At 61.4% G+C, this 56,388-nt stretch carries 50 protein-coding genes (1 of these 50 cut by a window edge); 28 read left to right on the forward strand and 22 right to left on the reverse strand.

The annotated features are described in order from the left end of the window. The 15 genes from N434_RS10255 to N434_RS10325 form a co-directional block, all read left to right on the forward strand. Positions 1-215, forward strand: the 3' portion of a protein-coding gene (locus N434_RS10255) for a C40 family peptidase (RefSeq protein WP_110757532.1). The gene continues 220 nt to the left of window position 1, outside the view; 215 of the gene's 435 nt are visible here — the last part of the coding sequence; the start codon falls outside the window, past its left edge; its stop codon occupies positions 213-215. Positions 216-230: 15 nt separating this feature from the next. Further along, on the forward strand, positions 231-4,031 hold the full coding sequence (locus N434_RS10260) for a baseplate multidomain protein megatron (protein ID WP_110757533.1): 3,801 nt from the start codon (positions 231-233) through the stop codon (positions 4,029-4,031). A 34-nt stretch (positions 4,032-4,065) separates the two neighbouring features. Further along, positions 4,066-4,272, forward strand: coding sequence for a hypothetical protein (locus N434_RS10265; RefSeq protein WP_110757535.1), 207 nt, complete (start codon positions 4,066-4,068; stop codon positions 4,270-4,272). 138 nt (positions 4,273-4,410) lie between these two features. Next, positions 4,411-4,665 (forward strand): hypothetical protein, encoded by a 255-nt coding sequence (locus tag N434_RS10270; RefSeq protein WP_035218215.1) that lies wholly within the window; start codon positions 4,411-4,413, stop codon positions 4,663-4,665. A gap of 91 nt (positions 4,666-4,756) precedes the next feature. Beyond that, the gene (locus N434_RS10275; RefSeq protein ID WP_003509815.1) at positions 4,757-5,428 is read left to right on the forward strand and encodes a response regulator transcription factor; all 672 of its coding nucleotides are present in this window, start codon (positions 4,757-4,759) and stop codon (positions 5,426-5,428) included. Beyond that, positions 5,418-6,818 (forward strand): ATP-binding protein, encoded by a 1,401-nt coding sequence (locus tag N434_RS10280; protein ID WP_110757537.1) that lies wholly within the window; start codon positions 5,418-5,420, stop codon positions 6,816-6,818. Before N434_RS10275 ends, N434_RS10280 begins: the two co-directional genes overlap by 11 nt. Before the next feature lie 105 nt (positions 6,819-6,923). After that, positions 6,924-7,352 carry an RT0821/Lpp0805 family surface protein gene (locus N434_RS10285; protein ID WP_065116166.1) on the forward strand — a complete coding sequence of 143 codons (429 nt, stop codon included), beginning with the start codon at positions 6,924-6,926 and terminating at the stop codon, positions 7,350-7,352. A gap of 160 nt (positions 7,353-7,512) precedes the next feature. Continuing rightward, a complete protein-coding gene (gene ccmI, locus N434_RS10290) occupies positions 7,513-8,676 on the forward strand; it encodes a c-type cytochrome biogenesis protein CcmI (protein ID WP_181423933.1) in 1,164 nt (387 codons plus the stop codon). Next, positions 8,673-9,185 (forward strand): cytochrome c maturation protein CcmE, encoded by a 513-nt coding sequence (gene ccmE, locus N434_RS10295; RefSeq protein ID WP_110757540.1) that lies wholly within the window; start codon positions 8,673-8,675, stop codon positions 9,183-9,185. Before ccmI ends, ccmE begins: the two co-directional genes overlap by 4 nt. Beyond that, positions 9,182-11,173: a heme lyase CcmF/NrfE family subunit gene (locus N434_RS10300; RefSeq protein ID WP_110757542.1), complete on the forward strand. Its 1,992-nt coding sequence runs from the start codon at positions 9,182-9,184 to the stop codon at positions 11,171-11,173. The genes ccmE and N434_RS10300 overlap by 4 nt, the downstream gene beginning before the upstream one ends. Beyond that, the gene (locus N434_RS10305) at positions 11,170-11,637 is read left to right on the forward strand and encodes a cytochrome c-type biogenesis protein (RefSeq protein WP_065115216.1); all 468 of its coding nucleotides are present in this window, start codon (positions 11,170-11,172) and stop codon (positions 11,635-11,637) included. The genes N434_RS10300 and N434_RS10305 overlap by 4 nt, the downstream gene beginning before the upstream one ends. A 154-nt stretch (positions 11,638-11,791) precedes the next feature. Next, positions 11,792-13,345, forward strand: a complete 1,554-nt coding sequence (locus tag N434_RS10310; RefSeq protein ID WP_065115217.1) for a Do family serine endopeptidase — start codon at positions 11,792-11,794, stop codon at positions 13,343-13,345. A 272-nt stretch (positions 13,346-13,617) separates the two neighbouring features. After that, positions 13,618-14,376: a response regulator transcription factor gene (locus N434_RS10315; RefSeq protein ID WP_035218197.1), complete on the forward strand. Its 759-nt coding sequence runs from the start codon at positions 13,618-13,620 to the stop codon at positions 14,374-14,376. A gap of 9 nt (positions 14,377-14,385) precedes the next feature. Further along, entirely contained in the window at positions 14,386-15,795 is a 1,410-nt protein-coding gene (locus tag N434_RS10320) for a sensor histidine kinase (protein ID WP_110757638.1), read from the forward strand. A gap of 222 nt (positions 15,796-16,017) precedes the next feature. Continuing rightward, positions 16,018-16,443 carry a thiol-disulfide oxidoreductase DCC family protein gene (locus N434_RS10325; protein WP_110757544.1) on the forward strand — a complete coding sequence of 142 codons (426 nt, stop codon included), beginning with the start codon at positions 16,018-16,020 and terminating at the stop codon, positions 16,441-16,443. A gap of 162 nt (positions 16,444-16,605) precedes the next feature. On the opposite strand, the gene N434_RS10330 is transcribed toward N434_RS10325, so the two are convergent. Further along, a complete protein-coding gene (locus tag N434_RS10330; RefSeq protein ID WP_371741220.1) occupies positions 16,606-17,463 on the reverse strand; it encodes a MipA/OmpV family protein in 858 nt (285 codons plus the stop codon). 322 nt (positions 17,464-17,785) lie between these two features. Between N434_RS10330 and N434_RS10335 the strand changes: the two genes are divergently transcribed. Continuing rightward, entirely contained in the window at positions 17,786-20,755 is a 2,970-nt protein-coding gene (locus N434_RS10335) for a bifunctional [glutamine synthetase] adenylyltransferase/[glutamine synthetase]-adenylyl-L-tyrosine phosphorylase (protein ID WP_110757546.1), read from the forward strand. A gap of 224 nt (positions 20,756-20,979) precedes the next feature. On the opposite strand, the gene N434_RS10340 is transcribed toward N434_RS10335, so the two are convergent. From N434_RS10340 to pepN, 3 genes are all read right to left on the reverse strand, one after another. Further along, positions 20,980-23,316: a PAS domain-containing sensor histidine kinase gene (locus N434_RS10340; protein WP_110757548.1), complete on the reverse strand. Its 2,337-nt coding sequence runs from the start codon at positions 23,314-23,316 to the stop codon at positions 20,980-20,982. A gap of 239 nt (positions 23,317-23,555) precedes the next feature. After that, entirely contained in the window at positions 23,556-23,876 is a 321-nt protein-coding gene (locus N434_RS10345) for a carboxymuconolactone decarboxylase family protein (RefSeq protein ID WP_065115222.1), read from the reverse strand. Positions 23,877-24,011: 135 nt separating this feature from the next. Next, on the reverse strand, positions 24,012-26,660 hold the full coding sequence (gene pepN, locus N434_RS10350; protein ID WP_110757550.1) for an aminopeptidase N: 2,649 nt from the start codon (positions 26,658-26,660) through the stop codon (positions 24,012-24,014). A 503-nt stretch (positions 26,661-27,163) separates the two neighbouring features. Between pepN and N434_RS10355 the strand changes: the two genes are divergently transcribed. Beyond that, a complete protein-coding gene (locus tag N434_RS10355) occupies positions 27,164-28,102 on the forward strand; it encodes a DMT family transporter (RefSeq protein WP_110757552.1) in 939 nt (312 codons plus the stop codon). A 379-nt stretch (positions 28,103-28,481) separates the two neighbouring features. Here N434_RS10355 and N434_RS25755 read toward each other — a convergent pair whose 3' ends face one another. The 3 genes from N434_RS25755 to N434_RS10375 all read right to left on the reverse strand — a co-directional run bounded on the left by N434_RS25755 (position 28,482) and on the right by N434_RS10375 (position 31,075). Beyond that, positions 28,482-28,673: a hypothetical protein gene (locus tag N434_RS25755; RefSeq protein WP_003509784.1), complete on the reverse strand. Its 192-nt coding sequence runs from the start codon at positions 28,671-28,673 to the stop codon at positions 28,482-28,484. Positions 28,674-28,824: 151 nt separating this feature from the next. Next, positions 28,825-29,733 carry a uracil-DNA glycosylase gene (locus N434_RS10370; RefSeq protein WP_110757556.1) on the reverse strand — a complete coding sequence of 303 codons (909 nt, stop codon included), beginning with the start codon at positions 29,731-29,733 and terminating at the stop codon, positions 28,825-28,827. Between the two features lie 43 nt (positions 29,734-29,776). Next, positions 29,777-31,075, reverse strand: coding sequence for an Hsp70 family protein (locus tag N434_RS10375; RefSeq protein ID WP_065116168.1), 1,299 nt, complete (start codon positions 31,073-31,075; stop codon positions 29,777-29,779). Between the two features lie 500 nt (positions 31,076-31,575). Between N434_RS10375 and N434_RS10380 the strand changes: the two genes are divergently transcribed. Further along, on the forward strand, positions 31,576-32,481 hold the full coding sequence (locus N434_RS10380) for a sensor domain-containing diguanylate cyclase (protein WP_077767794.1): 906 nt from the start codon (positions 31,576-31,578) through the stop codon (positions 32,479-32,481). A 13-nt stretch (positions 32,482-32,494) separates the two neighbouring features. Here N434_RS10380 and N434_RS10385 read toward each other — a convergent pair whose 3' ends face one another. Next, on the reverse strand, positions 32,495-33,283 hold the full coding sequence (locus tag N434_RS10385) for an SDR family oxidoreductase (protein ID WP_065115228.1): 789 nt from the start codon (positions 33,281-33,283) through the stop codon (positions 32,495-32,497). 80 nt (positions 33,284-33,363) lie between these two features. Between N434_RS10385 and N434_RS10390 the strand changes: the two genes are divergently transcribed. After that, positions 33,364-34,284, forward strand: coding sequence for a cation diffusion facilitator family transporter (locus tag N434_RS10390; RefSeq protein WP_110757558.1), 921 nt, complete (start codon positions 33,364-33,366; stop codon positions 34,282-34,284). A gap of 287 nt (positions 34,285-34,571) precedes the next feature. Next, entirely contained in the window at positions 34,572-35,336 is a 765-nt protein-coding gene (locus N434_RS10395) for an isocitrate lyase/PEP mutase family protein (RefSeq protein WP_110757560.1), read from the forward strand. Positions 35,337-35,375: 39 nt separating this feature from the next. Here the strand turns inward: N434_RS10395 and N434_RS10400 are convergent, their stop codons facing one another. From N434_RS10400 to N434_RS10410, 3 genes are read right to left on the reverse strand one after another with little or no spacing between them, the layout of a single operon-like run. Beyond that, the gene (locus tag N434_RS10400) at positions 35,376-35,879 is read right to left on the reverse strand and encodes a thioesterase family protein (protein WP_210206044.1); all 504 of its coding nucleotides are present in this window, start codon (positions 35,877-35,879) and stop codon (positions 35,376-35,378) included. Further along, positions 35,876-36,622 carry a class I SAM-dependent methyltransferase gene (locus tag N434_RS10405; protein WP_110757562.1) on the reverse strand — a complete coding sequence of 249 codons (747 nt, stop codon included), beginning with the start codon at positions 36,620-36,622 and terminating at the stop codon, positions 35,876-35,878. Before N434_RS10405 ends, N434_RS10400 begins: the two co-directional genes overlap by 4 nt. Before the next feature lie 10 nt (positions 36,623-36,632). Further along, positions 36,633-37,112 carry a MarR family winged helix-turn-helix transcriptional regulator gene (locus N434_RS10410; RefSeq protein ID WP_110757564.1) on the reverse strand — a complete coding sequence of 160 codons (480 nt, stop codon included), beginning with the start codon at positions 37,110-37,112 and terminating at the stop codon, positions 36,633-36,635. 439 nt (positions 37,113-37,551) lie between these two features. Here N434_RS10410 and N434_RS10415 point away from each other — a divergent pair, with 439 nt between their 5' ends. Then, positions 37,552-39,216, forward strand: a complete 1,665-nt coding sequence (locus tag N434_RS10415; RefSeq protein WP_110757566.1) for an electron transfer flavoprotein-ubiquinone oxidoreductase — start codon at positions 37,552-37,554, stop codon at positions 39,214-39,216. A gap of 422 nt (positions 39,217-39,638) precedes the next feature. Continuing rightward, positions 39,639-40,379, forward strand: a complete 741-nt coding sequence (locus N434_RS10420; RefSeq protein WP_065115234.1) for a pentapeptide repeat-containing protein — start codon at positions 39,639-39,641, stop codon at positions 40,377-40,379. 101 nt (positions 40,380-40,480) lie between these two features. Here N434_RS10420 and N434_RS10425 read toward each other — a convergent pair whose 3' ends face one another. Beyond that, positions 40,481-41,497: a zinc-binding alcohol dehydrogenase family protein gene (locus tag N434_RS10425; RefSeq protein ID WP_110757567.1), complete on the reverse strand. Its 1,017-nt coding sequence runs from the start codon at positions 41,495-41,497 to the stop codon at positions 40,481-40,483. Between the two features lie 103 nt (positions 41,498-41,600). Between N434_RS10425 and N434_RS10430 the strand changes: the two genes are divergently transcribed. Further along, entirely contained in the window at positions 41,601-41,990 is a 390-nt protein-coding gene (locus N434_RS10430; RefSeq protein WP_065115236.1) for a winged helix-turn-helix transcriptional regulator, read from the forward strand. Positions 41,991-42,087: 97 nt separating this feature from the next. Here N434_RS10430 and N434_RS10435 read toward each other — a convergent pair whose 3' ends face one another. Beyond that, on the reverse strand, positions 42,088-42,480 hold the full coding sequence (locus N434_RS10435) for a nuclear transport factor 2 family protein (RefSeq protein ID WP_286172197.1): 393 nt from the start codon (positions 42,478-42,480) through the stop codon (positions 42,088-42,090). A 296-nt stretch (positions 42,481-42,776) separates the two neighbouring features. Here N434_RS10435 and N434_RS10440 point away from each other — a divergent pair, with 296 nt between their 5' ends. Then, positions 42,777-43,613 (forward strand): undecaprenyl-diphosphate phosphatase, encoded by an 837-nt coding sequence (locus N434_RS10440; protein ID WP_065115238.1) that lies wholly within the window; start codon positions 42,777-42,779, stop codon positions 43,611-43,613. A gap of 227 nt (positions 43,614-43,840) precedes the next feature. On the opposite strand, the gene mgtE is transcribed toward N434_RS10440, so the two are convergent. Next, entirely contained in the window at positions 43,841-45,214 is a 1,374-nt protein-coding gene (gene mgtE / locus N434_RS10445; protein ID WP_110757569.1) for a magnesium transporter, read from the reverse strand. Positions 45,215-45,496: 282 nt separating this feature from the next. Then, positions 45,497-46,741 carry an MFS transporter gene (locus tag N434_RS10450; protein WP_065115240.1) on the reverse strand — a complete coding sequence of 415 codons (1,245 nt, stop codon included), beginning with the start codon at positions 46,739-46,741 and terminating at the stop codon, positions 45,497-45,499. Positions 46,742-46,979: 238 nt separating this feature from the next. Between N434_RS10450 and N434_RS10455 the strand changes: the two genes are divergently transcribed. The 3 genes from N434_RS10455 (at position 46,980) to N434_RS10465 (ending at position 50,089) form a co-directional block, all read left to right on the forward strand. After that, positions 46,980-47,888: a diacylglycerol/lipid kinase family protein gene (locus N434_RS10455; protein ID WP_110757642.1), complete on the forward strand. Its 909-nt coding sequence runs from the start codon at positions 46,980-46,982 to the stop codon at positions 47,886-47,888. Positions 47,889-48,181: 293 nt separating this feature from the next. Then, on the forward strand, positions 48,182-49,555 hold the full coding sequence (locus N434_RS10460; protein ID WP_181423934.1) for an aspartate aminotransferase family protein: 1,374 nt from the start codon (positions 48,182-48,184) through the stop codon (positions 49,553-49,555). A gap of 63 nt (positions 49,556-49,618) precedes the next feature. Further along, positions 49,619-50,089, forward strand: a complete 471-nt coding sequence (locus N434_RS10465; RefSeq protein WP_065115242.1) for an OsmC family protein — start codon at positions 49,619-49,621, stop codon at positions 50,087-50,089. A 376-nt stretch (positions 50,090-50,465) separates the two neighbouring features. Here N434_RS10465 and N434_RS10470 read toward each other — a convergent pair whose 3' ends face one another. The 6 genes from N434_RS10470 to N434_RS10490 form a co-directional block, all read right to left on the reverse strand. Then, positions 50,466-50,657, reverse strand: a complete 192-nt coding sequence (locus N434_RS10470) for a type II toxin-antitoxin system VapB family antitoxin (protein ID WP_110757573.1) — start codon at positions 50,655-50,657, stop codon at positions 50,466-50,468. A gap of 58 nt (positions 50,658-50,715) precedes the next feature. Beyond that, on the reverse strand, positions 50,716-52,221 hold the full coding sequence (gene amn / locus N434_RS10475) for an AMP nucleosidase (protein ID WP_110757574.1): 1,506 nt from the start codon (positions 52,219-52,221) through the stop codon (positions 50,716-50,718). A 105-nt stretch (positions 52,222-52,326) separates the two neighbouring features. After that, the gene (locus N434_RS25760) at positions 52,327-52,500 is read right to left on the reverse strand and encodes a hypothetical protein (protein ID WP_181423935.1); all 174 of its coding nucleotides are present in this window, start codon (positions 52,498-52,500) and stop codon (positions 52,327-52,329) included. 10 nt (positions 52,501-52,510) lie between these two features. Then, positions 52,511-52,693 (reverse strand): hypothetical protein, encoded by a 183-nt coding sequence (locus N434_RS25765; RefSeq protein WP_020809511.1) that lies wholly within the window; start codon positions 52,691-52,693, stop codon positions 52,511-52,513. A 155-nt stretch (positions 52,694-52,848) separates the two neighbouring features. After that, on the reverse strand, positions 52,849-53,445 hold the full coding sequence (locus N434_RS10485) for an AAA family ATPase (RefSeq protein ID WP_110757576.1): 597 nt from the start codon (positions 53,443-53,445) through the stop codon (positions 52,849-52,851). Between the two features lie 167 nt (positions 53,446-53,612). After that, on the reverse strand, positions 53,613-53,951 hold the full coding sequence (locus tag N434_RS10490) for a DUF2147 domain-containing protein (RefSeq protein WP_065115245.1): 339 nt from the start codon (positions 53,949-53,951) through the stop codon (positions 53,613-53,615). Positions 53,952-54,542: 591 nt separating this feature from the next. Between N434_RS10490 and N434_RS10500 the strand changes: the two genes are divergently transcribed. Further along, complete coding sequence (locus tag N434_RS10500; RefSeq protein ID WP_003524109.1) at positions 54,543-54,806, forward strand: SEL1-like repeat protein; 264 nt, start codon at positions 54,543-54,545, stop codon at positions 54,804-54,806. Positions 54,807-55,113: 307 nt separating this feature from the next. Here the strand turns inward: N434_RS10500 and N434_RS10505 are convergent, their stop codons facing one another. Further along, positions 55,114-56,226: a pyridoxal phosphate-dependent aminotransferase gene (locus tag N434_RS10505; protein ID WP_110757580.1), complete on the reverse strand. Its 1,113-nt coding sequence runs from the start codon at positions 56,224-56,226 to the stop codon at positions 55,114-55,116. Positions 56,227-56,388: the final 162 nt, after the last annotated feature.

Consider the following 56,388-nt stretch of genomic DNA (forward strand, 5'->3'; position numbering starts at 1 on the left):
GCCATTTTCTGGCGGTGCCTGATAGGGATGAAGTGAGGCCGGGCGACCTCTTGCTGTTTCGCTGGCGGGCCGATGCGACTGCCAAACATCTCGGCATCCTCGCCGGGCCTCAGCATTTCATCCACGCCTATGAACAGGCCGCAGTGGTGTGTTCCGCGCTGGTGCCGGGCTGGAAGCGGCGCATTGCCGGTGTTTTCCGGTTCCCCGATCCCTGAATTTTCGAGGCAAGCATGGCGACCATAGTTTTTCAGGCGGCGGGTGCGGCGCTCGGTGGCATTTTCGGCCCCGTGGGGGCCATCATTGGCCAGGCGGCCGGTGCGCTGGCGGGCAATACCGTCGACCGTGCCCTGCTTACCAGCGGCCGCACCGTATCGGGCGCACGGCTTTCGACGGCGCGTATTCCGGGGGCGGATGAGGGAGCGGCCATCAACCGGCTTTACGGCACGGCAAGGATCGGCGGCACGCTGATCTGGGCGACGCGGTTTGAGGAAAGCGTCGAGGTGGAGCGGCGGGGTGGCAAGGGCAATCGCGGCCCGAAGGTGGAGACTTTTCGTTATTTCGCCAATCTCGCCATTGGCCTCTGCGAAGGCGAGGCGGCCATGGTGCGGCGCATCTGGGCGGACGGCCGTGAAGTTGATCTCACCGGCATCGAGATGCGGTTTTATCCCGGCAGCGAAACGCAACTGCCCGATCCGCTGATTGAGGCGAAACAGGGCAGCGGCAATGCGCCTGCCTTTCGCGGGCTGGCCTATGTGGTCTTTGAGCGTCTGCCGCTCGACGACTATGGCAATCGTATTCCGCTGATGCAGTTCGAAGTCGTGCGGCCGGTCGGCCGGCTGGAAAAATCGATCCGTGCCATCACCGTTATTCCGGGTGCAACCGAGCATGGTTACGCCACGGCCCCTGTTTCGGAACGCACCGGCATGGGACAAAGCCGGGTGATGAACCGCAACGGCCTGACCGCAGCGACCGACTGGCAGGCGTCCATCGACGAATTGCAGGCGCTGTGCCCCAACCTGCAAAGCGTGGCGCTGGTGGTGAGCTGGTTCGGCACGGATATGCGGGCGGGCGAGTGTCGCATTTTGCCCGGCGTTGAAGTGGCGGCCCGCGATGGCGAAACGGCGCGATGGTCGGTTGCCGGCCTTTCGCGTGGTGAGGCGCATCCGGTCAGCCATCATGGTGGCGGCCCGGCCTATGGCGGCACGCCTGATGATGAAAGCGTGCTGCAGGCGATAGCTGACCTTAAGTCTCGTGGATTGAAGGTCTGCCTTTATCCCTTCGTGATGATGGATGTGCCCGCCGGCAATGGTCTGCCGGATCCCTATGGCAAGGGTGAACAGGATGCTTATGGCTGGCGCGGGCGTATCACCTGTTTTCCCGCACCCGAAAGGCCCGGCTCTCCCGACCGTAGCGCTGCGGCGCGCCGGGAGGTCGAGCGGTTTTGCCACCGCGATGAGGGTTATCGCCGCATGGTGCTGCATTATGCGGCGCTTGTGGCGAAAGCAGGTGGGGTGGATGCTTTCCTGATCGGCTCGGAGCTGCGCGGGCTGACGCGCCTGCGCGATGAGAACGATGCCTTCCCCTTTGTGGAGGAATTGGTGCGGCTGGCGGGTGATGTGCGCGCCATCATGGGACCGGCGGTGAAGCTGACCTATGCGGCGGACTGGAGCGAATATTTCGGCCATCAGCCGGCGGATGGTTCGGGCGATGTCTTTTTCCATCTCGATCCGCTCTGGGCGAGCCGCGACATCGACGCCATCGGTATCGACAATTACATGCCGCTGTCCGACTGGCGCGACGAGGATGCCGCAAACGGCAATCCGGATGGAATGACCGGCGCGGATGATGCCAGCGCCTTCCGCCGCGCCATCACGGCGGGTGAGGGTTTCGACTGGTATTATGCCAGCGATGCGGACCGTGCCGCGCGGCGACGCACGCCCATTACCGACGGGCTGAAGGGCAAGCCGTGGGTCTTCCGCTACAAGGACATCGGGAACTGGTGGGCAAACTTCCATTACGACCGGGTGCGGGGCGTGGAGAAATCGACACCCACCGCATGGGCGCCGGGCTCGAAACCGATCTGGTTCACCGAACTCGGCTGCCCGGCGGTGGACAAGAGCGCCGCGCGCCCGAATGTCTTTCCTGATCCGAAATCGACGGAAAACGCCTTTCCCTATTTCTCCCGTCGGAACCGGGCAGACAGCCAGCAACGGCGGTTTCTGGAAGCGCATCTCGACCATTGGGATCAGGGCGATACGGCGATGGTGGATAAAAACCGGGTCTATCTCTGGACCTGGGATGCGCGGCCCTATCCCGCCTTTCCGCAGAATGGCGCGGTGTGGAGCGATGGCGCCAACTGGCGCACCGGCCATTGGCTGAACGGCCGGCTGGGCACGGCGACACTTGCCGATACGATCGCCGCGATCCTGACCGATCACGGCTTTCCCGCTTTCGACGTCTCCGCCGTCAGCGGCGACATGACCGGTTATGTGCAGGGTGATGTGACCTCGGCCCGCGCCCTGCTGGAGCCGCTGATGGCGGCGTTTCAGCTGGATGTGGCGGAGGACGGCGGTACCCTGCGTTTCCGCTCCCGTAACACGGCGGTTTTGCCGGTCCGGGATATTTCCGTGCTTGCCGATCTCGATGACGAGCCGCTCTGGTCGGAAAATCGTGGCCATGACAGCGATTTTGCGGCTGAAGTCATGCTGACCTCGTTTAACCCGGCGCTCGACTACGAACAGGCGGGCGCGCGTTCCCGCCGTATCGACAATGCCGGCAGCCGGGTGATGCGGCTCGACCTCAACGCCGCCTTGCCGGTGGAAATGGCGCAAGTCGCTGTCGAGGCGGTGCTGCGAGACAACCGTCAGGCGCGGCGCACTGTGCGTTTTGCCCTGCCGCCCGCCGATATAACCCTCGAACCCGGTGATTGCATCCGCCTGTCGGAGGACGCATTTCCGCAGGCTCCGACAGGCCGGTTTCTGGTCAGCCGGATCGAGGATGGCGCGGTGCGGCAGGTGGAGGCACGCGCCTTTTCCGCTGCCGTTTCGGCTTTTGCCGGCGTGGTGGATGAGCGGCGCGTTGGCAATGCAAGCGGTGCCGAGGGTTTTGCGCCGGAAGTGCTGTTTCTCGACCTGCCGCATCATGATGGCGTCGCGCCGGAGCATTCGGCGCGCATCGCAGCCTTCGCAAGGCCATGGCGGCCGATCCTCGTTTCCGCATCCTCCGGCACGGAAGGTTACCGGCAACGCGCCGTGCTCGACCAGCCGGCCATGATCGGCGCGCTGGCGATGCCGCTTTTACCCGGCCCTTCGGGCCGTTTCGACCGGAAGAATGCCGTCCTGATCGACCTGCCTTTCGGCGGACTCGCCTCGGCAAACGAGTTGTCGGTGCTGAACGGCGAGAACCGCATCGCCATCAAGGCCACAAACGGTGTCTGGGAGATCGTCGCTTTCGCAAAGGCCGAGGAAATTGCACCCTCGCGCTGGCGGCTCTCCAGCCTCCTGCGCGGACTTGCGGGCACGGAAGATGCGTTGGCTTCCGGCGCGCCCGCAGGCGCACCGGCGGTGATGCTGGATGCGGCGGTGCAGCCGCTCGGCCTTGCCGCTGGCGAGCGGGGACGGCGGCTGAACTGGATCGTCGAGGCCGCGGGAAAGGCGGGCGCTTCGGCCGGGCCTTTCGCCTTCGAGGGCGGATTGCGGGCGCAGACGCCGCTTTCCCCGGTGCATCTTTCCGCCGAGCGGAAAACGGATGGCGTGCTGATCCAATGGAAACGCCGGGGCCGGATGGAGGCCGATGGCTGGGATGCGAGCGACATCCCGCTGGACGAGTCTTTCGAGCGATACCGGGTCGACGTGCTGGATGGCGCAGCCATAAAGCGGGTGGCGGAGGTGTCGGAACCCTTCTGGCTTTACCCTCTGGCCGCCGAACTCACAGATTTCCCGGTACTGCGGGATCACATTTCCGTGCGTGTCCGCCAGCTCGGCCGCGCGGTGCCTTGGGGAGTGGCGGCGCAAGTCCTTCTCCCGCTCTGACAACTGTCTGAAAAACAACGCAAAGGACGACATGATGGACAACACGAAGGCATGGTATCAATCGCGCACGATCTGGGGCGCGCTGATTGCGGTTTTTGCCCCGCTTTTCAGCATCGCCGGCCTTGATCTGCCCGCCGGCCTGCATGGCGAGCTGGCGGAAGGTCTCGTCACCGTGGCGGGCGGAATTGGCGGTCTGATCGCACTTTATGGCCGCCTTTCGGCAACCCGCGCCATCCGCTGACGACAGGCGCAGCAGCAAAGCCCCCGCCTCGTCTCATGGCGGCGGGGGCAGCATTCATTTGCCATTCAGACGCTTTGCGCTACATATTCGGTCACAATAAGGTTCGAGACGCACCCGGTTTTTGTGGAAGTTTGTAGAATGGCATCACCTCTCATCATCGCGACGCTTGCAGCCGGGCTTTCCGGTTTCACGGCGCCCGAGGCTGATCAGCAGGGCCACTACATACTGGCGGCGAGCGACTGCGGCGCAGCCGTCGCCCGCGTCGTGCGCGAAACCGGTGGCCAGCTTCTTTCGGTCTATCCTTCCGGCGACGGTCAGTCCTGTGTCGTCACCGTTCTCGTCCAGGGCAATGGCGAGCGCCCGCGCAAGGTAACGATGCGCGTGCCGATGTAGCTTGCCCGCATCGCCGAAATATCGGAAAACAATCCGAGACACTTAGCATGACCGGAACGCAGGCGGGCCGGGACACAGGAAAGGGCGGACAATGCGTATTCTCGTTGTTGAGGATGATGCCAATCTCAATCGTCAGCTGACCGACGCGCTGAAAGAGGCCGGTTATGTTGTCGATCAGGCATTTGACGGCGAGGAAGGGCATTATCTCGGCGATACCGAACCCTATGACGCCATCGTCCTCGATATCGGCCTGCCGCAGCTGGATGGCATCACCGTCGTTGAAAAATGGCGTGCGGCCGGCAAGGCCATGCCGGTCCTCATCCTCACCGCCCGTGACCGCTGGAGCGACAAGGTGGCGGGTATCGATGCCGGCGCCGATGATTACGTGACCAAGCCTTTCCATGTGGAAGAAGTGCTTGCCCGCGTGCGCGCGCTCATCCGCCGCGCCGCCGGCCACGCTTCCTCCGAACTGGTTTGCGGTCCGGTCCGGCTCGACACCAAATCCTCCAAGGCGACCGTCAACGGCACGACGCTGAAGCTCACCTCGCACGAGTTCCGCCTTTTGTCCTACCTCATGCATCACATGGGTGAGGTCGTCTCGCGCACGGAACTGGTCGAACATATGTACGATCAGGATTTCGACCGCGATTCCAACACGATCGAGGTGTTTGTCGGCCGGTTGCGCAAGAAGCTCGGGGTTGATCTGATCGAGACGATCCGTGGTCTCGGTTACCGGATGCAAGCGCCGGCAGATGCGAAGTAATTCTCTCACCGCCCGCGTTCTGCTGCTCGCGTCCGCCTGGTCGGCGCTGGCGCTGGTGGTGATCGCCGTCGTCATTTCGACGCTTTACCGGCAGGGCGTGGAGCGCAGCTTCACCGATCTTCTGCGGGCGCAGCTCTACAACGTCATCAATTCCGTGACGATTTCCAACGAAAATACGCTGGCCGGCAGCCCGCAGCTCGGCGATCTCCGGTTTTCGCAGCCCGATACCGGCTGGTACTGGGTGGTGGAGCCGCTCGGCAATTTCCAGACCGCGCCGCTGGTGTCTTCTTCGCTCGGCGTTTCTTCCCTGCCGGTGCCCGGCATTCTCGATGTACCCTTCGACAACCGCTATGAGCGCTTTTACGCCGTCACCGACGAGGCCGGCAACAAGGTGCGGGTGGCGGAAACGGAAGTCGTGCTGGACGGTGAGGGCCGGGCGGCGCGTTTCCGTGTTTCCGGCAATCTGAATGTCGTCGAAGACGATGTCCGTGATTTTTCCAACAGCCTCTATCTGGCGCTGGCCGTCTTTGGCGTCGGCAGTCTGGTCGTCAACGGCCTTGCCATTCTCTACAGTCTGCGGCCGCTCGATCAGGCCCGCGTCGCGCTCGGCAAGATAAGAGGCGGCGAGGCGGAAAGCCTCGAAGGTGAATTCCCGCGTGAAATCCAGCCACTGGCGAATGAAGTCAATGCGCTGATCGACAGCAATCGCCGGCTGGTGGAGCGCGCCCGCATGCAGGTCGGCAATCTCGCGCATTCGCTGAAGACGCCGATTGCCGTGCTTTTGAACGAGGCCCGCACGCTGGAGCCGCAGCATGGCGATCTGGTGCGCGCGCAGGCCGACGCCATGCAGGCGCAGGTGCAATCCTATCTCTCCCGCGCCCGCATCGCCGCCCAGCGCGGCTCGATCCTTGCCCGCGTGGAAGCCGAACCGGCGCTGGAACGGCTGGTGCGTGTGATGCGCCGCCTGAACCCCGAAAAGCAGTTCGTGCTGAATTTCGAGCAACCGGGCGCGGTGCTCGGCATGGAGCAGCAGGATCTGGAGGAAGTCGTCGGCAACCTTCTGGAAAATGCCGCGCGTTTTGCGCAGACGAGAGTGGTCGTCACGCTTGCCATCGGCACGCACCCTTCTTCCGATGCTGAAATCGCCCGTCGTTCATGGGTGGAGCTGACGGTGGAGGATGACGGGCCGGGGCTGGAGCCGGAACAGATCAGCGAAGCGATGAAGCGGGGCCGGCGGCTGGACGAGAGCCGCCCGGGCACGGGACTGGGATTGTCGATCGTTTCTGAAGTGGTGTCAGAGTACCATGGTCGCTTTTCGCTGTCGCGCAGCGCCATCGGCGGGCTGAAAGCTGATCTGATTTTGCCGGGCCTTTCAAAAGAGCTTGCGTGAGGCAAGAAAAAAGGCAAGAAATTCAATGGCACCATATTGGGTGCAATGCGGTAGGAAAGAGGGCAGGGTTTGGTTGACGTGTATGATGGCTGTCGCTCCGTGACGATGCGTTCGCTGGTGTCACGCCCGGCACTTCTCTCGATCCTGTGCGTTTCGATGCTGAGCGCCTGCACCACCACGGGCACCCGCCCGGCGGGCGGTGGCCTGTTCGGCCGCTCGGCGCAGCCTTCGACACCGTTCCTTGCCAATCTTGAGGGCGGCATTGTCGGGCGAAGCGGCGTGCAGCTCGACAGGGGCGATCAGACCAAGGCGCTGGAGGCGGAATACAAGGCACTGGAAACGGCGCCTGTCGGAACCCCAGTCGTGTGGACCGGCGATGACGCCAAGGGGCAGGTGGTCGCCAACGCGCCCTATCAGGTCGGAAACCAGAACTGCCGGCAATATTCGCACAGCCTCACCGTGGATGGACGTGAAACCAAGGTGCGCGGTGCGGCCTGCCGCAATGCCGATGGCAGCTGGTCGCCTTTGACCTGACGAGTTTGACGTAAATCAAGGCCACCGACCTCCGGCGATGACAAGAAGAGGCACGGCGGAACGGCCGAAACAGGGCTTGCGGTGCGGCGTGATGTCTCAAATTCACGTCATCCCCGCGCTTCATGTTTCCATGTGCCGCGCATTCGAGTAATTGAGCCTTATGTTCTGGATTGTCGTTGCGATATTGACGGCGGCTGTCGCCATCGTCCTGATGTACCCGCTGATGCGGAAGACCGAGGCGCCTGAGACGCGCCGCGACGGTGAGGTTGCCGTCTATCGCGACCAGCTGGCGGAACTGGACCGTGAACGTGCGGCGGGTCTGATCGGCGAAACCGAGGCGGATTACGCCCGCGCCGAAATCGGCCGCCGCCTGCTTGCCGCCGCCGAGGCGGAAGAGGAGCAGGGCAGGCAGGACCGGCCACGCCGGCACAATCTCGCCGCAAGCCTCATCACCGTTCTTTTGCCCGCACTCGGGCTCTGTCTTTACGTCTGGAACGGCAGTCCGGAAGTGCCGGACATGCCACTCGAGGCGCGTCTTGAAAAACCCGGCAATGACATGAACCTGCTGGTCGCCCGCGCCGAAAGGCATCTGGCGCAGAACCCGGATGACGGCGCCGGCTGGGATATTCTGGCCCCGATCTATTTCAAGACGCTGCGGCTTGGCGATGCCGAGCTTGCCTATCGCAATGCGCTTCGTATTTTGGGGCCAAGCGCCGAACGGCTGACGGGCCTTGGCGAAACGCTGGTGGCTGGCAATGACGGCATCGTCATCGAGGCAGCGCGTGACGCCTTTGCTGAGGCCGAGAAGCTGAAACCCGGCAATCCGCGCGCCCGCTTTTATCTGGCGCTGTCGCTGGAACAGGCGGGCAAGGCGGACGAGGCACGCGCGGCCTTTGCGGCGCTGGAGGCCGATGCACCGGCTGGCGCACCCTGGCTGCCGCTGGTTCGCGAACATATCGCCCGCACCGGCGGCGAGATGGCCCCTGCCGCGCCCGGCCCGACGGCGCAGGATATGGCGGCTGCGAATGACATGACAGCCACCGACCGGCAGGCGATGATCGAGGGCATGGTGGCAAGCCTCGACGCCAAGCTGAAGGAAAACCCGGCCGATTTTGAAGGATGGATGCGGCTTGTGCGCGCCTATGCCGTGCTGAAGAATGAAGCCAAGGCCGGTGAAGCCCTGAGGGCCGGCCTGCAGGCTTTCCCGCCGGAGGGTGAGCAGGGCCGGCAGCTGCTGGCGCTGGCGAAGGAACTGGGCGTTTCCGCCGGGCCGATCCGCACCAACGGGCAACAGGATGCCGCGCCGCAGGGAGTGACGCAATGACCCGCAAACAGAAACGGCTGGCAATCATCGGCGGCGGCATGAGCTTCATCGTTGCGGCCGTGCTGCTCGTCATGTTCGCTTTCGGCCAGTCCATCGCCTATTTTTACATGCCGGCCGATCTGGAAAAGACGCCCGTCAATCCCGGCACCCGCATCCGTCTTGGCGGTCTGGTGGCGGAAGGTTCGATCAAGCGCGGCGAGGGCCGCACGGTGAGCTTCACCGTGACGGATGGCGAGGCGAATGTGCCCGTCAGCTATACCGGCATCCTTCCCGATCTTTTCCGCGAAGGGCAGGGCGTCGTGACAGAGGGCGTGTTCGACGCCGCCACTCATGGCTTCGTGGCCGACAGCGTGCTGGCCAAGCATGACGAGAATTACATGCCGAAGGAAGTGGCCGACCGGCTGAAGGACAAGGGCCTGTGGCAGCATGGCGGTGACGGCGAGAACCCCGCCGCCGCAACGCCATCGGCCGGTGCCGTCTCCACTGACAAGACCGGAGCGACAAAATGATCAACGAGATCGGCCATTATGTTCTGGTTCTGGCGCTTGGCGTCGGGCTCATCGTCTCGACGCTGCCGGTCATCGGCGCGCGCCGCAACGACCGGGCGCTGATGGATGTCGCCTCGCTTGGCTCCGTCATGATGTTCCTGCTGGTGGGTTTTTCCTTCGCGGCGCTGACGCGGGCCTATGCGGTCTCGGATTTTTCCGTGCGCAACGTCTGGGAAAATTCCCATTCGCTGATGCCGATGGTCTACAAGCTCACCGGCGTCTGGGGCAACCATGAAGGCTCCATGCTTCTCTGGCTGCTCATTCTGGTGTTTTTCAGCGCGCTCGTCGCCGCCTTCGGCCGCAACCTGCCGGAAACGCTCAAGGCCAATGTTCTGGCCGTGCAGGCCTGGATTTCCGTCGCCTTCCTGCTGTTCATCCTGCTTACCTCCAATCCGTTTCTGAGACTGGAACCGGTGCCGGCCGAGGGTCAGGATCTGAACCCCATCCTTCAGGATTTCGGCCTCGCCATCCACCCGCCGCTGCTTTACCTCGGTTATGTCGGCTTTTCCGTCTGCTTTTCCTTCGCGGTCGCCGCATTGCTGGAAGGCCGCATCGACGCCGCCTGGGCGCGTTGGGTAAGGCCGTGGACGCTCGCCGCCTGGACCTTCCTGACCGCCGGCATCTCCATGGGTTCCTACTGGGCCTATTATGAACTCGGCTGGGGCGGCTGGTGGTTCTGGGATCCGGTGGAGAACGCCTCCTTCATGCCGTGGCTGGCTGGAACAGCCCTTCTGCATTCGGCGCTCGTCATGGAAAAGCGCGAGGCACTGAAAATCTGGACGGTGCTATTGGCGATCATGACCTTTTCGCTGTCGCTGCTCGGCACCTTCCTCGTCCGCTCCGGCGTCTTGACCTCGGTGCATGCCTTCGCCACCGATCCGAGCCGCGGCATCTTCATCCTCGGCATTCTGACGATCTTCATCGGTGGAGCCTTCGCGCTCTTTGCATGGCGCGCGCCGTCGCTGAAGGTCGGCGGACTGTTTGCGCCGATCTCGCGCGAGGGATCGCTCGTCCTCAACAACCTGATCCTGACGGTCTCGACCGCCACGGTGCTGATCGGCACGCTCTATCCGCTCATTTTGGAAACCCTGACGGGTGAAAAAATCTCGGTCGGTGCACCCTTCTTCAACCTCACCTTCGGTCTGCTGATGATCCCGATCCTGATCGTCACGCCGTTTGGGCCGATGCTGGCGTGGAAGCGCGGCGATCTTCTCGGCGCCTTCCAGCGGCTTTATGTGGCCGCCGCCATTGCAGCCCTTGCCGGGCTGGCGCTCTGGTATGTGGAAAATGGCGGCCCGGTGCTGGCGGCACTCGGTATCGCCGCCGGTTTCTGGCTGATTTTCGGTGCGTTTGCCGATCTCTGGTATCGCGCCAATTTCGGCAAACTGGCCTTCGGCATTGCATTCCGCCGTTTGAAAGGCCTGCCGCGTTCCGCCTTCGGCACGGCGCTGGCACATATGGGCGTCGGCATCACCGTGCTCGGCATTGTCATCGTCACCACCTATGAGACCGAAACCGTCCTGGAAATGAAACAGGGCATGGTGGCGGAAGCGGGCGGTTACAGCCTTACCTTTGATGGTATCCGCCACGCCGTTGGCCCCAACTTCACCGAGGATCGCGGCCATTTCACCGCGCGCAAGGCGGGGGTCGAGGTGGGCGACGTCTGGTCCTCCAAACGGCTCTATACCGCGCGACGCATGCCGACGACGGAAGCCGGTATTCTGACCTTCGGCCTCAGCCAGCTTTATGTCTCGCTGGGTGACCCGATGACCGATGGCGGCATGGTGGTGCGCATCTGGTGGAAACCCTTCATCCTGTGCATCTGGGGCGGCACGCTGTTCATGATGGTGGGCGGCTTCATCTCGCTCTCCGACAGGCGTTTGAGGGTGGGGGCACCAAATCGCAAGGCGAAGCCTGTACGGGCTGCGATGCCGGAGGCGGCGGAATGAGGGAGCTTGTGGTAGCGCTCGGGCTTCTTTTTACCCTCATCTTCGCTGCAGCCTCGCCGGCCTTCGCCTTCAACCCCGACGAGGTCCTCAAAGACCCCGTGCTGGAGCAGCGCGCCCGCAGCCTGACGTCTCAGCTGCGCTGCATGGTCTGCCAGAACCAGTCCATCGATGACAGCAACGCCGAGCTTGCGCGTGACCTGCGCGTTCTGGTGCGTGAGCGACTGGTTCAGGGCGACAGCGACAAGGCCGTCATCGACTATGTTGTATCGCGTTATGGCGAATTCGTGCTGCTGAAACCGCGCCTCAGCCTTCGCACCGTGCTTTTGTGGGGCGCGCCCGTCGGTCTTACCCTTGCGGGCATTTTCGCCGTTTTCGTCTTTTCGCGCCGTCGGGCAACGCAGGAGCGGCCACAAAAACTGAGCGCGGACGAAGAAGAGAGAATTCGCAATCTCATTGAAAAATAACCGGTTTCCATGTCGGCCGCCGGTTCTTTTTCAACATTACGGATTTTTCATTCGTCAGACACTTCGCCGTAAGGTGTTGCCTCCTATATCTTCATCATCCACCGCTTCTCCCCCGGTCAAACGGGCTCCAGTTGAATGAAGAAAGAAGGTACCCATGTCTCACTCGCAAAACGGACGTTCCCCGCTGAAGACGGCCCTGAAGGCCACGACCGTTGGCGGTCTTGCCGCCCTGATGCTTTCGACCGGTATCGCCGCGCCGATCGCCCATTTGTTTGCCGCCCCCGTGGAAGTGAATGCGCCGCAGGTTCCGAGCTTCGCCAATGTGGTCGATGCGGTTTCGCCCGCCGTCGTCTCCGTCCGCGTGCAGTCGAACGTGCAGCCCGCTTCCGATGATTCCAGCAATTTCTCCTTCAACTTCGGCGGCCGTGGTCTCGACCAGCTGCCGGATGACCATCCGCTGAAGCGCTTCTTCAAGGAATTTGGCGGCCCCAATCAGGACCGCTCCGACCGTGGCCCGAACCGCCACCGTGACGGCAAGGGTCCGCTGCGCCCGGTTGCCCAGGGCTCCGGCTTCTTCATCTCCGAAGATGGCTACATCGTCACCAACAACCACGTCGTTGATGACGGCTCCGCCTATACGATCGTGATGAATGACGGCACCGAACTGGACGCCAAGCTCGTCGGCCGCGATCCGCGCACCGATCTGGCGCTCCTCAAGGTCGATGTGAACCGCAAGTTCACCTATGTGCAGTTTGCCGATGACAGCAAGATCCGCGTCGGTGACTGGGTCGTTGCCGTCGGCAACCCCTTCGGCCTCGGCGGTACGGTGACATCGGGCATTATTTCGGCCCGTGGCCGCGATATCGGCTCCGGCCCCTATGACGACTACCTGCAGATCGACGCCGCCGTGAACCGTGGTAACTCGGGTGGTCCCGCCTTCAATCTCAACGGCGAAGTCGTCGGCATCAACACCGCCATCTTCTCGCCGTCGGGCGGCAATGTCGGCATCGCCTTCGCCATCCCCGCATCGGTTGCCAAGGACGTGATCGCCGACCTGCAGAAGGACGGCAAGGTCGAACGCGGCTGGCTCGGCGTGCAGATTCAGCCCGTCAGCAAGGATATCGCCGAATCGCTCGGTCTTTCCGAAGCAAGCGGCGCACTCGTTGTCTCGCCGCAGTCCGGCTCGCCGGGCGACAAGGCCGGTATCAAGCAGGGTGACATCATCACCGCCGTCAATGGCGAGCCGGTCAAGGATGCCCGCGACCTGTCGCGCCGCATCGGCGGCATGGCCCCCAACGCCAAGGTTGAAATCTCGCTCTGGCGCGGTGGCAAATCGCAGTCGGTAACGGTGACGCTCGGCGATCTCGCAAGCGATGACGCTTCCAAGGCGACGCCTGCCCAGAACGACGACAAGGGCGGCCAGTCCTCAAGCGAGAAGGTGCTCTCCAGCCTCGGCCTGACGGTTTCGCCCGCCGATGACGGCAACGGCCTTGCCATCACCGATGTCGATCCGGACAGCGATGCTGCCGCCCGCGGCCTGAAGACGGGTGAGAAGATCACCTCGGTCAACAACCAGCAGGTCGCTTCCGCCGCCGATATCGAGAAAATCCTCGAGCAGGCCAAGAAGGACGGACGCTCCAAGGCGCTGTTCCAGATCCAGACGGATGACGGCAGCCGCTTCATCGCTCTGGATATCGACCAGGGTTGATAGGTTAAAAGGCGATGCCGGTTCTTTTGGGACCCGGCATCGCCACGGAATGTGTCTCGCCTCAAGGCGGGACAAAGAAATATGGAGCGAGCGCGTGCCGCTTGTTTCTTCTCCCCTAAGGGGGAGAAGGTCGCGGCAGCGGGATGAGGGGGCGGCGTCAGCGATAGATCGCGAGCTTGCCCCCTCATCCGACCCTTCGGGCCACCTTCTCCCCGGCGGGGAGAAGAAAGGACCCGCAACGCCGGTCCAGGCAGCATCGCGGAGGAAACCTCATGGAAAACAAGGTTCAGGAAATGTCTGTCGCATCTCTTTCCGGTTGTGCGGAAAAGGGCGAGGGCGCTATTGTCCCGCACATGAAGATTCTTGTCATTGAAGACGACCTCGAGGCTGCGGCCTATATGACCAAGGCGTTCCGCGAAGCCGGGATCGTCGCCGATCACGCGAGCGACGGTGAGAGCGGTCTGTTCATGGGCTGCGAGAACGCCTACGATGTCATGGTAATCGACCGCATGTTGCCGCGCCGCGATGGGCTTTCCGTCATCAGCGAGCTGCGCCGTCGCGGCATCGAGACGCCGGTTCTGATCCTTTCCGCGCTGGGGCAGGTGGATGACCGCGTGACCGGCCTGCGCGCCGGCGGCGATGATTATCTGCCGAAGCCCTATGCCTTTTCCGAATTGCTTGCCCGCATCGAGGTGCTGGGCCGCCGCAAGGGCAAGCCCGAGCAGGACATGGTCTACCGGGTCGGTGACCTCGAACTTGACCGCCTCTCCCATGATGTCCGCCGTGGCGGCAAGGAAATCCTCCTCCAGCCGCGTGAATTCCGCCTGCTGGAATATCTGATGAAGAATGCCGGCCAGGTCGTCACCCGCACCATGCTGCTGGAAAACGTCTGGGATTATCATTTCGACCCGCAGACCAATGTCATCGACGTGCATGTCTCCCGCCTGCGTTCGAAGATCGAGAAGGACTTCGAGAAGCCGCTGCTGAAGACCATTCGCGGCGCCGGTTACATGATGAAGGATGAGGGCTGATTGGCGAAAATGGCCCGCCTCAGAATATTGTTCAGATCGACGGCGGTGCGCCTATCGGCGCTCTATATCCTGCTGTTTGCGCTCTGCGCCGCCTTCCTCGTGTTTTATGTCACCGCCCTTTCCGAACGGCTGCTGAACCAGCAGACGCGCGATGCCGTCCTTCAGGAAGTCTCGGATGTGCAGCGTATCTATAATCGCGGCGGCATCAACCCGTTGCTCAGGATGATGGAGCGCCGCGCCCGCCAGCCGGGTGCGAGCCTTTATGTCATTGCCGGGCCGAATGGCGAAATCCTCGCCGGCAACGTCGCCTCCGTGCAGCCCGGCGTCTTCGACAAGGAAGGCTGGACGGGATTTCCCTTCCGTTACGAGCGTTATTCCGAAAGCGGCGACAGCGTCCAGCATCTCGCCACGGCCAACGTCTTCCTGCTGGACAATGGCCTGCGTATCCTGATCGGCCGCGACCTCGGCGAGCCGACAAAGTTCCGCGCACTCGTGCGCAATGCGCTGATGGTGGCGCTGGCGATCATGAGCGGCGGTGCGCTGCTCATTTGGTTCGGCATCGGCCGCAATGCGCTGAAGCGCATCGACCGCATGTCTGCGGCGACCAAGAAGATCATGGCCGGCGATCTTTCGCAGCGTCTGCCGCAGGGCCGCTCGGGCGATGAGTTCGACCGGTTGTCGGGTTCGCTCAACGCCATGCTCGGCCGCATCGAAAAATTGAACGAGGGCTTGCGGCAGGTTTCCGACAATATCGCCCACGACCTCAAAACGCCGCTGACGCGGTTGCGCAACAAGGCGGCTGCCGCGCTTGACGATGATGACGAGACCAAAAGGCGCTCAGCGCTCGAGGGCATCATCGCCGAGTCCGACCAGCTTATCCGCACCTTCAACGCGTTGCTGATGATTTCCCGTGTCGAGGCAGGCTCGATTGCCGCCGAAATGACTGATGTGGACATGTCTGCGATTGCCGCCGACAGCGCCGAGCTTTACGAACCGGTGGCCGAGGACGCCGGCCTTGCGCTCGAAGCGCAGATTGAGCCCGGCCTTTCGGTGCAGGGCAACCGCGAACTGATCGGCCAGGCCCTGTCGAACCTCATCGACAACGCCATGAAATATGCCTGCGAAAGCGAGGGTGACAAAAAACTTGCCGTCCGGCTGGTAAAAGAGCCGGAGGCAATCGTGCTCTCCGTTGCCGATAATGGCCCGGGCATTCCTGCCGACAAACGCGGCGAGGTGCTGAAACGTTTCGTGCGGCTGGACGAAAGCCGCTCCAAACCGGGCACCGGCCTCGGCCTCTCGCTGGTGGAGGCCGTTATGGAATTGCACGGCGGATCGCTGGTGCTGTCGGACACCGATGCCTCGAATGCGGGCTGCCCGGGCTTGACCGTCTCGATGGTCTTCCCCCTTCCAAAGCCATAAAACGGCGGCCTGACGGCCGGGTGCCGCAACGCTGTCTCTCGTGCATGAGCCGGGCCGGCAAAGCTCGTGCTGATCGCGGATATTTGCGCGGAAATTCTTCTCCGTTCGAGACATAACGGTCTTTTGAGATTGAATTAAAAGAAGGTCGGAAGAATATTGCGGAGATTATTGCCGCACTTTATTCGTCGATCCCATGGCGATCGGCAAAAGGACTTGTGACAGATGGCAGGCACAACGCCCCCGGCCGGCGACCGGCATGGCCCCATCATTCTGTTCGACGCGGAATGTGTGCTGTGTTCCGTCAATGCCCAGTTCGTGCTGCGGCATGACACGCGGGGATATTTCCGGCTGGCATCCATGCAGGGGGCGGCCGGGGCGGAAATCTACCGGCGGCACGGCATGGACCCGAAAGATCCGGTCAGCCTGCTGGTCGTGGACGGCGGCAGGGTGCGGCAGGATAGCGACGCTGTTTTGAGCATCTACGAGGCGCTTGGCTTGCCTTGGCGGCTGCTTGCCGTCCTTCGCATCATCCCCGCATTTTTGCGCGATCCCGTTTATCGCTGTGTCGCACGCAATCGCTACCGTTGGTTCGGAAAGCGCGCGCAATGCTGGGTGGCGCCGCCGCAATACAGGGACAGGATTTTTTGACTGCGGTGATTGCCGCACGCACAAGACATGCGGCACCCCGGCGGGATGGATGCGATTGACAGCGCGGAAAGGGTGCGCTGGCCGCACGATGTCCGCAGTTCCGGTCTTTCCTCCTGGTCTCGCGGGAACATGCCGCAGCGGCGCATGTTCCCGCTTTGCGGCTCAGAACGTATAAGCCACGCCCACCATCGCAAATGGCTGTATGTCCTTCTTCACGATCGGGCTGTCCTTGGCATCGCCCAGCAGGAAGCCGACGCCGCCGGTGCCGGTCAGAACCCAGTTTTCCGTCATCAGGTAGGAGATCGAGGCGCTGGCGTCGATCCGCTTGAAACCGGCCTTCGCATCGTAGCGGCGCAGACCGGAGCGGGCCGATTGCGCCGACGTCACGCCGAAATAGGATTTCATGTGGTTGTCATCCGCCCAGGTGGCGGAAAGGTCCGCACCGAGAATGAACTGGTCGACCTTGTGCGAGACACTGGCGCCGACGGTCGCCGTCAGGCCTTCGCTGCCGCCGATGGTCTTGTCCACCTTGGCGTAGATTTCGAAAGGCTCGACGCCATAGGCGATGACGCCGCCAACCACGCCACCCGCCTTGATGTCGCCCAGACCGCGCAGGTTCTTCTTGTCGTCCTTTTCCTTGCGTCCGGCTTCCCAGCCGCCCTTGATGCCCAGCCGGAAGCCGTTCTGGTTCAGGAGATTGACGGTGGCGCCGCTGAAATCGATGCTCAGCGTATCGCCATATTGCACGGAAACCAGCGGAACCGCGCCTGCTTCGAGTTTGTCCGAACCCTCATATTTGGGGGCATAGGCGGCGCCGACGCCGAGCGTGATCTTCCAGTCGCTGGAACTGCTGTAGCGGGCGTTGTCGAAATTGCCCTGCGGATCGGCCACCCGGTCCGATTTGCCGATATCGGCGGCGAAAACGGGTGTGCAGACGGCTTGCGCCATGGGCAGCGTTGCCAGGCAGAGCGCCATCGCACGCAGGTTCTTTTGCCATTTCACAGTAAGAAATTCTCTCATGATCATATCCGTTGCAGCATCGGGCGTTGGAAAACCCGGGAGTCGGGTTTCGTTGAGGATGACGCTACGCGGGCACAATTGCGGAGACATTACGCACTGCCGGCACCTGCGCTTCGGCGTGAAAATCCGGGGCGGTTTTGGAAAACATCGGCGAAAACGGTTTTCCTGATCGCAAAGCGCCCCGCATTTGTTACAACGCGAAGTCTATGCACCCCAGGCTTCGGCCGGGTGCGGCGGCAGGGCGGTTTGCGGGGAGTGGCCCGTCCTGAAACCGCCGCGGCCGGAGAATGCGGGTGCGACAGCGGCAAGAGGGAGAGAGACAGTGACGAAACCTGAAAGCGCCGGAAGGCGGCTGAACGAGGTTCTGCCGGGCGTGATCCGCCCCTATACGCAGACGGAACTGAAATCCGTTCTTTCGACCCTGAAGGATATCGGCAAAAACGAGCCGGCGGTGGCCGCGCTGCTGGCAGACGAAAGCCCGCTGAAGGATTTTATCGCCAGTGCTTTCACGCTGTCGCCCTATCTGCGCGACATGGCGGCGGCGGATGAGGGGCTGCTGTCGCTGGCGATTTCAAAACCGCTGGAGCCATTGCTGGCCGATCTCGTCCGTGAGGCGCGCGGCTGCTGGAAGCCGGGCGAGGAAGGTGGGGTGCCCACCGAAAACGAGGTGATGTCGCGGCTCCGGGTTGCCAAGCGACGGCTTTCCTTCGTTGCGGCGCTCGCCGATCTCGCCCGCATCTTCACTGCCCGCGATACGACGCGCTGGCTGAGCGACATGGCGGACGCGTCGCTTTCCGCCGCCATCGATCACCTGCTGCTTTCCGCCCATGAGAGCGGCAAGCTGAAACTGAAGAACGCCGCCGCGCCGAGCGAGGGGTCCGGCCTGATCGTGCTTGGCATGGGCAAGCTCGGCGCGCGCGAACTCAACTATTCCTCCGATATCGATGCCGTCGTGTTCTTCGAACCTTCGGCGGGCATCATGGACGATCCTTATGATGCAACGGAGAATTTCGGCCGCATGATGCGCCGTCTCGTGCGTATCATGCAGGAGCGCACGGCGGATGGTTATGTCTTCCGCACCGATCTGAGGCTCCGCCCCGACCCCGGCTCGACACCGCTCGCGATTCCCGTGGAGGCGGCGCTGCTTTATTACGAGGGCAGGGGCCAGAATTGGGAGCGTGCCGCCTATATCAAGGCGCGGCCGGTGGCCGGCGACATCAAGGCGGGGGAGAACTTCCTGCGTGAGCTGACGCCCTTCATCTTCCGCAAATATCTCGATTACGCGGCGATTGCCGATATTCATTCCATCAAGCGGCAGATCCATGCGCATAAGGGCCATGGCGCAATCGCGGTGAAGGGCCACAATGTCAAGCTCGGCCGCGGCGGCATTCGCGAGATCGAATTTTTCGCGCAGACACAGCAGCTTATCGCCGGCGGCCGCATGCCACCGTTGCGGGTGCGGGCGACGGAGGAGGCGCTGGCGGCGCTGACGGAGGCGAAGTGGATCGACGCCGAAACGCGCGACAGTCTCACCGAAGCCTACTGGTTCCTGCGCGAGGTGGAGCACCGCATCCAGATGGTGCGCGACGAGCAGACCCATGTGCTGCCCGATACCGAGGCCGAATTGAAGCGCATCGCCTTCATGCTCGGTTTCGAGGATACCAAGGCCTTTTCGGAAAAGCTGGAGGAGGTGCTGCGACTGGTGGAGCGGCGTTATTCGGCGCTGTTTGAGCAGGAGGTGAAGCTGTCAGGCGAGGCCGGCAATCTGGTCTTCACCGGCCAGAAGGACGACCCCGATACGTTAAAGACGCTCTCCACCCTCGGCTTCGAGCGGCCGGAGGATATTTCCCGTGTCATCCGCACCTGGCACAATGGCCGTTACCGGGCGACACAATCGGTGGAGGCGCGCGAGCGGTTGACAGAACTGACGCCGGACCTGCTGCGGGCCTTCGGCGAAAGCAAGCGGGCGGACGAGGCGCTGCTGCGCTTCGACAATTTCCTCTCCGGCCTGCCGGCGGGTATCCAGCTCTTTTCGCTGCTCGGCAACAACCCGGCGCTTCTGTCGCTCCTGGTAACGATCATGTCATCGGCCCCGCGTCTGGCCGAAATCATCGCCGCCCGCCCGCATGTCTTTGACGGCATGCTGGACCCCGCGTTGATGAGCGATGTGCCGACACGCGATTATCTCGCCCACCGCATGGGGAACTTCCTCTCCAATGCCCGCCACTACGAGGATATTCTCGACCGGCTGCGCATCTTCGCCGCCGAACAGCGCTTCCTGATCGGCGTCAGGCTCCTGACCGGCGCGATCCGCGGCGAAGTCGCCGCCCGCGCCTTCACCCACCTTGCTGACCTCGTGATCGAGGCGGCGCTGAATGCCGTTCTGGCGGAAATGGAGGCGGCGCATGGGCCATATCCCGGCGGGCGCGTCGCCGTCATGGGCATGGGCAAGCTCGGCTCCTTCGAGCTGACCGCCGGTTCGGATGTCGATCTCATCCTGCTTTACGATTATGACGATGCCGCCCATGAATCGACCGGCGCAAAGCCGCTGGATGTCGTGCGTTATTTCACCCGCGTCACGCAAAGGCTGATCGCGGCGCTTTCAGCGCCAACGGCGGAAGGCGTGCTCTATGAGGTGGACATGCGGCTGCGCCCCTCCGGCAACAAGGGGCCGGTTGCGACCCGCATTTCCGCCTTCGAGAAATACCAGCGTGAGGAAGCCTGGACCTGGGAGCACATGGCGCTCTCCCGCGCCCGGCTCATCTGCGGCGAAGCCTCCTTGATGGAAGATGCAGGCCGCATCATCGCCTCCATCCTTTCGCAAAAACGCGATCTGGCCAAGGTTTCCGCCGATGTGCTGGAGATGCGCAGCCTGATCGAGCAGGAGAAGCCGCCGGAAAACAACTGGGACTTCAAGCTCATCAATGGCGGCCTGATCGACCTCGAATTCATCGCCCAATATCTGGCGCTGGTGGGGCCGGTGAAGGGGCTTGTCGCGCATGAGCCGGGGCGCAACACGGCCGAGGCGTTGCAGGCGCTTGCCGCGCCTGTCATGGAGCCGCAGGCCTTTGACGACTGCATGGCGGCGATGGGGCTCTATACTGAAATCTCGCAGATCGTGCGGCTGTGCATCGACGGCACCTTCAATCCGAAGGAGGCGCCGGCCGGATTGATCGATCTCGTGTGCCGGGCGGGAGATTGCCCTGACATCCCGACGCTTGAGGGAGAGGTGAAGCGGCTGGCGAAGGCGGTGCGGAAGGCGTTTGTGGGAACGGTGAAGAATGGTGGTTAGCGTTGGTGGGTGCGATACCCCCCTCTGCCCTGCCGGGCATCTCCCCCTCAAGGGGGGAGATCAGCTGGGAGCTAACGCTCGCTCATTCGCAACGTTGGAGATGGACTGAAGAGTGCCGCGTATCGATCTCCCCCCTTGAGGGGGAGATGCCCGGCAGGGCAGAGGGGGGTACTGCGCGCTCCGCCAATACTTATTGCAGGATGGTCAGCGCGTCCGACGCCAACTCAATGCACCGTCCCGCAGCACCCCGCCGTATGCGGAATGATGATCGTCACCACCGTGCCACGGCCCTCACACGAGCGGATTTTCATCGTCCCGCCATGCAGCTTCACCAGCGAGCGTGAAATCGCCAGCCCAAGGCCGGAGCCGCCCTGGCTCTTGGCATATTGGCTCTGCACCTGCTCAAAGGGCTGACCGATCTTTTCCAAAGCCTGGGTGGGAATGCCGATGCCGGTATCGGCGATGGTGAGGATCATCGCGGCCTCGTGCACATGGGTGCGCAGCGCGATGCGGCCGCCATCGCCGGTGAATTTCACGGCGTTTGACAGAAGATTGAGCATGATCTGCTTCATGGCGCGGCGGTCGCCCTGCATGGTCAGCCCGGCGCAGACCTTCTGCTGAACGGTGATGTTCTTCTGTTCGGCCTGAATGGCGGTGAGACGCAGGGTTTCCTCGATCAGCGGCGCGAGATCGATGGTCTCGCGGTTGATGCGCATATGGCCCGCCTCGATCTTCGACATGTCGAGAATATCGTTGATGACGTTCAAGAGGTGTTTGCCGCTGTCATGGATATCGCGGGCATATTCGGAATATTTCGGCGAGCCGACCGGCCCGAACATCTCGTTTTGCAGGATTTCGGAAAAGCCGAGAATGGCGTTGAGCGGCGTGCGCAGCTCATGGCTCATATTGGCGAGGAATTCGGATTTCGCCCGGTTGGCGGCCTGGGCGCGCTCTTTTTCGGCGAGGTAATTGGCGTTGGCGTCGGAAAGCTCGGTCTTCTGCCGCTCCAGCTTGTGCTGCGAGGCGGAGAGGTCGCCGATGGTCGCCATCAGCCGGCGCTCGGAATCGCGCAGCCGTTCCTGATGGCGTTTCAGCAGGGTGATATCGGTGCCGACCGAAACGAGGCCGCCGTCATGGGTGCGGCGCTCGTTGATCTGCAGCCAGCGATCATCGGCCAGCTGCACTTCCGTGGTGCGCGACAGGCCGGACTGGTCGGGGTCCGCAACCCGCCGCTCCACCACCGGGCGCGCCGCCGCCGCATGCACGGTGCTTTTCTCGGTGCCGGCCACCAGCACGCTATCAGGCAGGCCATAAGCCTTTTGGTAGTGGGTGTTGCACATCACGAGGCGGTCGTTCTTGTCCCACAGCACGAAGGCTTCCGAGGTGGATTCGATTGCGTCGGCAAGGCGCTGGTCGGCCTCGGCGTAACGCTGGGCGAGGCGGTGCTGTTCGGTGACGTCCATGGCGATGCCGATGACGCGCGGGCCGTTATTGGTGCGGATGACCTGGGCGCGGGCGCGCAGCCAGACATAGTGGCCCTTGGCGTGGCGCATGCGGAAAATCTGGTCGATCTGGCGCAGATTGCCGCAACCCACCGCACGGGCCAGTTCATAGAGATTACCGTCTTCGGAATGCATCATTCGGGCCGCATCGGAAAAGGACAGTGGTGCAGCCTTGGGCGGCATGCCCAGAATTTCGTAAAGCGAGCCGGACCAGAACATGCGGCGCGAGGAAAGATCGAAATCCCACAGGCCACAGCGGCCGCGCGACAGCGCCGTTTCCACCCGCAGGTTGGATTCGGCGAAAATGTCGTCAGCGTCGCGGGCGCGCTTCACCTGCATGTAATAGGCGTAGAGCACCACGAGCAGGATCGAGGAGATGCCGGCAAACAACGTGACGTTCATGGCGATTTCGCTGCGCCAGAAGGAGCGGATCGGCTGCAGCGAACGCGCAGCGATCACCATCGCGCCATCATCGCCGAAGGGGATCATCGTCGCATAATGCTGCTGGCCGTCAATGTTGGTCTCGATGGTGCCGGGTGCGCCGGGAAAACGCTGGACGATGGCGATTTCGGGAAGCAAAGCGGGCAGCGATGTGCCGATATAGAGCATCGCTTCCTTGCCGGCGCCGGCGAAAATCCGGCCATTGCTGCCGGAGAGCAGCACCATGGTGCCATCGGCAAGGCTGCCGGAGGGTAGCGCCGAAACGAGGCTTGCCTCTGCGCGGGCGCGGTCCTGCGCGGGAAAGACGGTGCCGTCGTTGAGAAGTGCCGCCTTGGCGGTCAGCGCCGTCAGCGCCGTGGAGTGGCGGGCGGCCTCTTCCATGCGGCTGTATTCGGCAACGATGCCGAGCATGCGCGAGGCCGCGACGACGACAAGGAAAGCAAGGATGAGAATGGGGATCAGGCGCTTCAGCAGGGTCTCGACCTGCGGTGCCGGGCGATCGGAGCCATTCATCAAACCCATCAGGTCGCTGGAGAGCCTTTCGCCCCAGGCCGCAAGATCAGAAAATTTGGCATACGGCCGCTCATCGCCCGCAGTCGCCCGCCGCACGTTCGTCATTGTCCCGCCTTTTAGATGTCCCCAGTGATTCGAAGCGCCGCCGCTCGAATATCTCCAATGAATCAAATGCGATTCGCCGTGTCCAGAGGCAAAAGTTAAAAGAATTTTAACCCCTTGAACCGACTCCGTATTTTTTCGGGACGGTTTGTTTCCGCTCTGCCAAAACCGGGAATAATGAGTGAAATCAGTGAGCCGGCAGTCCAATGCCGGCTATTGCGTGGCGCGGGTGGAAGCGTGTTTCAGGTGCCGTCAAAGGCCTCGAGGGCAGGGCCGAGAGCGCTGATGACGCCATTGCCCGCAGCCGGCAGACCGGTCAGCACCGCGCTGATGATATCCTCACGGCTTGCGCCGCGCGCCCTGGCTTCCATGACATGAAAGCCGATGCCGCTTTCAAGGCGCAGGGCGGCCAGAATGCCGATATAGATCAGGCTTTGGGTCTTTCGATCGAGCGTGGACGCCATACCGAGACCCTGCACGGCTTGAAGCCATGCGGCACTGTGGGTGGGAGCGTCAGTCGTGAAGCGCGCAAATGAAGCGCTGGTCCTGGACATGTCGGTCATCTGCAATCCTTTCTGGTTCGGGGCCGCTTGCGGCCGCTCCAAACCATCATGTTGCGCAATGCGTTACGCCGCCTTGATGGATATCAAGACGGCGTTTTGGCATGTCCGGAATATTGGCGGAGCGCAAGTGCGGGTTCAGCCCTTCAGGATGCGCCCGACAATGTCGCTCACATCCGTGGACAGGCCCTTCGCATCGGCAATGGTCGAAAGTGCCGCCCGGGCGTGTTCGGCGCGGCTTGCCTCCAGAGACCGCCATGAACGCATGGAGGTGAGAATGCGCGCGGCAAGCTGCGGGTTGCGTTTGTCGATGGCGATGATCTGTTCCGCCAGGAACCGATAGGCGGCGCCGTCAGCGCGGTGGAAGCCGGTGGGGTTGGCGAAGGCAAGCGTGCCCACCAGCGAACGCACCCGGTTCGGATTGGTGGCGATGAAATGTTTCGATTTCATCAGCGCCTTGATGCGATCAAGCGCGCCGTCGCCGGGAATGGCGGCCTGCAGCGAAAACCACTTGTCGAGGACAAGCGCATTGTCGGCAAAGCGCGTTTCGAAGGCGGCGAGCGCTTCTTTCGTCTCGGCGCTGTCGGGGAAACGCTGGGTCAGTACGCCGAGCGCATGGGCGAGATCGGTCATGTTGGTGGCGTCGGCATAGGCTTTCGCCGCGCGTTCCGGTGTCTCCTCGGCAAAGGCGAGGTAGGTCAATGCGCCGTTGCGCAGCAAGCGGCGTCCGGCGCTGTCCGCATCCGGGCTATAGGCGTCGCTGTCACCCGCATCGCCCGCAAGCCGCCGCAGGGTTTCAAGCCCGGCTGTCGCCACCGCCTTGATCGTGGCGTTGCGCGCCTTGTGAATGGCGTCCGGATCGGTATTGCCGCCCAGTTCACGGGCAATATCCGTCTCGCTCGGCAGCGCCAGCGCCTGTGCGCGGAAAGCGGGCTCAAGCCCATCATTGCCGATGATTTCGATAAGCGTCGCGGTGAGGTCCGCATCCGTGCGGATCTCTTCACCGTTCTGCACCGCCTTGGTGGCGGCAATCAGCACCGGCAGGGAGAGATCGGTGAGCGCCTGGAAACGGGCGAACATGTCAGTCTCATGCCGGGCGATCTGCACCAGATCGGCCGCGCTCTGTTCGAAATGCATGTTGACCGGCGCGGAGAAGCTGCGGTTGATCGACAGAACCGGCCGTGAGGAAATACCGGAGAAGGAAAATGTCTGATTGCGCCCGGTAAGGTGCAATACACCATTGCGGTACTCACCGCCTTCGACGGCCTGCGGTTCGGCGATCTGGCCGTTGTCGAGGATCAGCGCCAGCGACAACGGGATGTGCCGCGGCTGCTTCACCGGCTGGCCGGGTGTCTGTGTGGTGGTCTGTTCCAGCGTCAGGCTGAACGTGGCTTTGCCCGTGTCGTAAGCGGCGGAGACGGAGACCAGCGGCGTGCCGGCCTCGGTGTACCACAGCGAAAACTGCGAAAGATCGCGGCCGCTGGCATCGGCAAAGCTCTTGACGAAATCCTCAACCGTCGCCGCTTCGCCGTCATGACGTTCGAAATAAAGGTCCATGCCCTTCTTGAAATCGTCAGCACCGAGGATCGTCGCGATCATGCGGGTGACTTCGGCACCCTTTTCATAAACGGTCGTCGTGTAGAAATTGTTGATTTCGCGGTAGGTATCGGGACGCGGCGGATGCGCCAGCGGACCGGAATCCTCCGGAAACTGCTCCGATTTCAGGTGGCGCACATCGGCAATGCGCTTGACGGGGCGCGAGCGCATGTCGGCGGAAAATTCCTGATCGCGATAGACCGTCAGGCCTTCCTTCAGGCACAGCTGGAACCAGTCGCGGCAGGTAATGCGGTTGCCGGTCCAGTTGTGGAAATATTCATGCGCGATGATGCGCTCGATATTGGCGTAATCCGCGTCAGAGGCGGTTTCCGGATCGGCCAGCACGAATTTGTCGTTGAAGACGTTGAGACCCTTGTTCTCCATCGCTCCCATGTTGAAATCGGATACGGCGACGATCATGAAGATATCGAGGTCGTATTCGCGGCCGAAACGCTCTTCGTCCCATTTCATCGAACGCTTCAGCGCGTCCATGGCATAGGCCGCACGCGGCTCCTTGCCGTGCTCGACATAAATCTTCAGCGCCACTTCGCGACCGGACATGGTGGTGAAGGTGTCTTCCACCACGCCGAGATCGCCGGCGACGAGTGCGAAGAGATAGCTGGGTTTCGGATGCGGATCGAACCAGGCCGCGAAGTGCCGGCCTTCGTCGTAATTGCCGCCGCCGAGGAAATTGCCGTTCGACAGGAGCAGCGGATTGCCTTCCTTCGCCGCAATGATCGTCACCGTGTAGGGCGCCAGAACATCGGGACGGTCGGGGAAATAGGTGATGCGGCGGAAACCTTCCGCCTCGCATTGGGTGCAATAAACGCCATTGGTGCGATAAAGCCCCATCAGCTGCGTATTGACCTGCGGATTGATGTAATTGGTGATGCAGATTTCGAAAGGCGTCTCCGCTGGCAGGTCGCGGATCGTCAGGCTGTCGGGCGTCGCCTCATATTGGCCGGCGGGAACCTCCACCTGGTCGAGCAGCAGGCTGGAAAGCGTCAGCTCGTCGCCATCGAGAACCAGAGGGGCCTGCCGCTCAGTGCCTTCGCGCCGGTGAAAGATCAGACGGGCTTCGACCTTGGTATTCCTGGGGTCGAGTTCGAAGGTGAGATCCACCCGCTCCAGAACGAAATCGGTGGGGCGGTAATCTGCCAGGTGAACGATCTGGCCCGTGTCTGTTCGCATGACTGTTCCTGAATAACTTAGCGTGGTCTTCCCGGCATCATGTCGCCATAAGTCCCGGATGTAAAATGGGTAGAGTATTCGTCACGTTCATGTGCGCGTCGGAGGACGTTCTGTCCCGCCATGGAAGGCTTTTCCGGCCATGCAGACGATCCTCCCCGCCGCCGGACCCATGGACCTTCGCAGCAAATGTTGAACGATTGCTGAAATTATATTTTATTTTCTTCAAATTTTAGCGCGTGTCGTTTTTGGTCTGACGCAATACAAATATTCTCCTTTCGTCATTCTGGCTCAAGGCCGGAATCGCGGGAGGAGAGGCTTAGAAAACGGGAAAGCAATCCCTTGCCGTCACCAAATCAACCGAATTCATGAGTGAATAACATTTTTTGATGTAAAGGGCGGATGGAATGCTCTAGCGTTGCGCAAATCCAATTCCCCTGCGTCGTCCTCCCCGCATGAAAAATATCCTGATGGCGTGTTTGCGCAGCCGATATGAGTAACTGCCAATGAACGCCGAACCGACCAATCCCTTCCGCGGGATCAGCATGAAGCTGATTTCGGTCGGCTTGTTTCTGGTCATGCAGACCTGTATCAAGGCCGCCGGTCCCGATGTGCCGGCCGGCCAGATCACCTTCTTCCGTTCCGCCTTCGCGATTATCCCGATTGTCGTTTATCTCGCATGGCTGCAGGCGCTGACCAGCGCGCTGCATACCAACAATCTTCTCGGCCATTTCAAGCGCGGTTTTCTTGGCATTCTGTCCATGGCCTGCGGCTTTTACGGGCTGACCATGCTGCCGCTGCCGGAATTCATCGCCATCGGTTATGCCTCACCGCTTCTCGCCGTCGTCTTCGCCGCCTTCATCCTGCATGAGAAGGTGCGCATCTATCGCTGGAGCGCGGTTTTTGTCGGCATGATGGGCGTGCTGGTGATCCTGTGGCCGAAGATGACGCTTCTGCGGGAAGGCGGTTTCGCCGCTGGCGAGGGGCTGGGGGCGATTGCCGTGCTGTGTGGCGCGGCGCTGGGCGGGCTGGCGATGATCCAGGTGCGGCAATTGGTCGATACCGAAAAAACGCCGACCATCGTGCTTTATTTTTCGCTCACCGCTACCCTGCTGTCGCTCGTCAGCGTTCCCTTCGGCTGGAGCGCGCTGAGCATGACGCAGGCCATGCTGCTGATTACCAGCGGCATCTGCGGCGGCGTTGCGCAGATTTTCCTGACGGAGAGCTACCGCCATGCCGAAGTCTCGGTCATCGCACCCTTCGAATACAGCTCCATCGTCTTCGGAATTGCGGTCTCCTACATTCTGTTTGGAGACATTCCCACGGTGACAATGCTGATCGGCACGGCGATCGTTATCCTCGCCGGCATCTTCATCATCTTCCGCGAGCATCAGCTGGGTCTGGCAAGACGGGCGGCCCGCAAAGCCTCTACGCCGCAGGGGTGAAGTCGCCATTCCCCCGATATGTTCCGTTGAAGTTGATGGCGACGGGTATTTCTTCTCTCGGCGTCATCCTCGGGCTTGTCCCGAGGATCTGTCAACGTTTTGATTTTGTTGAGGTGATTAGATCCTCGGGTCAAGCCCGAGGATGATGTCGCGGGAAACATTCGTCCCTTGCGCCCTCAATTTCGATGTCATGAGCGTGCAGAAATCTGAACCGGACAACACTACGAAAAGCCCGAGGATGACGTCAGAGTATTTGGCAAGGTTCTTAACCTCGCCGTCTCTCTCAGCAAAACCCGCAAAAGCAAAAGGCGCCTTCCCGAAGAAAGACGCCAGCGCGCAATCATATCTGTGGACCAGCGCTAGACTGGCCTGAGTGCTCTCAGCGCTCGCGGAAATCCGCAAAGACAGCCGAAGGACGCGTCACGCGGACCTGCTGCATGGCAGCGCGTGCGGTCATTTGTTCGTTTGCGGCAGCGCCGAAACGATGGTAGCCCTGACTGGAGCGTGGGCCGAGGCCCGCCAGACGGAGCGTTTCAAAGCCGGAATGTACCGGACGGAAGCGAGTGGTCATTGCCTTGGTTCCTTAAACCGAATTCCTCCCAAGACATGGCCGTATATCGCAGCGCAGCATGGATTCGGCAAGCTGGCTAAATGCGCCGCTGTTATGCGCATTGTGCATGGCTTTTTTCATAATTCGTTTACATTGAGCAAGAATAAGGCAGTCAGCCTTCGGCAATCTTTGCCTGAAAAGCTAATAAATCCTGCCATGCCAATGACTTGCTGGCTGGCGCATTCAAGAGTTCCTGCGGATGCAGGCTGGCCAGAGCTGGCAAAATCAGGTGTCCGGCTGCGACATCACGCCACTGTCCGCGCAGCGTATGGATCGTGCCGGTGCCGCCGAAGAAGAAACGTGCGGTGAAGTTGCCGAGAAGCAACAGGTGTTTTGGCTCGGCAAGGGCGATCTGGCGCTCGATGAAGGGGCGGCAGATATCCATCTCCGCCTGCGTCGGCGGGCGGTTGCCCGGCGGGCGCCAGGGCACGACATTACCGAGCATGATGGTGCTGCGCTCAAGGCCGATGGCCGCCAGCATCCGGTCGAGCAAAAGGCCGGTCCTGCCGGCAAAGGGCAGGCCTTCACGGTCGTCATCGGCGTCAGGCATGGGGCCGATGACCATGATGGCGGAAGCGGGGTCGCCATCTGCAAAGATCGTATTGCGGGCGCTGTTTTTCAGATTGCAGCCGCTGAAGCCCTCAAGGGCGGTTTTCAGCTCTGTCAGCGACCTTGCGCTTTCGGCCGCAAAACGCGCCGCCGCCACGGCCTGTTCGTCCGGCATGGCAACATTCTGCTGCACCGCCGGGGCCGTTGGCGCGCCGCGTGCCGGCGTCTGGCGTTTCGGCTGCGGCGACTGTTGAGAGTATGGGTCCGCGGCCCGTTCCGCCGTGGGCTGGCTAGGCTGGCGTGCTGCTGCGCCCGTCTCCTGGCCCGGTTGCGGCCGGGCAGGGCGGGCGGCGGCGAATTCGGCGAAACGGTCGACCGGCTGGTTTTCCAGCAGCCAGTCCACGCCCGCATCCGCATGGAAATGCAGAAGGGCGGCGAGTTCGGCCGGGGAGAGGTCGTGGGCGGCGATCATGGGCGGAAATTACCCCATGTTCCCCGCCCGGGGAACCCGTAAATCACGCTGTCCAGCGCTGAATGTCGCCGCTTTCGCCGATCATGGCGAGACCATGGGCAATCGAGAGCAGCTCGCCGCCGCTTTCGATCCGGTCGGCATCGAAACGGCGGGTGAAAAGCTCGCGCACGGCCGGCACGAAGGAGGTGCCGCCGGTGAGGAAGACCTTGTCGATTGCATCCGGAGCGACCTGTGTCTTCTCCAGAACCTCGTCCAGCGCATCCTCGATCCTGGCGAGGTCTTCGGTGATCCAGCTGTTGAAATCGCTGCGTTTCACCATTTTGCGCCCGGCCTTGCCGAGCGGCGCGAAGTTGAATTCCGCCTCTTCAGCCGAGGAAAGCGCCATCTTGGTGGCGGAGATCGCCTGATAGAGCGGATAACCCTCATCGTGATCCACGAGATCGACGAAGAGTTCGAGCTTTTCCGGTTCCAGCGCCGAGCGCACCAGCGATTTCAGGTCGGTGAATTCCTTCGAGGTCTTGAAGATCGACAGCTGGTTCCAGCGGCCGAAATTCACGTAATAGCCCGAGGGCACATCCAGAACCTTGTCGAAGCTTTTGAACTTGCTGCCCTTGCCGATTTCCGGCGAGACCAGATTGTCGATCATGCGGAAGTCGAAATGGTCGCCCGCTACGCCGACGCCGGAATGGCCGATAGGGGTGGCGGAAAGCTTGCCGGCATGGGTCTCGAAGCGGATCAGCGAATAGTCCGTCGTGCCGCCGCCGAAATCCGCCACCAGCACATTGGCGTCCTTCTTCAGGCTCTGGGCGAAATAATAAGCGGCCGCCACCGGTTCGTAGACATAGTGGATGTCCGGGAACCCGGCCCGCGTCAGCGCCTCGTTGTAGCGGGCAAGCGCGAGTGCCTCGTCCGGATTGTTGCCGGCGAACCGCACCGGCCGGCCGGCGATGACGGTCGAGACGTCGCCCGGCCATTCATCCCCCGCATAGGTTTTCAGCTTGCGCAGGAACACGTCCATCAGATCCTCGAAGCTCTGGCGCTTGGCGAAGATCAGCGTGCCCTGAAACAGCGGCGAGGCCGCGAATGTCTTGATCGACTGCAGGAAACGGCAGTCCCCGGCATTGTCGATGAATTGCCGGATGGCGGCGTGGCCCGCTTCCACATGCAACGCGGCGGCACCCAGGCCCGCATCCTTCATGAAGGAGAGCGCCGTGCGCATGCTGTCATCCGTGCCGGCGCTGCTGGTGAAACGCATGGAGCGGCTATCGCCGCCACCGTTGGAAAGAGCCATGACCGTATTGGTCGTGCCGAAATCGAGGCCAAGTGCCCGCTTTTGCGTCATCGCCATATCCTTGTCGCCGATAGAGATATTCGCCCGGCCCTTGGGCGGCCCGGCGTGAAAATAAGGGATGCCCTTGGCGTCCCGATGTCAGAGGAGGGCGGTTGATTGCACAAGGCAGATGGAATGGCAAGCGCCGGCCCGCCGTTTTCCAGCCAAACGCTGCCGGACGGCTTGCCCCGTTTGCCCCTCGAGGCAGGCCGGGAAGCGGTTGCGAGGGGGACGGATGGTAAACGATTTTCCATGCGCTGATGCAGGAACGCGATTGTTTTCTACAATATTTTTAGGGATTTTTGCTTATGATGGTGAAAGTGTGAAGTTTAGATGACAATGGAGACAGTCGGATTCATATATAACAGGACAATTATACTAATATCGCAAAAATCTTATATTAAATTTCCACCTGTTATCCTCCCAACCCGGAAAACTCGATGCCCAACAAGATGGTTAGTTCCCCCTTCGAAGATGTGTCGCTGGACTGTTCCGGCTCGGTGCGGGGCGAGATGGCGGTTTTTAACCGGCAGCTTCTCAACCTCATGGAGGCATCGCAACAGGGTTATGCGCTTTTTGACGGCAGCGACGAATTGCGTTTCGCCAATACGGCGTTTCGCAAGGCGCTCGGCATCGGACCGGATGATTTCCAGAGCTGGGTGGAGCTGATGCGTAACGGCTACCGCAGCTCCACCGGCACCGCCATCGAAACCTCCGATTTCGAACTCTGGCTGCGTTCCGCCAAAACGCGGCGCGGCAAGCTGCCCTTCCGCACCATAGAGACCGGTCTCAATGACGGGCGCTGGGTGCTGACGACTGAAACGACTTTGCCGGGCGGCTGGATGCTGTGTGTCGTCACCGATATTTCCGAACTCGGCATCGAATTGCGCGATCTCAGGCAGGAGCGCGACAGGGCGTTGAAGTCGGCGCTGAGCGACGAACTGACCGGTCTCGGCAACCGCCGCTACGCCATGGATAGCCTCAATCACATGCTCGGCCCCAACAAGGCGCAGGCGCTCGCCGTCATCATCATGGATATCGATCATTTCAAGTCGGTGAACGACCGCTTCGGACATGCCTGCGGTGATCTGGTCCTCAAGGATTTCGCCGCCCGGCTTTCCGCGAGCGTCGGCCGCGACGATCTTGTGGGCCGGATCGGCGGGGAGGAGTTTTTGCTGGTCCTCAGCGGTTCGCGGATGCATAGCGCCGAGACCGTCATGCGGGGGCTGCTGTCGTCGCTGGCGGATGCATCACCACTCGGGGACATGCCGGATTTCCGCTACAGCTGCTCGGCCGGTATCGCCTTTGCCAATCCCGGCGAGAGCGCCAGCGATGTTCTGCGCCGCGCCGACACGGCCCTTTACGAAGCCAAGAATACCGGCCGAAACCGCTTCGTGATCTACGAAGCGGCCCGGTAGCCGCGTTGCGGCCTCAGTTCGATTTCGCGGCGCCGCCATCCACGCGCAGCATGGTGCCGGTGATGTAGCTTGCCGGCACCGAGCAGAGGAAGGCGCCGGCGGCGGCGAATTCCTCCACCGTGCCGAGGCGGCCGGCGGGAATGCTCTTGACGGAAGCCTCGCGGATTTCCTCGACGCTTTTGCCCAGGCGCTTGGCGTTGGCGCCGTCCAGCTCGTCGATGCGGTCGGTGTGAATGCGGCCGGGCAGAAGCAGGTTGGAAGTGATGCCGAAACCGGCCACTTCGGTGGACAGCGTCTTGCTCCAGCCCACCAGCGCGCCACGCAGCGTGTTGGACAGCGCCAGATTGGCGATCGGCTCGAACACGCCGGAGGAGGCGACGGTCAGGATGCGGCCAAAACCCTGTTCCTTCATCTGCGGCAGCAGCGCATTGGTAAGGGTGATGACGCGCAGCACCATCGACTGGAAGAAGGTATCCAGTTTCTCACCCGTCATCTCCTGTGCGAGACCCGGCGTCGGGCCGCCGGTATTGTTGACGAGAATATCGATGCCGCCGAGCTTGTCCTTGACGGCCTGAACCATGGCCTCGACGAAGTTGTCGTCGGCGAGATCACCCCAGACCCAGTCGGCCTTGCCCTTGCCGAGCGCGTTGATGGCCTTGCAATTCGCTTCCAGCTTTTCGCCGCTTCTGCCGACGAGGAGAACATGTGCGCCTTCCTTGGCGAGCGCCGTGGCGATGCCCAGCCCAAGGCCGCGAGAAGAGGCGAGAACGAGGGCGCGTTTGCCGGAAATGCCGAAATCCATGGGGTTTGTCCTGTCTTGTGAGTGCCGTATGTGCTGTTTATAGGAAGGTGGCGTCCGGTTTTGAAGGTCAAATACACGTCATGACAGAACAATCTCTGCTGAAATTCTCCATCGCCGTCACGGTTGTGCTGGCGCTCTTCGGCATTGGCGCGGGCCTGTTCTCCGGTTCCTTCGCGGTGGTTTTCGACGGTGTTTATGCCCTGACTGATGCTTTCATGACGGTTCTGGCGCTGCTCGTGGCACGGTTGATTACCGCCTCCGCCGCGCCAAGACCGGGTGGCAGGCTGGTGGAACGTTTCACCATGGGTTTCTGGCATCTGGAGCCGATGGTGCTCGGCCTCAACGGCACGCTTCTGATGGGCGCGGCGATCTATGCGCTGATCAATGCCGTCGACAGCCTGATGGATGGCGGCAGGGCGATCGAGTTCGACTACGCCATCATCGTCACCTTCGTCAGCTTCGCCGTCTCGCTCGCCATGGCATGGTTCGTCAAAAGGCAGAACCGCAGGCTGAAATCCGCTTTCGTGGCGCTGGATGCCAAAAGCTGGCTGATGAGCGCGCTGTTGAGCGTGGCGCTCTTCATCGCCTTCGCCATCGGTTACGGGCTGACGGGAACGGCGCAGGCATGGCTCTCTCCCTATGTCGACCCGGCCGTGCTGGTGCTGGTCTGCCTCGTCATCATCCCCATGCCGCTCGGCAATGTGAAACAGGCGCTGGCCGATATTCTTCTGGTCACACCGCTGGAATTCAAGCAGCACGTGGACCGGGTGGCGGCCGAGACGGTGCAGAAATTCGGCTTCTCCTCGCATTATTCCTATGTGGCGCGCGTCGGCCGGGGCCGGCAGATCGAACTTTTCTTCATCGTCCCGAAGAACTGGCCCGCCCGGCGTCTGGAGGAATGGGATGCGATCCGTGACGAGATCGGCGACGCACTCGGCGGCGAGGGAACGGATCGGTGGCTGACCATCGTTTTCACCACCGATGAGGAGTGGGCGATCTGAATGGTGTCGGCTGGCCCGGAAGGGTCATGCCGGTGATCCTGAAGTTGGCGTCGGAGCGCTGGTTTTCGCAGTCGGTCCACACCGGTTCGCTGTCTGGCCGAGGATGGGTCGTCGTGCGATCGGTTTCGTGCGATATCTGGAAATAAAGAAATCGACGCCCGAAAATCGGCGGTCGCAACGCGCGGCCGGTGTTAGCAGTGTCCGGGTTGTTGCGGCGGCCTCAGGCGCCTGTAACGACTGACTGGACGAGCGAAAGCTCAGCAATATCGATCACAGGAGAGACCGCGATGAACAGTCAAATCGAACGTGCGGAAATATTCCGCAGCTTGCACATTCCGGGCGACCCGATCGTCCTTTACAACATCTGGGATGCGGGAAGCGCAGTCGCCGTTGCACGCGGCGGGGCGAAGGCGGTGGCGACCGGAAGCTGGTCTGTCGCAGCGGCACAGGGTTATTCGGATGGGGAGGAAATGCCGCTGGATGACGCGCTCTCGGTTGTCGCGCGCATAACGAAATGTGTGGACCTGCCTCTCACTGTGGATTTTGAAGGTGGTTATGCAAATGATCCCGCCGCCGTCAGGCAGAATGTGGGCCGTCTGCTTGCCCTCGGCGTCATCGGCTTGAACTTCGAGGACCAGGTGGTGCACGGCGACGGCCTGCATGGCATCGATCATCAGTCGGATCGGCTTCGGGCTGTTCGCAGCGCGGCAAGCGATGCGGGTGTCCCGGCTTTCATCAATGCGAGAACGGATGTGTTTCTCAAGGCCGCCGAAGGTGTCGATCACGCGTCCTTGCTGGACGAAGCATTCGCCCGCGAGTCCGCTTATGCCGCAGCGGGGGCCGATGGCTTCTTCGTGCCGGGGCTGAAGGATAAAAAGCTGATAGAAAAAATATGCAGGCAGGCGAGCCTTCCGATCAACGTCATGACGTCGGGGGACGTGGAGGAGGTTCGCGCATTGGCGGAGCTCGGCGTGGCCCGGATCAGCTTCGGACCCGCACCTTATGTCGAAGTCAGCCGCGATCTTGAAAGCCGCGCGCGCATTTTCGCCTGAGAAACGGTCCGCATCGGACGTGGCCGGCAGATGCCCGCCTTATCCCCTTTGGGGAACGGGCAGGCCGAGCGTTGCCAGAACCACGGCCGCTGCCGGTCCCGGAGAAGCCGTCATCGCTGCGGACTTCTCCCCCAGTTTCTTCATGAAGCGGTCGATATCGACGATGGCGCGCCGATGGGTTCCCTCGCCGATCAGTCCCGCCTCGTCGCGGCAGGTCACCCTGAAAAGAAGCGATTTTCCCTCGATTTCGGTCAGCTCGATTTCGGCGGTAACCGTCATCCCGACGGCCGTTGCCGCGACGTGGCTGACATCGACATGCGTGCCGACAGTGCGTTGCCGCGCATCAAGGAAGGGCCGCAGGCCCCGCACACATGTCTCTTCGATGAAGGCAATCATGATTGCGGTGGCCAGAACCGGCGGCATGTCGCGAAAGCCCGGCCAGGAATCGTCGATCTCCGGCACGGTGTGAAGCGGCGCGACCAGCAGGCGCTCGACATGGCGCAGTCCGACAGCGAGCGGCGGCGGCGTGGCAGGCTGGTTCATATCGTCCCCAATCGCATGTTGATCGGCCATGAAACCGGCAGCTTGCGCGCCGGGTCGCCCCAGAGGGCCGAGATATCGTGCACGAAACTTTCCAGAATGTCGTCGCGGCCTGCCTCATTGACACGCCGGACGGCCGACCAGGTCGACAGATAGCCCAGAAACTCCCCCAGCTCCCAGACACGATCGATCGTCATGTCGGGGTAGGGCATCTCCTCGAACGGAAACTCGATCTCGGCATATCCGGAATCGACAAGCTTGCGTTCCGGCGGCCAGTAGGGGCCGATTTCGTCGCGGTAGAATCTGTCGAATCGATCCTGCAGCTCTGAAGGCGCAAGTTGCATGACGCCGTAGCTGACCAGCGCGATGAGTGCGCCGTTTTCGGCGATGCGCCGCACCTCGGCGTAAAAACGCGGCAGGTCGAACCAGTGGGCCGCCTGTGCCGCCGTGATCAGGCTCGCGCTTTTCTCCGGCAGCGGCAGCTGTTCCGCGGGGGCGCAGAGATAGTCGATATTGCCATGCCGGCGCGCATTCGCGATCTGGTCCGCGCTGGGATCGATGCCGATCACACTGTTGAAATGGTCCGCGAGCTGCCGCGTCAGCTGCCCGTTTCCGCACCCGACATCGACGGCCAAGCCGCGTGCATCCACCATCTGCGCCAGAAACCGCGCAAGCCCCGCCGGATATTCCGGTCTGAACAATGCATAGGCGCTGCCGCCCGTATCGAACCAGTTTTGCGCTGTCATGTCGGCTTTCCTAGTCATCGTGCTTTCCCGCATTTTCCGCCTCCGCCAGTCGATCCGCGAAGCCCTGCCTTTCGAGGGCCGTTGCCAGGCCTCCAAGAATTTTCAGGACCGGAAAGCCGATCTCCGCCTCAAGGTCGCGAATTGCGCGGAAGGTCGTTTCCCAGTGCGGCTCCAGCTTTTGCAGAAGTTGGAGACCGCGCTCGGTCAGCTTGAGGCCGCTTTTCCTTCCATCATCCAGTGCATGACGAACGACCAGCCCGTCTTTCAGCATCAGGCTGACCGTCTGGCTGATCGCGCCCTGGGTGAGGCTGCTGGCGGTGGTGATATCCGTCACCGTCACGGCACCGGCGCTCAATGCGCGCAGCACCGGCGTGTAGCGGGGGCGATAGTCGATATCGAGCGCGCGATAACGCTCGGCGGCGCCTTGATCGACGAGTTCGCCGACATAACGGAGGAGTTCGCCCAGACCGGGCCTGTGGTTGCTCGTCATGAGAGGTGATTTACATTAGCGCTAATGTAATTTCAAGTGGGACCTGTAATGCCAGCTGATCGGGTGGATATCACCTCGATGGAACCCGCGTGAAGTGGAGGCTTGGCGCAGGATCGATCCGCGATCAAGCGAAGGCGGGATGGGTGGTTCTCCTGATCGGCAGGTGCGGACAACGCTTGACGCCCGTGCCGGTCACTTCTATTCTTATATTACGTGAACGTAAAAGTAATATATCAATCGTCAGGTTGTCTGACAATTGACTGGCGTGCGACATGTTTTGCCGCTATAGAAGCTCGACAAAGGCGTCGTGCTTTGCGAAGACAGGGGAGGCGAACTCCTTGTTGCGCACGGGCTTTTGCCTCGCACCGGCAATGCCCTGCGAATGGCGGAAAGCGGATATAACAACAGCCGGACGGGACCGGCGACCTGAGAGGATGAGATGACGGAAGCGATGGAACTGCCCGAACGCGAAGCGATGGAATTCGACGTTGTGATCGTTGGCGCGGGTCCTGCGGGTCTTGCCGCCGCGATCCGGCTGAAGCAGGTGGAGCCGGAGCTTTCGGTTGTCGTTCTCGAAAAGGGTGCGGAAGTCGGCGCCCATATCCTCTCCGGCGCGGTTGTCGATCCAATCGGTATCGACCGTCTGCTGCCGGGCTGGCGCGAAGAGGAGGGGCATCCCTTCAAGACCGAGGTCAAGGACGACCAGTTCCTGTTTTTAGGTCCTGCCGGTTCCATCCGCCTGCCGAATTTCATGATGCCGCCGCTCATGAACAATCACGGCAATTACATCGTCTCGCTCGGGCTGGTCTGTCGCTGGCTGGCGGAAAAGGCGGAAGGGCTCGGTGTCGAGATCTATCCGGGCTTTGCCGCCACGGAAGTGCTTTATAATGAAGAAGGCGCCGTCATCGGCGTCGCCACCGGCGATATGGGCATCGAGAAGAACGGCGAGCCGGGCCCGAACTTCACCCGCGGCATGGAGCTGCACGGCAAATATGTGCTGATCGGCGAAGGCGTGCGTGGGTCGCTCGCCAAGCAGCTGATTTCCAAATTTGACCTCTCCAGGGATCGCGAGCCGCAGAAATTCGGTATCGGCATCAAGGAACTCTGGCAGGTCAAGCCGGAGAAGCACAAGCAGGGCCTCGTGCAGCATTCCTTCGGCTGGCCGCTCGGTTTCAAGACCGGCGGCGGCTCCTTCCTTTATCACCTGGAAGACAATCTCGTCGCCGTCGGCTTCGTGGTGCACCTCAACTACAAGAACCCCTATCTTTATCCCTTCGAGGAATTCCAGCGCTTCAAGACGCATCCGGCCATCCGCGATACGTTCGAGGGCGGCAAGCGCATCTCCTATGGCGCGCGCGCCATCACCGAGGGCGGCTATCAGTCGGTGCCGAAGCTCACTTTCCCCGGCGGCGCGCTGATCGGCTGTTCGGCCGGTCTCGTCAACGTGCCGCGTATCAAGGGCAGCCACAACGCGGTTCTGTCGGGCATGCTGGCGGCGGACAAGATCGCCGCGGCGATTGCGGCCGGCCGCGCCCATGACGAGGTGGCGGAGATCGAGGCCGAATGGCGCGTAGGCGATATCGGCAAGGATCTGAAGCGGGTGCGCAACGTCAAGCCGCTATGGTCGAAATTCGGCACGCTGGTCGGCATCGGCCTTGGCGGTCTCGACATGTGGACGAACCAGCTGTTCGGCTTCTCGTTCTTCGGCACGCTGAAGCACGGCAAGACGGATGCGCAGAGCCTCGAACCGGCTGCAAAGCACAAGCCGATCGCCTATCCGAAACCGGATGGCGTTTTGACCTTCGACCGCTTGTCTTCGGTATTCCTGTCCTCCACCAACCATGAGGAGGACCAGCCGGTGCATCTTCAGGTAAAGGACATGGAGTTGCAGAAGCGCTCCGAACATGACGTCTATGCCGGTCCTTCGACCCGTTATTGTCCGGCAGGCGTCTATGAGTGGGTGGAGAAGGATGGCAGGCAAGTCTACGTCATCAACGCCCAGAACTGCGTGCATTGCAAGACCTGCGACATCAAGGACCCCAACCAGAACATCAACTGGGTGCCGCCGCAGGGTGGCGAGGGGCCGGTTTACGCCAATATGTAAGAGCGGCGGGACTCGATCCCTCTCCTTCGTCATGCTCGGGGCTGGCCTGAGCATCTGCAACCGGTTGATTTTACGACACGTGGACGCATCCTCGGGACTGGCCGCAGGATGAGGTCGAGCGTGGCTCGCGGAGCGGGAAAGCCTCTCATCGCGCAAGATAATCTCCCATGGCGCAGACGCGCGATGGCTTGACGCGAGCGCAAGAGGGCATGAGGCAAAAGTAGCGCTCAGGCCTCTTTCCCGTCAGTATTTGTGGATTGCTCTTCGATTTCTTACATATAGGATGTTGGGGTGTTGTAGCATCACGTTGCCCGTGGATTGCGGGGCGGGAATGCGGTAACGCCTTGAATGTGCGTGTGGTCCTTGGTTCGGCTCGAGAGCTGTTGCGGTTGCGCCGTCGACCGGCGACAGGGAGTGTGAGAATGTCCGGCTTTCAAAGGCTGAATATCGTGCGGAAGACGAGATTTGGCGCCGCTGTGGCGGCGGCGGTGGTTGCGGTGGTTTCGCTGAGCGGCGGCCCGCTCGTGGCTGCCAGCTGCCGCACCGATGCCATGGCCGGCATCGACTGGCGCCAATGCAACAAGCGTCTTCTGATGCTGGGTGGCAGCAATCTCGATTCGGCGATGCTCTACGGCACGGACTTCACCTATACCGACCTGCGCGGCTCATCGATGAAGGGCGCCAACCTCGAAAAGGCGAAACTCATCCGCACGGCGCTGGGGGAGGCGAACCTGCAGGGCGCCAATCTGACCAAGGTGGAAGCCTATCGCAGTGACTTCAGCGCCGCCGACGCCACCAACGCGAAATTTATCAACGCCGAGATGCAGCGGACCAAGTTCGAAAAAACCAAGCTCGACGGCACGGATTTCACCAAGGCCGAACTGGGCCGCGCCGATTTCGAGGGTGCAACGCTGAACGGCTCGAAATTTTCCCTGACCAACCTGTCGCGTGCCCGCTTCGGTGGCGCAAAGCTCGGTGGGCCGGTGGATTTCACCAACGCCTTCCTGCTCCTGACCCGTATTGAAGGACTTGATCTTTCCACGGCAACCGGCCTTGAGCAGAAACAGGTCGATATTGCCTGCGGCGACGCCAAGACCAAATTGCCGGGCGGCCTGACCACGCCCGCGTCATGGCCGTGCCCGGAAGACCCTGACGACGACTGACAAGATAAAAGCCATGCGGGATTTTTCGCGCATGGCGGACGCATTTCAGTCAAGGCGGAACAAGACGGCGCGCCCGCCATGCGAATGCGCCGTCGTGTCGATCAGAAGCCCGAAAGCACGATCTTGCCCTTGGCCGTGTTGCTCTCGATCAGCGCGTGCGCCTTGATGAGATTTGCGGCATTGATGGTGCCGAAGACTTCCGTCAGCGTCGTTTTGATCTTGCCGGCATCGACCAGTTGCGCAACGTGGTTCAGCAGCCTGTGCTGTTCGATCATGTCAGGCGTCTTGAACACCGCGCGGGCGAACATCATTTCCCAATGGATCGACACGCATTTGCGCTTGAAGGCCATGATGTCGAAACCGCCGGCCGGATCGTCGATCAGCGCGAAACGGCCCTGCGGCGCAATGGCCGCCACGCTGTCGGCGGCGTGAATGTCGCTATGGGTGGTTGAAAAGACGAAGCCTGGCGCGCCGAGGCCAAGCGCCTCCACCTGCGGGGCAATCGGCTTGCTGTGATCGACAACGTGATGCGCGCCGAGGTCTTTCGCCCAGGCCATCGTTTCCGGCCGCGAGGCGGTGGCGATGACGGTAAGGTCCGTCAGCGCCCGCAGAAGCTGGATGGCGATCGAGCCGACGCCGCCGGCGCCACCGATGACCAGAACGGCGTTGGCAGCGCCCGGAACCGGGTCCTTCACCCGCAGCCGGTCGAACAGCGTCTCGTAAGCGGTGATCGCCGTTAGCGGCAGGGCTGCGGCTTCCTCGAAATTCAGCGATTTCGGCTTTGCGCCGACAATGCGTTCATCGACCAGGTGGAATTCGCTGTTGGAGCCGGGACGGTTGATGACACCGGCGTAAAACACCTCGTCGCCGGGCTTGAACAGCGAGACCTTGTCACCGACGGCCTTCACCACGCCTGAAGCATCGAAGCCGAGCACACGGGTAGCGCCATTCTCCGGCGACTGGTTGCGGCGCACCTTGGTGTCAACGGGGTTGACCGAAACGGCCTTCACCTCCACCAGAATGTCGTGCCCCTTCGCCTCCGGCTGCGGCAGGTCGATATCGACAAGGGCATCCTTTGCGGTGATGGGCTGGCTTGTCCTGTAACCGATGGCGCGCATGAACAGTCTCCTTTGCTTGTTTGCGTGCCTCTTACTTGATACATATGAACATCAATCGCAAGAATGCACATTTTGTGATGATACATACAAAAAGGATACTGTGATGTCGCGACCGCGCGCCAAGCTTACCGGCAATTTCCCCGGTTGCCCGGTGGAATCGACCTTGAGTTTTCTCGACGGAAAATGGAAAGGCGTGATCCTTTATCACCTCATCAACGAGGGCACGCTGCGCTTCAACGAGCTGCGCCGCCATATTCCAAGCGTCACCCAGCGCATGCTGACCAAGCAGCTGCGCGAACTGGAGGAGGCGGGCCTGATTTCGCGCACCGTCTTCCCGGTGGTGCCGCCACGTGTGGACTACGCGCTGACACCGCTTGGCGACACCATGAAGCCGGTGATTTCGGCGCTGAAAAGCTGGGGCGACGCCCATGTCGTCTGCAAGAACGGTGCGAAATACACACAGCTTCCGCAGGCTGCGGAGAAGGCCGCCTGAATATCGCCGCGACAGAACGGATCGTGACGGGAATTGCTGGTGGTGGAGCGGATGGTGCAGGTACAAGTCCCGCACATCCGGCCGGCATCGGCGATGCCTACTGGCTGAAGGCGGCCGATGTGCCCGCTGATGATGAACCCGTCAGGGCATTCTCAATCTCCGCCGTATCGAAATAGAACGGCGTTCCCTCTATGAGCAGCCCGTCATGAAACCGCAGTATCTGCGCGAATGGCTGCTTGATCTCCACCCCTGTCACGCGGCTTGTCATGTGCAGGAAACAGGAAACATGAAGCCTTTCGGCGGAGCCGGCGCAGGTCAGGTCTTCAATCGCCATTTTGCTGAATGTTTGGTTCATCGCCTGCATCAATCCCGCGATGCCCGGCAGACCTTTCCAATCACCGGAATAGGGTAGCGACGTCGGTTCGTGAATGACGACATCAGGGTGAAAGGCTTTCGTCAGTATTGCGATATCGCGCGATTCCGATTCCATGAAAGACATTTCCACTTCAAACATTCTTTCAAGCATCTGCAGGGGTGGGAGTGTTTCAGGCTGGAGCGTCATGGTGTCCTCGATGTTGCGGGTGATGACGCGACCTTATTTGACCGGTCCGGAGGCCGGCCACCCGTTTCCTGCCGCACGGCTCAACAGGGCGGGTGGCAGGCTGAAAAATCATCGATTAAAACACACCGGCCTTCACCCTTGTTCGATGGTGCGATGCAACATGCATTTGCCCCGATTAATGCATAATGCTGCCATTGTGATTCGCAGCAGGGACATCAAAGCACATGAGCATGGGTTGGATGGAGGCCGGATTTCTCGGTCTTTTGCAAGGACTTACGGAGTTTCTTCCGATTTCTTCAAGCGCGCATCTGAGGATAGCCGGGGAGTTCCTGCCCTCCGGCGCCGATCCCGGGGCCGCCTTCACCGCGATTACGCAAATCGGCACGGAAATGGCAGTGCTTGTCTATTTCTGGTCCGACATCATGCGGATCGCCGCCGCCTGGCTGCGGCAGAACCTGCGCCTCGGCCCCTATGACAAGGCCGATGCCCGGCTTGGCTGGCTCATCATCGTCGGTTCCGTGCCGATCGTGTTTCTCGGCCTGTTCTTCAAGGATGCCATCGAACATTCGCTGCGCAACCTCTATATCACCGCCGTGATGCTGATCGTCTTCGGCATCGTTCTTGGCATTGCCGACAGGATCGGTGAGAAGCGCTACAAGCTGAACCAGCTGATCTGGCGCGACGGTATCCTCTTCGGTTTCGCGCAGGCCATGGCGCTCATCCCCGGTGTCTCGCGCTCGGGCGGCACCATCAGCGCCGGCCTGCTGCTCGGCTACACCCGCGAGGCGGCCGCCCGTTATTCCTTCCTGCTCGCCGTTCCCGCCGTCTTCGGCTCCGGTTTCTACCAGCTCTTCAAGAGCATCGGTGAGGACAACCCGGTCGGTTGGGGGCAGACGGGACTTGCCACCCTGATCGCCTTCATTGTCGGTTACGCGGTTATTGTCGTCTTCCTCAAGCTGGTCTCCACCAAGAGCTACATGCCCTTCGTCTGGTATCGCGTGGTCATCGGCTTCATTCTGCTCGGGCTGTTGGGAACGGGCGTCATCAGCGCCGGCGGGTGAGGGGCTTTCCAGGAACCATGCTTTTGGCAAAGTTGCATCATCCGCACGCCGTCACTCCGGACTAGATCCGGGGTCCAGCGCGATCAAGTCCTTGATCGCAAGAGACTCTTCTCACGGCGCAGACGCGCCGTGGCTGAATGCCGGATCAAGTCCGGCATGACGGAGGAGAGATTATGACGTGCCGCGAAATGTAGAAGGCCCGCTCTTTCGAACGGGCCTTTCGTCTTTCAAAGCAACGTGCCGCTCAAGATCACCAGCGCCACCGAGAAGTAGATGACGAGGCCGCTGACATCCACCAGCGTGGCGACGAAGGGGGCAGATGCGCTGGCCGGATCGAGCCGCAGGCGCTGCAGCACGAAGGGCAGCATGGAGCCGGCAAGTGAACCGAAGGTGACGATGCCGACCAGCGCTGCAAAGACGGTGGCGCCGACCAGCAGCCAGTGGTCGCCGTAGTCGTAAAAACCGGCCTGCTGCCAGACCGTGAGCCGCAGGAAACCGATGGCGCCCAGAATGCAGCCGAGCGTCAGGCCCGTCGGGATTTCCCGAAGCAGCACCCGCCACCAGTCGGAGAGCTTCAGTTCGCCGAGCGCCAGCGCCCGGATGATGAGCGAGGTGGCCTGGGAACCGGAGTTGCCGCCCGAAGACATGATGAGTGGAATGAACAGCGTCAGCACCACGGCCTTTTCCAGCTCGCCTTCGAAATGCTGCATGGCGCTGGCCGTCAGCATTTCGCCGAGGAAGAGCGCTGCGAGCCAGCCGGCGCGCTTGCGGATCATGTCCGGAAAGCCGATCGTCATATAGGGCTTGCCCAGTGCCTCCATACCACCGAACTTGTGGGCGTCTTCCGTTGTGTCGGCGATCATGGTGTCGATCACGTCGTCAACGGTGACGATGCCGAGAATATGCGAACGGTCATCGACGACGGGCAGTGCCAGCAGGTCGTGCTTGCGGATCAGCCGGGCGACATCTTCCTGTGACATCAGCGGGCTGGCGCAGACGATGCCTTCCTTCGATGCGACGGAGAGGATGGAAGCACCGGCTTCGCCGGTCAGCAGGCGACGCAGCGTCACGACGGTTGTCAGCGTTCCGTCCTGCGCCAGCACATAGATGGCATAGACCGTTTCACGCGACCGCTCGACGACGCGGATGTGCGAAAGGGTCTGTTCCACCGTCCAGTCATCCGGCACGCTGACGAATTCCGTGGTCATGATCGAGCCGGCCGTGCGCGGCGGATACCCCATCAGGTGCTTGATGGAGAGCGCTGTCGTGCGGTCCAGCCGGGAAAACAGCTTTGCGCGTGGTTCTTCGGCCATTTCCGCCATGACGTCGGCGACGCGGTCGTCAGACATCAGGTTGACGAGGCGGGCGGCCTGTTCAACCGGAATATCGGCGATGATGGCGGCGGCGCCATGCAGTTCCGGCCGGTCGAGAATGGCGACGGCCTTTGCCTGCGGCATGGCGAGGAGGGCGGTTGCGGCATCGCCGACCTCAAGCGTGTTGAGGTGCTCGACGCGTTCGGCAATGGTGGTGGAGCCGGCGTTTCCGCTACGAAGAAGACGTGCGGCCTTGCTGGCCCTCTGGGAGAGGTTGTGGAAGTTCATGATTGCTCACCTTTCCGTCGATTCGCCGATAACGGCGAACGCGGTGGTGAGCCGACAGCGGTCGGATCAGTTCACGTTCGCCGGTCTCGGCAAAGGCAATCGACTGCTACTGTCGCTAGACATCCAATGATGCTCCGTTGAAATCCGCGCCGTGCCGCAAGGCATGCGCGTAAGGCCGTGTTGCGCCTGAAACCGAAAAGAGTCAAGCGCCCGATTGTGAAATTTGTGCAAGGTTCTGCACCACGGCGAGGAGCGGTGGTGCGGGCTGTAAAAAAGGCGACTTCAGGCCGCCTTTTCGCGCCGCTCGACGGTGACGGAAACAAGGAAAACGCCAAGCCCGAGAAGCGACAGAACCGCACCGACATAACCCGTCGAGGCGTATCCGAAACCCATGGCGATGACCAGCCCGCCGAGCCAGGCGCCAAGCGCATTGGCGATGTTGAAGGCGGAGTGGTTGGAGGCGGCGGCCAGCGTCTGGGCATCCTGCGCCACATCCATCAGCCGCGTCTGCACGGCAGGGCAGGCGGCAAAACCGCAGCCGATCAGGAAGACGCAGAGGCACAGCATGAATGGATCCTGCGCGGTCATGCCGAACACCGCCATGACCACCACGTTGAAGGCGAGCATGCCGCCAATGGTGCCGTTGAGCGAGATATCGGCCAGCCGGGAGCCGACCACATTGCCGACATTCATGCCGATGCCGAATAGCGCCAGCACCATCGAGACGGTGGAAACCGGCATCATCGCCACATCGGTGGTGGTCTTGGCGATGTAGCTGAACACCGAGAACATGCCGCCGAAACCGACAGACGCGATGGCAAGCGTCAGCCATACCTGCACGCGGCGGAAAGCGCCGAGTTCGCGCCAGACGCTTGCGCCTTCCTCCACCCGGTCACGCGGCTGGAACAGCCAGAGCAGGGCGACGGTCAGAAGCGCGATGCCGCCGACCAGCATGAAGGCGGCGCGCCAGGACAGCAGCTGGCCGAAGAAGGTGGCAAGCGGTGTGCCGAGCAGCGTAGCGATGGTGAGGCCGAGCATGACGCGGCCGACGGCGCGGGCGCGTTTATGGATCGGCGCCATGGAAGCCGCCACCAGCGCCGCGACGCCGAAATAGGCGCCATGCGGCAGGCCGGTGATGAAACGCAGCACGGTAAAGCTCAGGAAGTCAGGTGCGACGGCGCTCAAGATATTGCCAGCGGCAAAAAGCCCCATCAGGCCGAGAAGCAAAGCGCGCCGCGTCATGCGGGCCGCAAGAACCGCGATGATCGGCGCGCCGATGACAACGCCGAGCGCATAGGCCGTGATAACATAACCCGCCTGCGGCACCGTCACGCCATAGGTCGTGGCGACGTCAGGCAACAGACCCATGATGGCGAATTCGCCGGTGCCGATGCCGAAGCCGCCGGCGGCCAGCGCCAGTTCGATAAGCGCGATGGCAAGCGGCGAGAGCGCCACGGCCGGAGTGTCCGTGTAAACGGTTTCATTCTCCGCTGCGGGGCGAATTTCGGAAATATTCGACTGGCTCATGGTGACCTGAGAAGGGGGGAGGACCCCACAGAAAAAAGGGCAAGACCGTATGGGAGCGGTCTGCCCTGACTGGAGATGCGCGGTCATGAAAATGACCTTAAGTGATCCCTAACATGAAATGATGCGTTGCGGTAGAGCGATTCTCGGCAAAAGACGATCTTCACGCGATGGTGTTCGGAACTCTATATGAAGCCAGGCATTTACGCGCGGCTGTGAACGTTACGGAACCGGGTTGGACATGAAGCTCATTGCAATTTTCAATCGCGACGGCGGCACCTTTCGCACCACTGATATGGATGCCTATTGCGACCACGCCCGCGCGGCCTTTTCCCGGGCCGGGCACGAGATCGATTGCCGTCTGGTTTCCGGAAAGGACATTGTCGATGAATTGGAGCGCGCTGCCGATGAGCCTGATATTGAAGGCATCATTGCCGGTGGCGGCGATGGCACCATTTCGGCCGCCGCTGGCATCGCCTGGAAACAGGGTATTGCACTCGGCATCGTGCCGGCCGGCACCATGAACCTGTTTGCCCGCTCGCTGAAACTGCCGCTCGACATTCGCCTGGCGCTGGAAACGCTGGCGACTGGCGAGATCGCCAGCGTGGATATAGCCAGCGCCAACGGCCGGCTTTTCGTTCACCAGTTTTCCGCCGGCCTGCATTCGCGCATGGTGCGTTATCGCAATAACCTCGCTTTCGCCTCCCGCCTCGGCAAGATCAAGGCAAGCATCCGCGCCGCCGTCAGCGTCATCCTCAATCCGCCGGTCTTTGAGGTGGAATATACCGTGAATGGCGAAACCCAGCACCGCAAGGTCTCGGCCATTTCCGTCTCCAACAATGAATTCGGCCAGAATTCGCTGCTGGTGGCGGATAATGTATCCGGTGGCCATCTCGGTTTTTACCTCACCGATCCGCTGCGCCCCTCCGGCGTTGCAAGGCTTGCCTTCGACATTTTGCGCGGCAGGCTGAAGGAAAACGCCGCCGTGACAGCGATGACGGTGACGGATGTGGAACTGCATTTTCCCAGGAAGCGTCACGATGTGCGCTGCGTCATCGATGGCGAATTGCTGCCGATGGAGCGGGATGTGGCGCTGGAGGTTCATGCCGGCGAGTTGAAGGTGCTGGTGGGCCGGGCGTTTTTCGCCTAGCGCGGACGGAGTGCGTTTGGATCGGGAGCACGCCGCTTGTTTCTTCTCCCCGAGGGGAGAAGTCCGCGGCAGCGGGATGAGGGGGGAAGCTCTCGGTCCATCACTGGCGTTGCCCTCTCATCCGACCCTTCGGGCCACCTTCTCCCCGACCGGGGAGAAGAAACGGGCGGCAACCGCTCGTTCAATGCGTTGGCCCCTGAAAATCACCAGCCTTGCCAAATCAAAGCCGCCCGGCCATGTTCGGCAGGCGCGGTGGCTTGAGCGCCGTTGCCTTTATGGGAGTGCGATCTGTCATGAATGAAGTCTCCAAGCCGATGTCCAACCTTGCCGCCATCGATGCCGCCCATCACCTTCACCCGTTTTCCGACATGGGCAAACTGAATGCCGCCGGCACCCGCATCATCGAACGGGCCGAAGGGGTGTTCATCTATGACAGCACCGGCAAGAAATACCTCGATGCCTTTGCCGGCCTCTGGTGCGTGAATATTGGCTATGGACGCCGCGAAATCGCCGATGTCGTTCAGAGGCAGATGAACGAGCTGCCCTATTACAACGCCTTTTTCGGCACCACCACGCCGCCCGCGACGCTTCTGGCGCAGAAGATCGCCTCGCGCGCCGGGCCTGACATGAACCATGTGTTCTTCACCAATTCCGGTTCGGAAGCGACCGACACCTGGTTCCGCATGGCGCGGGTCTACTGGAAGGCGCTCGGCCATCCGACGAAGACGCAGGTCATTGCCCGCCGTAACGGCTATCACGGCTCGACGGTGGCCGGCGCCTCGCTCGGCGGCATGAAATGGATGCACGAGCAGGGCAACCTGCCGATCGAAGGCGTTGCCCATATCGGCCAGCCCTACTGGTATGCCGAAGGCGGCGATCTTTCGCCCGCCGAGTTCGGCCTGAAAGTGGCGCGCGAACTGGATGCGAAGATCGATGAACTCGGCGAGGAAAATGTCGCCGCTTTCGTCGCCGAACCCATTCAGGGGGCAGGCGGCGTCATCGTGCCGCCGGAGACCTACTGGCCGGAAATCGCCCGCATCTGCAAGGCGCGCAATATCCTGCTCGTCTCCGACGAGGTGATCTGCGGCTTCGGCCGTCTCGGCTCGTGGTTCGGTTACCAGCATTTCGGCGTGGAGCCGGATTTCGCCCCCGTCGCCAAGGGCCTGTCCTCCGGTTATCTGCCGATCGGCGGCGTCATCGTTTCCGACCGGGTGGCGGAAGTGATGTTGTCGGAAGTCGGCGACTTCAACCACGGCTTTACCTATTCCGGCCACCCCGTCTGCGCCGCCGCCGCGCTGGAAAACCTCCGTATCATCGAGAATGAGGGTCTGGTGGAGCGGGTGCGCGACGATATCGGCCCCTATTTCTCCGAAGGCTGGAAAAGCTTGACCGATCACGAACTGGTGGGCGAGGCCGTGAATGTCGGCCTGATGGGCGGCCTGCAGATAACGGCCGACAAGGCAACCCGCCGGCGTTTCGCCAAGCCCGATGATATCGGAACCGCCGTGCGCAACCATTGCCTTGCAAACGGCCTTGTCATGCGCGCCACCGGCGACCGCATGCTGGCCTCGCCGGCGCTGACGATCAGTCGTTCGGAAGTGGATGAGATCATCGAGACGTTGCGCAAGGGGCTCGATCACCTGCGCGATACGCGAGAGCATTTCTAGGAAAAGTGGACACCGGTTTTCCGTTAGAAAATGCGAAAAAGATTCCAAGGGAGGAATAATCAGATGGCAGGACAGGAACATCGTTACGCCGTGCAGGTGAAATGGACCGGTAATCGCGGCAAAGGCACATCCGGCTACCGCGATTATGAACGCGACTACACGATTTCCACCGCAGGGAAAGCCGATATCGCCGGCTCCTCAGACCCCGCCTTCCGTGGCGATCCCTCCCGCTGGAATCCCGAAGACCTGCTGGTCGCCTCGCTCTCGGCCTGCCACAAGCTCTGGTACCTGCATTTCTGCTCGGTCAACGGCATCATCGTTGAAGACTATGTCGACAATGCCGAAGGTACGCTTGTCATGGAAAAGGACGGCGCGGGGCAATTCAGCGAAGTGGTGCTGAAACCGGTCATCACCATCTCGAAGGGCGATCCTGCCCGCGCGGACGAACTGCACCATGATGCGCATGATAAGTGCTTCATCGCCCGGTCGGTGAATTTTCCGGTGCGGGTGGAGGGGACGGTGAAAGTGGTTTGAGACGGATGTGGCGCGCGATCTGCGCGAGTGGACCGCGGCGGGCAACTTCACGAGAGCATGTCCAGTAAAAGTGCGTAGTTGTTTTGCTGGACGTCCGTAAAAATAAAGGGATAGAGCGCTTCCAAAGATCTCGATTTGTCTGAAGCGCTATAGGCTCAGTCATAATTGTTGTTGTCCGCTCAATGCGTTATTTTGCCGTGATTGTATTGTTTCTTTCTCCGTCATTCCGGCCTTGAGCCGGAATCCAGTCAGCCCAAGTCCTTGGGCTGAAAAGACTCTTCTCGCCGCGCGGACGCACGTCGGCTGGATTCCGGCTCAAGGCCGGAATGACGGAGGTTATGTTCCTTGATGGCAGTGAGAGCATTGAGTGAGTCAATTAGGACTCATCCGTTCTCCAGCTATCGTGGATTCCATTGAGATTGCCTTCACGGCCGACGCCTCGAAGTTTCCGGTGTATACGGATGAATTCTCTCAGAGCCATTTCAACCGCCGCTTCGGTGTTGGAGAGGCCGGTTATTTCCATCACCTCTGCGATCAACTCATCATCAAGGTCGATAGTTATACGCAATTCAACGCCTCAAGGTGTCTGGGCCACATCAGCACCTTGAGGGCGAAGATGCGCAATCTTACTGGAACGCCGTCTCGTAAAAGCTGCGAAGCTTGCGCGAGTGCAGCGTTTCCGTCGGCATGGCGGCGAGTTTCTGCACGGCGCGGATGCCGATTTGCAGATGCTGGGCGACCTGGGTGCGGTAAAACTCCGTCGCCATGCCCGGCAGTTTCAGTTCGCCATGCAGCGGCTTGTCGGAGACGCAGAGCAGGGTGCCGTAGGGGACACGGAAGCGGAAGCCGTTGGCCGCGATGGTGGCCGATTCCATATCGAGCGCTATGGCGCGCGACTGCGACAGGCGCTTGACGGGGCCGGCCTGATCGCGAAGTTCCCAGTTGCGGTTGTCGATGGTGGCGACGGTGCCGGTGCGCATGATGCGCTTCAGCTCGAAGCCCTCGTAACCGGTGACTTCCGCCACAGCGCCTTCCAGCGCCAGTTGCACTTCGGCGAGAGCCGGGATCGGCACCCAGACTGGCAGGTCGTCATCAAGCACGTGGTCCTCACGCACATAGGCATGCGCCAGAACATAGTCGCCCAGCCGCTGGCTGTTACGCAGGCCGGCGCAATGGCCAACCATCAGCCAGGCATGCGGGCGCAGCACGGCGATATGGTCGGTGATCGTCTTGGCGTTGGAAGGGCCGACGCCGATATTGACCAGCGTGATGCCGGCATGGCCCTTTTTCTTCAGGTGATAGGCAGGCATCTGCGGCAGGCGGGCAAGCACGGCGTCCGTTTCCGGCCTGTCGGAACCGGCAGGGGTGATGATATTGCCGGGCTCCACGAAGGCCGTGTAACCTTCGCCGCCATTCTTCATCATCTGCCGCGCCCATGCGGCCAATTCGTCGATATAGAACTGGTAGTTGGTGAACAGCACGAAATTCTGGAAATGGCTGGCGCTGGTCGCCGTATAGTGGCTGAGGCGCGCCAGCGAATAATCTATGCGCTGCGCGGTAAAGGGCGCCAGCGGTGCGGGTTCGCCCGGCACCTGATCATATTCGCCATTGGCGATGAGATCGTCGGTATTGTTGAGATCGGGCGTATCGAAGAGATCGCGCAGCGGCACATCGGAGAGCGACGATGCAGCCGCCGCCTCGACATAGGCGCCTTCGCCGAAGGCGAAATGCAGCGGAATGGGCGTCGCCGATTCCGAGACGGTGACCGGAACGCCGTGGTTCTTCATCAGAAGCCCCAGCTGTTCCTTCAGGTAATGGCGGAACAGCTCCGGCCGGGTGATCGTCGTCGTGTAGACGCCGGGCGCGGTGACATGGCCATAGGAAAGGCGGGAATCGACATGGCCGAAAGTTGCCGTCTCCAGGCTCACCTGCGGGTAGCAGGCGCGGTAACGGCCGGCAATCGGCGCACCCTTGGCAAGGTCGGTGAAGGAATTGATCAGGAACGCCGTATTGCGTTCGTAAAGCGCGGTCAAAGCCTCGACGGCTTCTTTCGGGTCCGTGAATGTCTGCGGCGCGAAAGGTTCGGGGCTGATGAAGGTGAGGGGCGGAATCGTTCGTTTTGCTATTGTCATGGCCCATTATAAGAGGCCAATTTCGACAGGCAAGCGACAGAAATACGAAGAAACTGAAAAGAAACGGGAAATGCGGCTCAAGGAGGAGTGGCGGCGGCGAAGATATCAGCCGAGTGCGCCACGCTGCAGGCTCATCAGCAATACGAAGCCGGCGTCTTTCGAGGCGGGGCGGGGGTCGGCCTTGTAGACCGCAAGTCCCGCCACCGGGCCGAGAAAGATCGAGGCCATCAGCACCAGCCGCAGAGCGGAAAACAGGCCGTTGGAAAAGCTTGTGGTCATCGGTCAGTCCTCAAAGTACGACGGGGCAATTGGCGGCGGGTGACGGGCTGTGCTGGCAGGCGATTGCCGCGCCCGCATTCACCCGCTGGAAACTGCGGTTAGGATTGACGACGAGCGAAGCGAAGGACATGGCGAAGATCGCCATGAGAAACGCGAAGATTGCCAGCCGGCTTATCAGCTTTGCCATGTCCATTCCCCTTATTGGAGTTGATGGACAGAGTTTTGCCATACTCGGACTGAACGGACCCTGAGGCCCCGGTTCATATGGTGTTCAGGGATGTTAACGGGTGGTGACATGGCAAATTGATGCCATAATGGCGCAGGGCACCGCGCCGACCGCGTGTTTTTTCAGGTTGGAGGGACTGCCATACGGGCGGCAAGATCGGCCACGAGGGTCTCGAATGCCTGAGGCTCGGCCACATCGACGAGCGGCACGTGGTGCTCCTGCGCCGATGCCAGCATTTCGGTGTTTTCCCGCAGCGAACGCTCGATGAAGGCATCCATGATCCGCCGCTGGTGGGCAGCGGCATCTTCATATCGGGCGTGAGAGCGCATCCGCTCAAGAAGAAAGTCATTCCCGGCATGAAGGAACACGCCGGCGACCGTGCTGCCAAGCAGGGGCGCCATGAATTCCGGGCGCAGGGCAGCACCCTCGAAGATAGCGGGGCTGCCGCCATGGGAGCTGCTGTCGATCATCGGGCGGATCAATGGCCAGATATTGTGGTGATGCACCTTGAGAAACCAGTGGATCGTTTCCGCTGACAGCTGCGTGTAATATTCCTCCACCGGTGCCGGTATGCCCGACCAGGGCCTGCCGGGGTGGCGGGCGAGACTGTCGGTCGATATCGCCTCGCAGCGGAGCCTTTTACTCAAAATACCGGCAAGGGTGCTCTTGCCCACATGCGAGGTGCCGGCAATCAGGATCGTCGTAAGGCTGGGGGGCATGCATCACTCTCGTTGCTGTTCAGGCCGGCGCAACGATACATCAGCGGGGATATGTGTTCCACGCGGCATCGCTCATGATGGACATGAAAGCCTGTGGATGCCTTGGCCAGCCGGACGGCGGGGAGCCTCAGGCCCGCCCGCCGCCCCGGCTACCGGCTTATCAGGCGTTACAGCCGCGTCCAGGTCTGCGATTTGCAGAGAACCTTCAGAACGCAGCCCTTCATGTTCAGCGAATTGCCGGAAACGGTGCCGGAGCCGCTATAGGTCTTGTCATTGGCGGGGTCGGTGATTTCGCCCGAATAGCTGTTTCCCTTGCCGGAAAGCTTGCCGATCTGTTTTCCGGCATGTTTGCCGGTCTTCAGCGTCACGCAGAAGGCGCCGCCGCAGGGGCCGATCACCGCGGTTTCGCCGCTGGCCGTTTTCCAGTTGCCCTCGATGGCCTCTGCGGCAAAGGCAAGGTTGCTGCCCATCAACAGGGCCGCGGCAATCATCATCACACGCTTCATAAAAACTCCTCCCGAAATTTGCACAAACCCTTCTGAACCGCACCGGTCACGAAGAAATGGAAGCGCATTAAACCCTGTTCAGCATCACCGGGGTGCACGGCCTCCTGCGAAGCGTTCACCTTTCAGGCCATGCTATCCCTTGCCTGTTTCATCCTCATCACAGGCGGGCGGATAGTATTTTACGTTAACGTAAAAGGAAACAGAAATTTGCTGTCGCGGGGCGGGGTCGCGCCGTCTGCGGGACATGGGGGAAGGGCAGATTCGAAAAATGCTGTTTTGATCGTGGTGAATAAAGGGTTGAAATCCAATTCTGAAATTTTCGTAAAAATCGTCTGGAAGTCCTTAATTTCCGCACCTCCTGATATTTAACAAAAACTCAATTTTACCAATCATTTGCAGTTTGTTTGCAGCACATTAATCATGCCTTTTAAGCGCCCGTTGAAAGCCTGCTGGCATAGTGAACCCATCAAAAGCGCAGGAAAAAACCTGCCGGCCGAAAGGACAAAAAAGCCGCAAAAGACGGCGGGTCCGGAAGGCAGCCTCGACAAGAAGGCGAATGATGAAACAGGCAGAAAGACAGGGATAAAAACGATGGCACGCTTTGAAATTCGCGATATCGAAATGGCTGCCGGTGGCGAAACCCGCGCCGACACCCTTTGCAATCTCGGCTTGGTCTATGCGACCGGCCGGGGCTGCAAGGTGGACCTGATCGCGGCCCACAAATGGCTCAACATCGCCGCGATCCGCGGATCGGAAAGAGCCGCTTCGCTGCGCGCCGATCTCGCCCGCAACATGACGAAGTCGGAACTGGCCGAAGCGCTGCGCGCCGCCCGCGACTGGATGACGATGCATTGATTGACCCAAGACATCACTGAGATTTCCGGTCCGGTTCCCTCCAGTCCCGATGACCGGCGCAAAGGAAAGTAAACCCGAAGGGGAACGCGGCGAGGGCTTCGGAAAGAAGCTTTTGCGCTGACACATCAAACCGCGACCGGCAGGAACAAGGCCGGCGCGGTTTTCTTATGTTTGGCGATGTCCCGTTGCCGGAAAATGATTCGCGGGCAGGGGTTTGCGGCGGGACGTTGAATCGATGCGGGTAATGCCCGGCACTTTCCAACCCTCATTCCTGCGCCGGTCACGGGAATGAGGGTGGGATGGGAACTTACCCGAGTGCCTTGAGAACCTTTGGCAGCGCCTGCTCGAAAAGATCGAGCTTGTCCTCGGTGCCGGCGCTGACACGAATGCAGCGGTTGAGCGGGGCCACGCCCGGCATGCGGATGAAGACACCATGCTCCATCAGTCCATCGACGATGGCGCGGGCATAAGCCCCGTCGCGATGGCAGTCGATGGTCACGAAATTGGTGGCGGAGGGCAGCGGTGCAAGACCGTTGTCGCGGGCGATTGCGGAAATCCGGTCGCGGGCATCGGAAATCCTGCCAACCACCTCATGCAGATAGGCCTGATCCTTGAGCGCTGCGAGGGCGCCGGCGACCGAAATGCGCGCCATGCCGAAATGGTTGCGGATCTTGTCGAAGGCTTCGACATTGCCAAGCGTGCCGATGGCATAACCCACGCGCGCGCCGGCGAGCCCATAGGCTTTCGAAAAGGTGCGCATGCGCAGGATGTTCGGCTGGCCGATCAGCGCGTCGATGGCCGGCACGGCGCTGGCGGGCGCGGTCTCGCAATAGGCCTCGTCCAGAATGAGCAGGCAGGTCTCCGGCAGGGCGCGGGCAAAGGCAACGACCTCGCTCGCTTCCCACCAGCTTCCCATCGGATTATCGGGATTGGCGAAATAGACGAGCGGCGCGTTTTCCCGGATGACGAGATCGAGAAGCCCGTCGAGGTCTTCGTGATCGTCGACATAGGGCGTGGTGACGAGTCTGCCGCCAAAACCGTTCACATGGTAATTGAAGGTGGGATAACCGCCAAACGAGGTCACGACCGGGGTGCCGGGCTCGATAATCAGCCGGGCGATCTCACCCAGCAGTCCATCAACGCCGCTGCCAACGGCAATATTGCCGCGCGAGACACCGTGATGGATGGCGAGCGCTTCCTTCAGTTCGAAATTTTCCGGATCGCTATACATCCAGGTCTCCGCCGCCGCATCGCGCATGGCCAGCAGCACGGAAGGGGCGGGGCCGAAGCCGCTTTCATTGGCGCCGATTCGCGCCTCCACCTTCAAGCCGCGGTTCCGCTCGATGGCTTCCGGGCCAACGAAAGGAACGGTTGAAGGAAGCGAGACGGCAAGCGGCGTGAGGCGTGAAAAAGCGGACATTGGCTGAAAGTTCCGGTACCTGTGTTTGAAAACCCGGCTCACAATAGGTGCAAAAACACCGGAAGCAAGCCGCGCCCCATGGCCGGATGGCTGTTTTGGAACAGATTTTTCCGCAGCCGCGTCAAGCGAGGAAAACCTGCCGGATCGATGGGCGGCGCGGGC

Source organism: Rhizobium sp. UGM030330-04 (assembly GCF_003208455.1).
Lineage (GTDB): Bacteria > Pseudomonadota > Alphaproteobacteria > Rhizobiales > Rhizobiaceae > Agrobacterium > Agrobacterium rhizogenes_A.

Excerpts from the sequence above, each read along its gene's own strand:
- N434_RS10260 (WP_110757533.1), top strand. The coding sequence starts at position 231 with ATGGCGACCATAGTTTTTCAGGCGGCGGGTGCGGCGCTCGGTGGCATT.
- N434_RS10265 (WP_110757535.1), top strand. The coding sequence starts at position 4,066 with ATGGACAACACGAAGGCATGGTATCAATCGCGCACGATCTGGGGCGCG.
- N434_RS10270 (WP_035218215.1), top strand. The coding sequence starts at position 4,411 with ATGGCATCACCTCTCATCATCGCGACGCTTGCAGCCGGGCTTTCCGGT.
- N434_RS10275 (WP_003509815.1), top strand. The coding sequence starts at position 4,757 with ATGCGTATTCTCGTTGTTGAGGATGATGCCAATCTCAATCGTCAGCTG.
- N434_RS10280 (WP_110757537.1), top strand. The coding sequence starts at position 5,418 with ATGCGAAGTAATTCTCTCACCGCCCGCGTTCTGCTGCTCGCGTCCGCC.
- N434_RS10285 (WP_065116166.1), top strand. The coding sequence starts at position 6,924 with ATGCGTTCGCTGGTGTCACGCCCGGCACTTCTCTCGATCCTGTGCGTT.
- ccmI (WP_181423933.1), top strand. The coding sequence starts at position 7,513 with ATGTTCTGGATTGTCGTTGCGATATTGACGGCGGCTGTCGCCATCGTC.
- ccmE (WP_110757540.1), top strand. The coding sequence starts at position 8,673 with ATGACCCGCAAACAGAAACGGCTGGCAATCATCGGCGGCGGCATGAGC.
- N434_RS10300 (WP_110757542.1), top strand. The coding sequence starts at position 9,182 with ATGATCAACGAGATCGGCCATTATGTTCTGGTTCTGGCGCTTGGCGTC.
- N434_RS10305 (WP_065115216.1), top strand. The coding sequence starts at position 11,170 with ATGAGGGAGCTTGTGGTAGCGCTCGGGCTTCTTTTTACCCTCATCTTC.
- N434_RS10310 (WP_065115217.1), top strand. The coding sequence starts at position 11,792 with ATGTCTCACTCGCAAAACGGACGTTCCCCGCTGAAGACGGCCCTGAAG.
- N434_RS10315 (WP_035218197.1), top strand. The coding sequence starts at position 13,618 with ATGGAAAACAAGGTTCAGGAAATGTCTGTCGCATCTCTTTCCGGTTGT.
- N434_RS10320 (WP_110757638.1), top strand. The coding sequence starts at position 14,386 with ATGGCCCGCCTCAGAATATTGTTCAGATCGACGGCGGTGCGCCTATCG.
- N434_RS10325 (WP_110757544.1), top strand. The coding sequence starts at position 16,018 with ATGGCAGGCACAACGCCCCCGGCCGGCGACCGGCATGGCCCCATCATT.
- N434_RS10330 (WP_371741220.1), bottom strand. The coding sequence starts at position 17,463 with ATGAGAGAATTTCTTACTGTGAAATGGCAAAAGAACCTGCGTGCGATG.
- N434_RS10340 (WP_110757548.1), bottom strand. The coding sequence starts at position 23,316 with ATGACGAACGTGCGGCGGGCGACTGCGGGCGATGAGCGGCCGTATGCC.
- N434_RS10345 (WP_065115222.1), bottom strand. The coding sequence starts at position 23,876 with ATGACCGACATGTCCAGGACCAGCGCTTCATTTGCGCGCTTCACGACT.
- pepN (WP_110757550.1), bottom strand. The coding sequence starts at position 26,660 with ATGCGAACAGACACGGGCCAGATCGTTCACCTGGCAGATTACCGCCCC.
- N434_RS10355 (WP_110757552.1), top strand. The coding sequence starts at position 27,164 with ATGAACGCCGAACCGACCAATCCCTTCCGCGGGATCAGCATGAAGCTG.
- N434_RS25755 (WP_003509784.1), bottom strand. The coding sequence starts at position 28,673 with ATGACCACTCGCTTCCGTCCGGTACATTCCGGCTTTGAAACGCTCCGT.
- N434_RS10370 (WP_110757556.1), bottom strand. The coding sequence starts at position 29,733 with ATGATCGCCGCCCACGACCTCTCCCCGGCCGAACTCGCCGCCCTTCTG.
- N434_RS10375 (WP_065116168.1), bottom strand. The coding sequence starts at position 31,075 with ATGACGCAAAAGCGGGCACTTGGCCTCGATTTCGGCACGACCAATACG.
- N434_RS10380 (WP_077767794.1), top strand. The coding sequence starts at position 31,576 with ATGGCGGTTTTTAACCGGCAGCTTCTCAACCTCATGGAGGCATCGCAA.
- N434_RS10385 (WP_065115228.1), bottom strand. The coding sequence starts at position 33,283 with ATGGATTTCGGCATTTCCGGCAAACGCGCCCTCGTTCTCGCCTCTTCT.
- N434_RS10390 (WP_110757558.1), top strand. The coding sequence starts at position 33,364 with ATGACAGAACAATCTCTGCTGAAATTCTCCATCGCCGTCACGGTTGTG.
- N434_RS10395 (WP_110757560.1), top strand. The coding sequence starts at position 34,572 with ATGAACAGTCAAATCGAACGTGCGGAAATATTCCGCAGCTTGCACATT.
- N434_RS10400 (WP_210206044.1), bottom strand. The coding sequence starts at position 35,879 with ATGAACCAGCCTGCCACGCCGCCGCCGCTCGCTGTCGGACTGCGCCAT.
- N434_RS10405 (WP_110757562.1), bottom strand. The coding sequence starts at position 36,622 with ATGACAGCGCAAAACTGGTTCGATACGGGCGGCAGCGCCTATGCATTG.
- N434_RS10410 (WP_110757564.1), bottom strand. The coding sequence starts at position 37,112 with ATGACGAGCAACCACAGGCCCGGTCTGGGCGAACTCCTCCGTTATGTC.
- N434_RS10415 (WP_110757566.1), top strand. The coding sequence starts at position 37,552 with ATGACGGAAGCGATGGAACTGCCCGAACGCGAAGCGATGGAATTCGAC.
- N434_RS10420 (WP_065115234.1), top strand. The coding sequence starts at position 39,639 with ATGTCCGGCTTTCAAAGGCTGAATATCGTGCGGAAGACGAGATTTGGC.
- N434_RS10425 (WP_110757567.1), bottom strand. The coding sequence starts at position 41,497 with ATGCGCGCCATCGGTTACAGGACAAGCCAGCCCATCACCGCAAAGGAT.
- N434_RS10430 (WP_065115236.1), top strand. The coding sequence starts at position 41,601 with ATGTCGCGACCGCGCGCCAAGCTTACCGGCAATTTCCCCGGTTGCCCG.
- N434_RS10435 (WP_286172197.1), bottom strand. The coding sequence starts at position 42,480 with ATGGAATCGGAATCGCGCGATATCGCAATACTGACGAAAGCCTTTCAC.
- N434_RS10440 (WP_065115238.1), top strand. The coding sequence starts at position 42,777 with ATGAGCATGGGTTGGATGGAGGCCGGATTTCTCGGTCTTTTGCAAGGA.
- mgtE (WP_110757569.1), bottom strand. The coding sequence starts at position 45,214 with ATGAACTTCCACAACCTCTCCCAGAGGGCCAGCAAGGCCGCACGTCTT.
- N434_RS10450 (WP_065115240.1), bottom strand. The coding sequence starts at position 46,741 with ATGAGCCAGTCGAATATTTCCGAAATTCGCCCCGCAGCGGAGAATGAA.
- N434_RS10455 (WP_110757642.1), top strand. The coding sequence starts at position 46,980 with ATGAAGCTCATTGCAATTTTCAATCGCGACGGCGGCACCTTTCGCACC.
- N434_RS10460 (WP_181423934.1), top strand. The coding sequence starts at position 48,182 with ATGAATGAAGTCTCCAAGCCGATGTCCAACCTTGCCGCCATCGATGCC.
- N434_RS10465 (WP_065115242.1), top strand. The coding sequence starts at position 49,619 with ATGGCAGGACAGGAACATCGTTACGCCGTGCAGGTGAAATGGACCGGT.
- amn (WP_110757574.1), bottom strand. The coding sequence starts at position 52,221 with ATGACAATAGCAAAACGAACGATTCCGCCCCTCACCTTCATCAGCCCC.
- N434_RS25760 (WP_181423935.1), bottom strand. The coding sequence starts at position 52,500 with ATGACCACAAGCTTTTCCAACGGCCTGTTTTCCGCTCTGCGGCTGGTG.
- N434_RS25765 (WP_020809511.1), bottom strand. The coding sequence starts at position 52,693 with ATGGACATGGCAAAGCTGATAAGCCGGCTGGCAATCTTCGCGTTTCTC.
- N434_RS10485 (WP_110757576.1), bottom strand. The coding sequence starts at position 53,445 with ATGCCCCCCAGCCTTACGACGATCCTGATTGCCGGCACCTCGCATGTG.
- N434_RS10490 (WP_065115245.1), bottom strand. The coding sequence starts at position 53,951 with ATGAAGCGTGTGATGATGATTGCCGCGGCCCTGTTGATGGGCAGCAAC.
- N434_RS10500 (WP_003524109.1), top strand. The coding sequence starts at position 54,543 with ATGGCACGCTTTGAAATTCGCGATATCGAAATGGCTGCCGGTGGCGAA.
- N434_RS10505 (WP_110757580.1), bottom strand. The coding sequence starts at position 56,226 with ATGTCCGCTTTTTCACGCCTCACGCCGCTTGCCGTCTCGCTTCCTTCA.